49 protein-coding genes (1 of these 49 cut by a window edge) are annotated in these 56,992 nt (G+C 66.8%); 23 read left to right on the top strand and 26 right to left on the bottom strand.

The genetic code is table 11. The features are described from left to right. The 4 genes from ASD94_RS04975 to ASD94_RS04960 all read left to right on the top strand — a co-directional run. Positions 1–726: the 3' portion of a MoxR family ATPase gene (locus ASD94_RS04975; protein WP_056639429.1), read on the top strand. Its footprint begins 201 nt before the window's first position; only the last 726 of its 927 coding nucleotides appear in the window; its start codon lies beyond the left edge, outside the window; the stop codon is at positions 724–726. 25 nt (positions 727–751) lie between these two features. Beyond that, on the top strand, positions 752–1,951 hold the full coding sequence (locus ASD94_RS04970) for a VWA domain-containing protein (protein WP_156391353.1): 1,200 nt from the start codon (positions 752–754) through the stop codon (positions 1,949–1,951). Positions 1,952–2,047: 96 nt separating this feature from the next. Then, entirely contained in the window at positions 2,048–2,680 is a 633-nt protein-coding gene (locus tag ASD94_RS04965; protein WP_056639425.1) for a CoxG family protein, read from the top strand. Between the two features lie 29 nt (positions 2,681–2,709). Continuing rightward, on the top strand, positions 2,710–3,783 hold the full coding sequence (locus ASD94_RS04960) for an XdhC family protein (RefSeq protein ID WP_056639423.1): 1,074 nt from the start codon (positions 2,710–2,712) through the stop codon (positions 3,781–3,783). Positions 3,784–3,801: 18 nt separating this feature from the next. Here the strand turns inward: ASD94_RS04960 and ASD94_RS04955 are convergent, their stop codons facing one another. The 4 genes from ASD94_RS04955 to ASD94_RS04940 all read right to left on the bottom strand — a co-directional run bounded on the left by ASD94_RS04955 (position 3,802) and on the right by ASD94_RS04940 (position 6,528). Further along, positions 3,802–4,305, bottom strand: a complete 504-nt coding sequence (locus ASD94_RS04955) for a low molecular weight protein-tyrosine-phosphatase (protein WP_056639421.1) — start codon at positions 4,303–4,305, stop codon at positions 3,802–3,804. A gap of 15 nt (positions 4,306–4,320) precedes the next feature. Beyond that, positions 4,321–5,010, bottom strand: coding sequence for a glutathione S-transferase family protein (locus tag ASD94_RS04950; RefSeq protein ID WP_200954192.1), 690 nt, complete (start codon positions 5,008–5,010; stop codon positions 4,321–4,323). Positions 5,011–5,158: 148 nt separating this feature from the next. Further along, positions 5,159–5,893, bottom strand: a complete 735-nt coding sequence (locus ASD94_RS04945; RefSeq protein ID WP_056639417.1) for a response regulator — start codon at positions 5,891–5,893, stop codon at positions 5,159–5,161. After that, complete coding sequence (locus ASD94_RS04940) at positions 5,890–6,528, bottom strand: response regulator (protein ID WP_056639705.1); 639 nt, start codon at positions 6,526–6,528, stop codon at positions 5,890–5,892. The genes ASD94_RS04945 and ASD94_RS04940 overlap by 4 nt, the downstream gene beginning before the upstream one ends. Positions 6,529–6,708: 180 nt before the next feature. On the opposite strand from ASD94_RS04940, the gene ASD94_RS04935 reads away from it, so the two are divergent. The 4 genes from ASD94_RS04935 to ASD94_RS04920 all read left to right on the top strand — a co-directional run bounded on the left by ASD94_RS04935 (position 6,709) and on the right by ASD94_RS04920 (position 11,271). After that, a complete protein-coding gene (locus tag ASD94_RS04935; protein WP_056639415.1) occupies positions 6,709–7,080 on the top strand; it encodes a response regulator transcription factor in 372 nt (123 codons plus the stop codon). 77 nt (positions 7,081–7,157) lie between these two features. Next, complete coding sequence (locus ASD94_RS04930; RefSeq protein ID WP_233247298.1) at positions 7,158–7,853, top strand: HD-GYP domain-containing protein; 696 nt, start codon at positions 7,158–7,160, stop codon at positions 7,851–7,853. A gap of 81 nt (positions 7,854–7,934) precedes the next feature. Then, the gene (locus ASD94_RS04925; RefSeq protein ID WP_056639699.1) at positions 7,935–8,732 is read left to right on the top strand and encodes an ABC transporter substrate-binding protein; all 798 of its coding nucleotides are present in this window, start codon (positions 7,935–7,937) and stop codon (positions 8,730–8,732) included. Position 8,733: 1 nt separating this feature from the next. Beyond that, the gene (locus ASD94_RS04920) at positions 8,734–11,271 is read left to right on the top strand and encodes a PAS domain S-box protein (RefSeq protein ID WP_056639413.1); all 2,538 of its coding nucleotides are present in this window, start codon (positions 8,734–8,736) and stop codon (positions 11,269–11,271) included. Positions 11,272–11,356: 85 nt separating this feature from the next. Here ASD94_RS04920 and ASD94_RS23835 read toward each other — a convergent pair whose 3' ends face one another. The 5 genes from ASD94_RS23835 to ASD94_RS04900 form a co-directional block, all read right to left on the bottom strand. Then, positions 11,357–11,527, bottom strand: a complete 171-nt coding sequence (locus ASD94_RS23835) for a hypothetical protein (RefSeq protein WP_015015224.1) — start codon at positions 11,525–11,527, stop codon at positions 11,357–11,359. A 105-nt stretch (positions 11,528–11,632) separates the two neighbouring features. Continuing rightward, a complete protein-coding gene (locus ASD94_RS04915; protein ID WP_082576763.1) occupies positions 11,633–12,295 on the bottom strand; it encodes a histidine phosphatase family protein in 663 nt (220 codons plus the stop codon). Next, complete coding sequence (locus tag ASD94_RS04910; protein ID WP_056639411.1) at positions 12,273–13,241, bottom strand: MBL fold metallo-hydrolase; 969 nt, start codon at positions 13,239–13,241, stop codon at positions 12,273–12,275. Before ASD94_RS04910 ends, ASD94_RS04915 begins: the two co-directional genes overlap by 23 nt. Positions 13,242–13,571: 330 nt before the next feature. Then, the gene (locus ASD94_RS04905) at positions 13,572–13,940 is read right to left on the bottom strand and encodes a hypothetical protein (protein WP_056639409.1); all 369 of its coding nucleotides are present in this window, start codon (positions 13,938–13,940) and stop codon (positions 13,572–13,574) included. Positions 13,941–13,985: 45 nt separating this feature from the next. Then, positions 13,986–14,738: an IclR family transcriptional regulator gene (locus ASD94_RS04900; RefSeq protein WP_056639408.1), complete on the bottom strand. Its 753-nt coding sequence runs from the start codon at positions 14,736–14,738 to the stop codon at positions 13,986–13,988. A gap of 89 nt (positions 14,739–14,827) precedes the next feature. Between ASD94_RS04900 and ASD94_RS04895 the strand changes: the two genes are divergently transcribed. From ASD94_RS04895 to ASD94_RS04845, 11 genes are all read left to right on the top strand, one after another. Beyond that, positions 14,828–15,658 (top strand): SDR family oxidoreductase, encoded by an 831-nt coding sequence (locus tag ASD94_RS04895; protein ID WP_056639406.1) that lies wholly within the window; start codon positions 14,828–14,830, stop codon positions 15,656–15,658. Positions 15,659–15,671: 13 nt separating this feature from the next. Continuing rightward, complete coding sequence (locus ASD94_RS04890) at positions 15,672–17,039, top strand: NAD(P)/FAD-dependent oxidoreductase (RefSeq protein ID WP_235510573.1); 1,368 nt, start codon at positions 15,672–15,674, stop codon at positions 17,037–17,039. Between the two features lie 4 nt (positions 17,040–17,043). Next, entirely contained in the window at positions 17,044–17,979 is a 936-nt protein-coding gene (locus tag ASD94_RS04885; RefSeq protein WP_082576762.1) for a bile acid:sodium symporter family protein, read from the top strand. Beyond that, entirely contained in the window at positions 17,976–18,986 is a 1,011-nt protein-coding gene (locus ASD94_RS04880) for an SDR family oxidoreductase (RefSeq protein ID WP_056639403.1), read from the top strand. Before ASD94_RS04885 ends, ASD94_RS04880 begins: the two co-directional genes overlap by 4 nt. Further along, positions 18,983–19,900 (top strand): EamA family transporter, encoded by a 918-nt coding sequence (locus tag ASD94_RS04875; protein WP_056639401.1) that lies wholly within the window; start codon positions 18,983–18,985, stop codon positions 19,898–19,900. The genes ASD94_RS04880 and ASD94_RS04875 overlap by 4 nt, the downstream gene beginning before the upstream one ends. A gap of 30 nt (positions 19,901–19,930) precedes the next feature. After that, on the top strand, positions 19,931–20,551 hold the full coding sequence (locus tag ASD94_RS04870) for an ATP-binding cassette domain-containing protein (protein ID WP_056639399.1): 621 nt from the start codon (positions 19,931–19,933) through the stop codon (positions 20,549–20,551). A 129-nt stretch (positions 20,552–20,680) separates the two neighbouring features. After that, the gene (locus ASD94_RS04865) at positions 20,681–21,322 is read left to right on the top strand and encodes a LysE family translocator (protein WP_056639397.1); all 642 of its coding nucleotides are present in this window, start codon (positions 20,681–20,683) and stop codon (positions 21,320–21,322) included. Positions 21,323–21,472: 150 nt separating this feature from the next. After that, positions 21,473–23,257, top strand: a complete 1,785-nt coding sequence (locus ASD94_RS04860; protein WP_056639396.1) for an MdtA/MuxA family multidrug efflux RND transporter periplasmic adaptor subunit — start codon at positions 21,473–21,475, stop codon at positions 23,255–23,257. Positions 23,258–23,311: 54 nt separating this feature from the next. Then, on the top strand, positions 23,312–26,422 hold the full coding sequence (locus ASD94_RS04855) for an MdtB/MuxB family multidrug efflux RND transporter permease subunit (RefSeq protein ID WP_056639394.1): 3,111 nt from the start codon (positions 23,312–23,314) through the stop codon (positions 26,420–26,422). Between the two features lie 928 nt (positions 26,423–27,350). Continuing rightward, positions 27,351–30,524 (top strand): efflux RND transporter permease subunit, encoded by a 3,174-nt coding sequence (locus tag ASD94_RS04850; RefSeq protein ID WP_056639392.1) that lies wholly within the window; start codon positions 27,351–27,353, stop codon positions 30,522–30,524. Beyond that, entirely contained in the window at positions 30,521–31,990 is a 1,470-nt protein-coding gene (locus ASD94_RS04845; RefSeq protein ID WP_056639391.1) for an efflux transporter outer membrane subunit, read from the top strand. Before ASD94_RS04850 ends, ASD94_RS04845 begins: the two co-directional genes overlap by 4 nt. A gap of 344 nt (positions 31,991–32,334) precedes the next feature. Here the strand turns inward: ASD94_RS04845 and ASD94_RS04840 are convergent, their stop codons facing one another. The 8 genes from ASD94_RS04840 to ASD94_RS04805 all read right to left on the bottom strand — a co-directional run bounded on the left by ASD94_RS04840 (position 32,335) and on the right by ASD94_RS04805 (position 37,770). Then, on the bottom strand, positions 32,335–32,664 hold the full coding sequence (locus tag ASD94_RS04840; RefSeq protein ID WP_056639389.1) for a c-type cytochrome: 330 nt from the start codon (positions 32,662–32,664) through the stop codon (positions 32,335–32,337). Positions 32,665–32,995: 331 nt separating this feature from the next. Further along, positions 32,996–33,871, bottom strand: a complete 876-nt coding sequence (locus ASD94_RS04835) for a LytTR family DNA-binding domain-containing protein (RefSeq protein WP_056639387.1) — start codon at positions 33,869–33,871, stop codon at positions 32,996–32,998. Further along, positions 33,868–34,956, bottom strand: a complete 1,089-nt coding sequence (locus tag ASD94_RS04830) for a sensor histidine kinase (protein ID WP_056639386.1) — start codon at positions 34,954–34,956, stop codon at positions 33,868–33,870. The genes ASD94_RS04835 and ASD94_RS04830 overlap by 4 nt, the downstream gene beginning before the upstream one ends. Then, positions 34,953–35,243 (bottom strand): 2TM domain-containing protein, encoded by a 291-nt coding sequence (locus tag ASD94_RS04825; protein WP_056639690.1) that lies wholly within the window; start codon positions 35,241–35,243, stop codon positions 34,953–34,955. The genes ASD94_RS04830 and ASD94_RS04825 overlap by 4 nt, the downstream gene beginning before the upstream one ends. A 57-nt stretch (positions 35,244–35,300) precedes the next feature. Continuing rightward, a complete protein-coding gene (locus ASD94_RS04820) occupies positions 35,301–36,377 on the bottom strand; it encodes an alpha/beta hydrolase family protein (RefSeq protein WP_369818027.1) in 1,077 nt (358 codons plus the stop codon). 37 nt (positions 36,378–36,414) lie between these two features. Further along, positions 36,415–36,708, bottom strand: a complete 294-nt coding sequence (locus ASD94_RS04815) for a 2TM domain-containing protein (RefSeq protein ID WP_056639381.1) — start codon at positions 36,706–36,708, stop codon at positions 36,415–36,417. Positions 36,709–36,743: 35 nt separating this feature from the next. Next, the gene (locus ASD94_RS04810) at positions 36,744–37,313 is read right to left on the bottom strand and encodes a DUF6622 family protein (RefSeq protein ID WP_056639379.1); all 570 of its coding nucleotides are present in this window, start codon (positions 37,311–37,313) and stop codon (positions 36,744–36,746) included. Positions 37,314–37,359: 46 nt separating this feature from the next. Continuing rightward, positions 37,360–37,770, bottom strand: a complete 411-nt coding sequence (locus tag ASD94_RS04805) for a DUF2306 domain-containing protein (protein WP_056639377.1) — start codon at positions 37,768–37,770, stop codon at positions 37,360–37,362. Positions 37,771–37,987: 217 nt separating this feature from the next. Here ASD94_RS04805 and ASD94_RS04800 point away from each other — a divergent pair, with 217 nt between their 5' ends. The 3 genes from ASD94_RS04800 to ASD94_RS04790 all read left to right on the top strand — a co-directional run bounded on the left by ASD94_RS04800 (position 37,988) and on the right by ASD94_RS04790 (position 41,211). Then, complete coding sequence (locus ASD94_RS04800) at positions 37,988–38,812, top strand: undecaprenyl-diphosphate phosphatase (RefSeq protein WP_056639687.1); 825 nt, start codon at positions 37,988–37,990, stop codon at positions 38,810–38,812. A 10-nt stretch (positions 38,813–38,822) separates the two neighbouring features. Next, on the top strand, positions 38,823–39,716 hold the full coding sequence (locus ASD94_RS04795; protein WP_056639374.1) for a MipA/OmpV family protein: 894 nt from the start codon (positions 38,823–38,825) through the stop codon (positions 39,714–39,716). A 169-nt stretch (positions 39,717–39,885) separates the two neighbouring features. Beyond that, complete coding sequence (locus ASD94_RS04790; protein WP_056639372.1) at positions 39,886–41,211, top strand: diguanylate cyclase domain-containing protein; 1,326 nt, start codon at positions 39,886–39,888, stop codon at positions 41,209–41,211. A 52-nt stretch (positions 41,212–41,263) separates the two neighbouring features. Here ASD94_RS04790 and ASD94_RS04785 read toward each other — a convergent pair whose 3' ends face one another. The 9 genes from ASD94_RS04785 to mutS form a co-directional block, all read right to left on the bottom strand. Continuing rightward, positions 41,264–42,751 (bottom strand): FAD-binding oxidoreductase, encoded by a 1,488-nt coding sequence (locus ASD94_RS04785; RefSeq protein WP_056639370.1) that lies wholly within the window; start codon positions 42,749–42,751, stop codon positions 41,264–41,266. Positions 42,752–42,881: 130 nt separating this feature from the next. Next, positions 42,882–44,681 carry a diguanylate cyclase gene (locus ASD94_RS04780; RefSeq protein ID WP_056639367.1) on the bottom strand — a complete coding sequence of 600 codons (1,800 nt, stop codon included), beginning with the start codon at positions 44,679–44,681 and terminating at the stop codon, positions 42,882–42,884. After that, on the bottom strand, positions 44,678–46,495 hold the full coding sequence (locus ASD94_RS04775; protein ID WP_082576761.1) for a diguanylate cyclase: 1,818 nt from the start codon (positions 46,493–46,495) through the stop codon (positions 44,678–44,680). Before ASD94_RS04775 ends, ASD94_RS04780 begins: the two co-directional genes overlap by 4 nt. 98 nt (positions 46,496–46,593) lie before the next feature. Beyond that, the gene (locus ASD94_RS23955; protein WP_056639365.1) at positions 46,594–48,348 is read right to left on the bottom strand and encodes a diguanylate cyclase; all 1,755 of its coding nucleotides are present in this window, start codon (positions 48,346–48,348) and stop codon (positions 46,594–46,596) included. Between the two features lie 44 nt (positions 48,349–48,392). Beyond that, entirely contained in the window at positions 48,393–49,919 is a 1,527-nt protein-coding gene (locus ASD94_RS04765) for an oxygenase MpaB family protein (RefSeq protein WP_056639363.1), read from the bottom strand. Beyond that, positions 49,916–50,737, bottom strand: coding sequence for a carotenoid biosynthesis protein (locus ASD94_RS04760; RefSeq protein WP_056639361.1), 822 nt, complete (start codon positions 50,735–50,737; stop codon positions 49,916–49,918). Before ASD94_RS04760 ends, ASD94_RS04765 begins: the two co-directional genes overlap by 4 nt. Before the next feature lie 173 nt (positions 50,738–50,910). Next, complete coding sequence (locus ASD94_RS04755) at positions 50,911–51,732, bottom strand: alpha/beta fold hydrolase (RefSeq protein ID WP_056639681.1); 822 nt, start codon at positions 51,730–51,732, stop codon at positions 50,911–50,913. 80 nt (positions 51,733–51,812) lie between these two features. Next, a complete protein-coding gene (locus ASD94_RS04750) occupies positions 51,813–52,640 on the bottom strand; it encodes a proteasome-type protease (protein WP_056639359.1) in 828 nt (275 codons plus the stop codon). Between the two features lie 232 nt (positions 52,641–52,872). Further along, the gene (mutS, locus tag ASD94_RS04745; RefSeq protein WP_056639358.1) at positions 52,873–55,491 is read right to left on the bottom strand and encodes a DNA mismatch repair protein MutS; all 2,619 of its coding nucleotides are present in this window, start codon (positions 55,489–55,491) and stop codon (positions 52,873–52,875) included. Between the two features lie 199 nt (positions 55,492–55,690). Here mutS and ASD94_RS04740 point away from each other — a divergent pair. Further along, positions 55,691–56,992: PAS domain-containing protein (locus ASD94_RS04740; protein WP_235510571.1), on the top strand; the 1,302-nt coding region annotated here is incomplete at its 3' end.

The raw sequence follows: 56,992 nt of genomic DNA, 5'->3' as shown, positions 1-56,992 counted from the left end.
CGCAGCCTGATCCGCCTGCAGTGCTACGACGGCCTGGAGCAGCGCGAGGCGTTGTACGAGTGGAACTACGCCGCCCAGCTGCTGCACATGCGGGCTGCGGAAGGGCAGGGCGGCGCCGACATGGCGCAGGTGGAACGCGAGGTGTACCAGGACCGCTACCTCATCCGCCGCCCCTTGCTGCAGGCACTGCAGGCACCAGCGCCGGGCGCCGTGCTGCTGATCGACGAGGTGGACCGCGCCGACGAACCGTTCGAGGCCTTTTTGCTGGAGTACCTGGGCGAGTACCAGGTGAGCATTCCCGAGATCGGCACCGTGCGCGCCACGGCCACGCCCGTCACCATCCTCACCAGCAACCGCACGCGCGATCTGCACGACGCCGTCAAGCGCCGCTGCCTGTACCACTGGCTGGACTACCCCGAGCGCGAGCGCGAGCTGGCCATCGTGCGCGCGCAGGTGCCCGGGGCTAGCGAGGCGCTGGCAGTGCAGGTCGCAGAATTTGTGGGCCGGCTGCGCAGCCAGCCGTTTGCCAACGCCTTTCAGCGTGCACCGGGCATTGCCGAGAGCGTGGAATGGGCCAAGGCGCTGGTCGCGCTGGACACCCTCGTGGTGGACCCCGAGGTGGTGTCCGATACCGCAGGCATCCTGTTCAAGCAGCGTGAGGATGTCGCGGCGCTCACCCGCGACATGGCGGTGCAGCTGCTGCAACCCGCCGATGCCGATGCATGAGAGCCGCCCGATAGCCGAGGGCGCGATGTTCTCTCAACTCGGCGATGCCCGCACTGGCAAGCTGGCCGACAACCTGAGCGGCTTTGGCCGCACGCTGCGCCGCGCTGGTGTGCGGGTGGACGCTGCCCGCATGGCGCTGGCCCAGCAGGCGGTGATGCTGGTGGGCCTGCAGCGCGAGGACTTCAGCGCCGCACTGGAGGCCGTGCTGGTCAGCCGCGAGCAAGACCGGATGGTGTTCTGCGAGCTGTTTGACGCCTACTTTCGCAACCCCAACGTCGCACAGAAGCTGCTGGCACAGATGCTGCCCAGCGCCGAGTCCAAGGCCGAACCCGTCAAGCGCCGCCCGCGTGTGAGCGAGGCACTGGCGCCCGTGCGTGCCGCGCGCAACGCACCGCCCGCGCGCGAAGAAGACAAGATCGAATTCGATGCCGCCATGACGGCCAGCGGCCTGCAGCGCCTGCGGCAGGCTGACTTCAACCAGCTATCAGCCAGCGAATACATCTTGGTAGAGCGCCTGGCGCGCGACGTGCCCTTGCCCTTGCCGCACTACGCCGCCCGCCGCACCAGGCCGGGCGCCCGCGGCAGCCGCCCGCACTGGCCCGGCGCCATGCACCATGCGGCGCGCAGTGGGGGTGAGGTGCTGCACATCCCGTTGCTGCAGCGACGCCAGCAACCGCTGCCGCTGCTGGTGCTGGTGGATGTGTCTGGATCTATGGAGCGCTACGCCCGCTTGCTGCTGGCCTTTTTGCACGCGGCCACCGCACCGCGCCACACCGGCGCCGCCGTACGCCGTGACGTGTTTGCGTTTGGCACCGGCCTGACCGACCTCACGCCCGCCTTCCGCCTGGCCGATACGGATGCGATGCTGGAGACGGCCAGCCATGCCATCACCGACTTTGCGGGCGGTACCCGCATGGGCGACAGCCTGGGCCAGCTGCGCCTGCAGCACGCGCGGCGCTTGGTGGGGCGGCGCACGCTGGTGCTGTTGATCAGCGACGGGCTGGACACGGGCACACCCGAGGTGCTGGAGCGCGAGCTGGCCTGGCTGCGGCGCCACTGCGGTCGCCTGCTGTGGCTCAACCCCCTGCTGCGCTACGAGGGGTATGCCCCCACGGCGCGCGGTGCGTCAGCTCTGCACCGCCAGGCCCACGGCATGGTGGCCGTGCACAACCTGAGCCACCTGAAGGACCTAGCTGCCAGCCTGGCGAGCGTGCTGCGGCAATGACGGCGCCGTGCCCCACGCCGCACTGAGTCCAGCCATGCAGCGGACCGATTGAATTCCCACAACATCCACACACATTAAAGACCGAGAGGACCCACCATGGAAATGCAAGCCAGCCGAACCCTTGCCGTCAGCCAACAACAGGCCTGGGAGGCGCTCAACGACCCTGAGGTGCTCAAGCTGTGCATTCCCGGCTGCGACAAGGTTGAGCCCACGGGCGCGAACCAGTATTCGGTGGCCATGGCGCTCAAGATCGGGCCCGTGTCAGCCAAGTTCGCGGGCAAGATCACTCTGTCCGACATCGTGCCGCCCGAGAGCTACAACATCGCCTTTGACGGCTCCGGCGGCGTGGCAGGCTTTGGCAAGGGCAATGCACGGGTTTTGCTGGTGCCCCTGCCCGCCGATGCGGCCGGGCAGGCCAGCTGCGAGCTGCACTACACCGTGCACGCCTCGGTGGGCGGCAAGATTGCGCAGCTGGGCCAGCGCCTCATCGACGGCGCCGCCAAAAGCATGGCCGAAGACTTCTTCAAGCGGTTTGACGACGAGATGCAGCGCCGCTTTCCGCGCGCTGAAGCCCCTCCAGCAGACGCATCGGCCAGCGCCGATGCCGTCACCCAGCCTGGCACCGTGGAAGAGGGCAGCGCCACCCAGGGTGGCGGTATCCCTGCGTGGGTGTGGGGTGTTGGCGTGGCGGCCCTCGTATTGCTGGCCTGGTGGTTCAATCGGGGCTGATTGCTCGGGGCAGCGGAAGGAAGTCAGTCATGGAAAATTTGGACGTCGTCGTCTTGCGCACACTGCAGGGCTGGCGCGCCGCAGGGCGCCGCGCGCTGCTGGCCACGGTGGTGCGCACGTGGGGCTCGTCGCCCCGGCCGGTGGGTTCGATCATGGCGCTGTGCGAAGACGGCGCGGTGGTGGGGTCGGTGTCGGGCGGGTGCATTGAAGACGATTTGATCGACCGCCACACCCGCGCCTATGCACAGGCGGGCGCGGCGGCAGACGGTTCAGACCACCGCATCCCCAGCGGCCCGCCATCGTTCGTCAAATACGGCGTCAGCGCCGACGAGGCCCACCGCTTTGGCCTGCCCTGCGGGGGCACGCTGGAGCTGCTGCTGGAGTACGACCCCGATCCCGCACTGCTGGCGGACCTCATTGCCCAGCTGGCCGCCGGGCGCCTGGTGCAGCGCACCGTGCGCTTGTCTGACGGGGCCGTGACCCTGGCGCCCACTCAGGCGCCCGAGGATCTCAAGGTGGATGCACAGCAGCTCACCAACACCTTCGGCCCTGAGTACCGCATGCTGCTCATCGGCGCAGGGCAGCTCACCGAGTACCTGGCCACCATGGCCTTGTTCAACGGCTTTGCCGTGACTGTGTGCGACCCGCGCGAGGAGTACCGGGGCAGCTGGAGCGTGCCCGGCGCTACGGTGGTGAGCGACATGCCCGACGATGTGGTGCTGGCCTTCAAGCCCGACCGCCGCACCTGCGTGGTGGCCCTCACGCACGACCCCAAGCTGGACGACCTGGCGCTGCTGGAGGCGCTGAACACCGAGGCGTTCTACGTGGGCGGCATCGGCTCGCGCCGCAACAACGAGGCGCGGCGGGACCGCATGATCGAGCACTTTGACCAGACCGAAGCCAGCCTGCAGCGCCTGCGCGGGCCCATTGGCATCTACATCGGCAGCAAGACACCACCCGAAATTGCGGTGAGTGTGATGGCCGAGATTTTGGCCGTGAAGAACGGCGTAACCTTGCCGCGCGACATGGAAGTGGCCCAGGCCAAGAACGACCGGGAGCTGGCCCACAACGACCCCAGCGCCCTGGTGTGCGGCGTGCGGTAGCTCGGTTCGTCCCGGAGGTCAGTGCTGCACCGGCGGCACCTGCGCCTGCAGCTGCCGCCGTACATGCCTGAGCAGCCCTTCGCAGGCGTCTTCCACCAGGTCCAGCACCTCTTCAAAACCCTGGCTGCCGCCGTAGTAAGGGTCGGGCACCACCGGGCTGTCGAACTGCAGGCAGAACTCCGTCATGCGCCGCAGCTTGTGCGCGTGTGCGGGGGGGCACAGGTCCTGCGCCAGGGCCAGGTTGTCCCAGTCCATGGCCAGGATCAGGTCGTAACGCGCAAAGTCCGCGTCCGCGATCTGTCGGGCCCGCAAGTCCGACAGGTCATAGCCGCGCTGCGCCGCGTGGCGCTGGGTGCGGGTGTCGGGCGGCTCGCCGGGGTGGTAGTTGTGTGTGCCGGCCGAGTCCACCACCACGCTGTGGGCCAGGCCGCTGTGGGTGATCTTGTGGCGAAACACGCCGTGGGCTGTGGGGCTTCGGCAGATGTTGCCCATGCACACGAAAAGAATCGCGTAACGAGACATGGTGGTCGCCTGCGTTCAGGCACCGATCACCACCGGGCCGCCCTTGGCAATGCCGCGCTGGTAGGCCGGGCGGGCATGCATTCGCTCCAGGTAGGCCTGCAGGTGCGGGCAGCGGCTTGCGTCGTTGGCGCGGGACATCAGTGCCTCCACCGCAAAGCTCATCTGAAAGTCCGCCATGGTCAGGTGCTCTCCTGCAAACCAGCGGTGGGTGCCCAGGTGCTCTTCAATGAACGCCAGCGCCGTGTCCACGTTGGGATCGATGAGCTTTTGCTGCACCGTGCCGCACAGGGCACGCGCAATGGGCTTCACGAAGAACGGCATGGGCTGAGTGGGGATGGTCTTGAACACCAGCTTCATCACCAGCCAGTTCATCAGCGAGCCCTCGGCATAGTGCATCCAGAATCGGCACTGGCGGTATTCGGCAGTGCGTGGCTGTGGCTGCAGGTGGGCCAGGTCGCCCCGGGCCTGCTCGCCATAGGTCTCCACCAGGTATTCAATGATGGCGCCCGACTCGGCAATCACCTCATCGCCATCCGTGATGACCGGCGACTTGCCCAGGGGGTGAATGGCCTTGAGCGCAGGCGGGGCCAGCTTGGTGGCCTTGTCGCGCGCGTAGACCTTGAGCTCGTAGGGCACGCCCAGCTCTTCCAGCAGCCAGAGGATGCGCTGTGAGCGCGAGGTTTCGAGGTGGTGCAGGGTGATCATGGGCGCCATCTTATGCCGGCCTCAGGGACCCTGTCCTTCATGGTAGGTGCAGGGGCAGGGCGCCCGTCCGCAGGCAGACTTCGCTCAGGCCTTGGGCCGGTATACCAACTGGGGCTATACCCTGTGCGCCTTCACTCAGTGCTGGGGCTCAGAGCTGCAGCAGGAACGTCCGCAGCAGGCGCCAGTGCTCAAGGGACGGTTCGGCGGCCGACTGGGCCGCCGTGTTTTCCAGCTGGCGTGCGCGCACGCTCTGGGCCGGATGGCCCAAGGTGAGCAGCACCGTGGCCAGGCTGTGTGCCAGGCGCCGCAGCGCGGGCCAGTCTTGTGCGGTACAGGCGGCGTCGCCTTGGCGCACGTCGGTCGCAAACTGCTGCAGGCAACTGGCACGGTAGGCCTTGAACAGAAATTCGTCGCCGGCAAAGTGTGTGGCAATGGCCTGCGCCTCGTCGTCAGACGCCGTATCGGGGGCCGCGGCTGCCGCAGCCGGTACGCAGGCTGGGGTCGCTGATGTCAGAGCCAGCGCATCGGTCACGCAGGCCTCCAGCGCTGCCACCGATGCGGGCTTGGACACCATGCGCCACACCTTCATGGCTTGCAGTTGCTCGCGCACGGGCGGCGTCAGGCCCGCGCTGAACACCGCCACCGGGATGCTGCGTCCCTGCACAGGCTCCTGCAGCAGTCGTTGAACCAGGTCAATGCCTGACTCGCCCGGCAGCATGAGGTCCGTGATGATGAGTTCCACGCGCCCGGCATGCAGCGCACGCATGGCGTCAGGCACGTTGGTGCAGGTCACCAGCTCGATGGGCAGCTCTTCCAGCGCCATCTGCACAAAGCGTGCGATGGAGCTGTCGTCTTCTACCAGCAGGACTTTGGGCGCGCTCATGCAGGCACCTGGGCCCGTGGAATGCACGCAGCCAGTGCGCTCGGCAGCTCGGCCACCAGCCGGGGTTTGTGAATGACCTTCACGCCCTGCAAGGCAAAGGCGTAAGGCTCGCGCTGCTGCTCGTCGAGCGACGTGACCACGATGAGGTGGCTGCGCGCAAATTGGGGGTGCGAGCGCAGCGTGGTGATCAGGGTGGCGCCATCGATGCCTGGCAGCAGGATGTCAACGATCAACACTTCGGGCTGCGTCTGCCCGTACAGCGCCAGGCCGGTAATGCCATCGTTGGCCACATGCAGCTGCGCCCCTGGAAAGTGCTGCTGCACGATGAGACCAACCAGGTTCTGGAAATGGACCGAGTCTTCGATCAGCAGGATTTGCGGCGCACGCCCTTTGGCGGGACCGGCCGGCGCCTTGGGAGGGCGGTTGGCCCCCGGCGAGCCAGCCGTTGGCAGCTGCGTGGCGCCGCCAGCGCCATGGGCGGCCATCCAGTGCTCTACCGACGCGCGCGAGATGCGGCGGTGTCCCCCCGGGGTCTTCCAGGCCTCCAGCTCGTTGCGGTCCACCATCAGCTGCACAGACCGCACGGCCATGCCGAGCATCTTGGCGACTTCGAGCGTGGTGTAGTGGTCTGCCATGGTGCGTTCCCCGAGAGGGTTGTCAGATTGCATAGATCCCGCATTTTCCTCTAATTTTCATTTGGCGATAACTTGCATTTGATAAAAATGATTGATATGATTTGCTCAATCGCAAAAAATCGCCCCTCTGTGGTTTTTGTACTCCCCTGCTGTTTCTCATGCCCCACAAGGGCCACCGCCATGAAAAAAATCCTCATCGTCGAAGACCATATCGATATTCGAAAACTGCTCAAGATGACGCTGGAATTTGATGATTTTGAGATCCACGAAGCGGCAACGGGCGATGCGGGTTGGGTGCTGGCCAGCGAGCTCCACCCTGATATCGTGCTGCTCGACGTCATGATGCCGGGCACTCTGACCGGCCTGGACGTGTGCCGACGCATCAAGTCCGATCCCGGTATGCGTCACACCAAGGTGATCATGTTGACGGCCCGGGTCCAGTCTGGCGACAAGGAGGCGGGCCTCGCAGCGGGCGCTGACGACTACCTGATGAAGCCTTTCAGCACGCTGCAGGTGCTGGAGACCATCTACCGCATGGAGGCGGCGCAGTGACCTCCGTGTTGTCATCGGAGCCGGCGCTCCTGTCGCCCGTCGACGCGCGCTGCTTTGACGAGGCTGCCGCGGCGCAGATGGAGCGGTTTGTGCGCGACTTCGGACGCATGTACCGCGAGCGCAACGAAGCCCTGCGCGAGGTCACCCGCGCGCACCATGCGGCACTGCTGCACCTGTCGGCGGCGGCCGACCTCAAGGACGACGACACTGGCGTGCACATCGTGCGCATTGGCTACCTGGCCGAAGCGCTGGCCCTTGCCCTGGGGCAGACCGCAGGCTATGCGCGAATGCTGCGAAAGGCCGCGCCCATGCACGACATCGGCAAGATCGGTACCCCGGACAGCGTGCTCAAGAAGCCCGGCAAGCTCACACCCGAAGAACGCCAGACCATGAACTGCCACGCAGCCATGGGTGCAGAGATTCTGGGGCGCTCGCACATTCCCGTGTTTCGCATGGCGGCCGACGTGGCGCTCACGCACCACGAGCGCTATGACGGCCAGGGCTACCCTGCCGGCCTGTCGGGAGAGGCGATTCCGCTGTCGGGCCGCATCACCGCCGTGGTGGATTTTTTTGACGCACTGACCATGGACCGGGTGTACCGCCCCGCGTTTTCGGTGCATGTGGCGCTGGAGATGCTGGCAGCCGAGCGCGGCCGTGCTTTTGATCCGGTGATCGTGGACACGTTTTTGGCGCATGCCGAGACCATCGATGCGCTGCGGTGCAAGATCACGCAGGAATGCCCGTCGTTCGATGCATTGATCGACGCCCCCTGACCCCTTTTGCTGCCCCTGACCGGGAGGCTGACGCAGAAGCCCCAGCCTTTGTTGACCCTAGGATTCTCAATGATGATGACCATGAAGTGGCTGAAACAGTGGGCGCTGACCGCAACGGGCCTGACCCTGGCCGCGAGTGCCGCCACTGCCCTCGGAGGGCCGGTGGCCGACCGTGTGCAGAGCCAGTCGGTGCTGCGTGTGTGCGTCTGGCCGGACTACTATGGTGTGACCTACCGCCACCCGCGCACGCAGCAGCTCGGGGGCATCGATATTGATCTGTCCGTCGAGCTGGCGCGCGATCTCAAGGCCAGGGTGGAGTACGTGGACTCATCCTTTCCCACCCTCATTGACGACCTGAACCAGGACCGGTGCGATGTGGCCATGTTCGCCATTGGCATGTTGCCCCAGCGCATGGACAAACTCGCCTTCAGCCAGCCCTACATGCGCAGCGACATTTACGGCATCACGACCAAAACCAATACGGTGATCAGGCAGTGGGCCGACATCGACAAGCCGGGGGTACTGGTGGGCGTGCAGGCCGGCACGTTCATGGAGCCCATCATGGCCCAGCGGCTCAAGCAGGCCACGTTGGTGCGCATCCAGCTGCCCGCCACGCGTGAGCGCGAACTGACGGCAGGGCGCATCGATGTGTTCATGACCGACTACCCCTACAGTCGGCGCCTGATGGACAACGCCGACTGGGCCCGGCTCATCGAGTCGCCCGAGAAATTTTCAGAGCTGCCGTATGGCTATGCGGTCAAGCGCGGGGATGTTGCCTGGCTGGCCGCGGTGGATGCCTTTGTGACGCGGATCAAAGCCGACGGCCGCCTGCAGCGCGCCGCCGCCCAGAATGGCCTGAGTGCCATCGTGGTGCGCTGATATGGCGGGTGCACCGGCGCTTCCACCGGTCTGGACCCGGCTGCGCGCGTGGGTGTTGCAGACCAGCCACCTGGTCCTGATTGCCGGAGGGCTGTCGGCGTTGGCGGCGCTGGTGGCGGTCAGTGCGTTGGCCGTGAACGACTTTCGTACGGTGCGCATCAGCCACCAGAACCATGCCGCCATGCTGGCCCGGGTGCTGGAAGACCAAGCCACGCGCACCATGCAGACGGCCGAGCTGGCGCTGGAGTCGTTGGCCACGTCGCCAGCCCTCACGGCAGTGGTCTCAGAACCCCGGCGCATGCAGGATGCCCTGGGCCAGGCGTTGGCAGCGCTGCCATTTCTGCGCGGCCTGGCGGTGGTGGATACCGGTGGTCGGGTGGTCGCCAGTACCCTGCCCGGCGACGTAGAGAGTTTTGTGGACCTGGCAAGGCTTGGCCCTCCGGTGGCGGTGGGGCGGGCGGTGCTGGGTGGCCTTACGCCGGGTCGCAGCCTGCAAAGTGTGCGCCTTGGAGGGGCAACGATGGCGGCCCCTGCGGGCGTGGCTTTCATTCCGGTGATGCATGGCTATAAGAATGAAGCCGGGCAGGTGATAGTGCTGGTGGCGCTGGTCAACCCCGATTCGCTGTCCAATTTTCAGCACCTGACGCTGGAGTCAGACATATTCGATTCGGTGGTCACTTCCTATGACGGGCAGGTGCTCGCCACTTCGGGTGCGGCCGCTTCGCTGGCGGGTAAGCAGGTGACCGGCATCCCAGTGTTCAGCAAGTTCCTGCCCCGGCAGGAGCACGCGACTTATCTGGGCGTGGGTCTGCTGGGCGAGCGGCAGATTGTCAGCTTTCGCGCCTCTGCGGCCACGCCGCTGGTGGTGGTGGTCGAGAGCTCGTACCAGGCGGCCGTGCAGCGCTGGCTGGCGGATGCCCGTGCGCTGATTGGCATCGGGTTGGCAATGGTGTCCTTGGTGCTGGGCCTGACCTTTGCGGTATGGCGGGGCATGCGCACCCGCGAGCGGGCGCGACGGGCCATTGATGCAGCGCAGGCTCGTATTGCCCGCAATGAGCGGGATCTGTCGGTGCTGATGCGCAGCGTGCAGGAGCTGATTTTTCGCACGGATGTCCAGGGCGTGATCACCTATGTGAACGCCCATTGGACCGTCATGACCGGCACCTCTCCCGACCGTGCCATTGGCAAACGCCTGTATGACCTGGTGGAGCCACAAAGCCGCAGTGACGTGGCCCGGGCCATCGATTCCCGATCTCCCGATGGGGTGCGGGTGTGCCAGGTACTGTCCCGCTCGGCAGAGGGTAAGGAGATGATGTTCAAGGTGGCGGTGGTGCCCCTGGTGGCTGCCGGGCGTGTGATCGGTTTTGCAGGCAGTGCGGTGGATGAAACCGAGCGCTGGATGGCCCAGCAGCAACTGCAGGCGCAGATTGCGTTTCAGGACCTGCTGCTGGAGACCAACCCGCTGCCCATCTCGGTCACCGACGCGCAGGACCGCTTTGTTCGCGTGAACAAGGCTTGGGAGGAATACAAAGGCCGTACCCGTTCCGCCGTGCTGGGCAAGACCGTGGGTGAGTGTCTGCCGCCCGATGAAGTCAAGGTGCATGAGTCGGCCAACAAGCAGTTGTTGCGCTGGGGTGGGCGTGCCCTGGTTGAAACACCGGTACGCCATGGCGATGGGTCGCGCCGCGACACGCGCCTGGCCAAGGCCGCCATTGCCGATGAGCATGGCCAGGTCACCGGCGTGCTCACCATCCTGATGGATGTGAGCGAGTTCCGCGAGGCCGAGCGTGCCACCCAGGAGGCCCGCGACGCGGCCGAAGAGGCATCCCGCGCCAAGTCGGAGTTTGTGGCCAACATGAGCCATGAGCTGCGCACGCCGCTGCAGTCCATTCTGGGTTTTGCCGAACTCGGCATGCTGCGTGGTCGCTCGCAGCCCAAGCTGGCGGGCATGTTTGAAGATGTCCATTCCGCAGGCCAGCGCATGCTCACGTTGGTGAACGACCTGCTGGAAGTCTCCAAGCTGGAGAGCACGGTGGGCACGTTCCATATGGAGCGCATTGACCTGCGTGGCGTGGTGCGCCCTGTGATCCGCGAGCTGGAACCTTTGCTGGAGCGCAGCCACCTGATGATGGATTTGCGCATGCCCGATGCGCCGTTGGTGGCCAGGGCAGACCCGCTGCGCTTTCAGCAGGTGATCCGTAACGTGGTGGCCAACGCCATCAAGTTTTCGCCCCCCGGCAGCACCATCACGCTGGAGGGCTACGCGGATCCTCAGGGCCAGACCCACCTGGTGGTGCGCGATGAAGGCCCCGGCATTCCGCCGACAGAGCTGCACAGCATTTTTGAGGCCTTTGTGCAGTCGAGCAAGACCAAGGATGGCTCGGGCGGCACGGGCCTGGGCCTGGCCATTTGCCGCAAGATCGTCGAGGCCATGGGCGGGCGGATCTTCGCTGAGAACATTCCTGCCAGCGGCGCCGCGTTTCACATCATCCTGCCCGCCAGAGGGCAGGTCGAAACCATGCCCGCCCCGCTGCAATGAATCGGCACATCACCCACAAAAAAGCCCTCGGATGAGGGCTTTTTTGTAGATGCTGGCGGGACGCCGCAGCGCCCCGGGGGGCCGATCAGCCGCCCTTGCGCGAACGCTTGCCAGGGTTCTTCTTGCTGCGCGTGGCGACACCACGCTCCAGGCTCACGCGCTGGCCGCGGCCGGGGGTGTTCAGCGTCACGCCGGGCAGTGGCTTGGGTTGGGGGGTACGCTTGCGGTCTGCTTCGGTGACGATCTTGTTGCCCATGATTGGTCTCTGAGAAAGTGGAGAAAAGGGCCATATTAGGCCACAGGTGCATTGCGGGCCCCAAAACGGGTGGCACCACGCCCTGCAAGGAAAGGGGCTGAAGGTTCAGCCGGGCAGTGCCCATCGCGCCAGAACCTGCGGGGCAGCGCTGCCCTGTCGGCGCAGGATGAGTGCCTCGCCCGAACTCGTACTGTCTCGCGCCAGACCGGCCTGCACAAACATGTGGCTCACCCACACTTCAAACCGGCCGCTGCGTGCGGAGGCTGCGGCCAGCGCGTCGCGCAGAGCGCGCAGATGGGCCGCTCCAGTGGTCTCCGGATAGCCCCGGGGCGAGCCCAGCGGCGCCCAGACCTGGGGTGCGCCAAAGGCCAGCGTGGCCGTGTCGATGCACCGGCACCATGGGCTGGATAACACCTTGGTTGGCTGCAACTGCCGCGCCTGAAACCATTCGCCGATGCGCCGTGCCTGGGCGCGGCCTTCGTCGTTCAGGTTGCGCTGGGTGCCGCAGTCGCCCAGACGGAACCCTGGCGGATCGAACGTGCCAGGGGCCAGCGCGTGGCGGAACAGCGCTACCACGCCACCTTGGCGCAGCAAGGCTTCTGCTCCCGCCTCCTGGGCGGCCCAGCTCTGCAAGGCCGCGACACCCAGGACGCCACCCACGGCGCCCGCCGCGCCCTTGCCCAGCAGGGTGCGCCGCGTGAGGCGTGCGCCGTCCGTGCTCGCAGGACCCCCGGCAACATCGGTATCAGGCAGCAGGCTGGAACGCATAGCCATTGCCCGATGCCGCTACGCGGCCAAAGGCAGGAAACGGGAAGTGGAAGCCACCCAGCATGGCGTTGCTGGCGGTGATGCGGGCAAACACCTCGCGCCGTACCTTGCGGGCCGCCTCGGCATCCATGTCAAAGGTCACGGCCCAGTCGGGGTTGCGTGCGAACAGCGCGGGCACATTGGTCAGGTCTGCCACATAGAAGAAGTTCTGGCCTGCCGACTTCAGCTCAAACAGCGTGTGGCCTGGCGTATGGCCATAGGCGGCCACCGACTGGATGCCCGGGGCAACCTCGTTGCCTGCTTCAAACCGCACCAGCGTGTCGGCCGGCATGGTCGCAAAGGTGCGGCGCGCGTTCTCGAACGCGCCCTTCATGCCGGCGGGAGCTGCCGCCATGCGCGCATCGTCCATCCAGAAAGCGTGTTCAGCCGCCGGCACCATCACCTTGGCCTTGGGGAAGGTCCATTCGCCAGCCTTGTTGCGCAGCCCGTTGATGTGGTCGCCGTGGAAGTGGCTGATGAGCACGGTGTCGATGTCCGAGGCCTGCATGCCAGCGGCACGCAGGCTTTCGAGTAGCTTGCCGGTGGTGGGGCCGCCAAACTCGCCCAGCCCGGTGTCGATAAGGATCTTGCGCGCCCCTGCCACCACCAGGAACGGGGTGTAGGGCACGTCGATGTAGTCGGTGGGCAGGTTCTGCGATGCGAGCAGCGCACGCACTTCGGCCAGCGGCGCGTTCTTCACAAACTCTTCGCCCAATGGGCGGCGTGTGATGCCGTCGTTCAGTGCAATCACTTCCACATCGCCCACCTTCATCCGCCTAAAGCCCGGGCTGGGCAGGGTGGGCGTACCAAAGTTGGGCGCGTTCTGAGCCCAGACGGGCACGAATGAGCCCGCAGCGTAAACAGTGCTGGCCAGGCTTGCGCCCAGGAAGTGACGGCGTGACAGCATGAAACTATCCAGTCTTGGGTTGAACTAATGAGTCGCAACTGTAGCGTCAAGCCTCAGGAAAGCGTGTGTCGGCGCACTAACCTGTTTGCAACGTGGGGCTTTTTGTCGTTAATTGGGGATAAGGATGTCCTGCATCACTCCCTGCGGTCTGTGATAGCGCGGCCTCGGGCCATCCGCTGCGTTGCTTTTTTTGCCAATAGCTCGGCTATTGGCTGCAAAAAGACGCCTTGCGGCCTGTCCCGATCCGCACTATCACCGACTCGCGAGGGTGATGCAGGACATCCTTAACCCTTTGGTCTGGCTTGGGGAGACGGGTCGTGAAGAGGAAGCTCATTCCATCTCAAAGGCTTCGCGCAACGCGGTGCAGAAGTCGCTGCTGCCGCTGAGGGTCAGGGTCAGCGTGGTGCGTGGTGGCGCGGCACTGCCTGTGGTCGTGTGCAGGTGCCCGGTCGCTTCGTCAAAGGAGAAAGTCAGCGGGCTCTGTACTTCTTGCACGCCATGCAGGTCGTAGTGCCAGGCGCCGCCGTCTTCCAGCGGTGCGCAGGCACCAGGCCAATGTGCATGCGCCCAGGCCAGCACGGCGGCGATCTCACTCTGCAAAGCAGGCAGTTGTGCGGGCAGGACGCTGGCCATGGCATCCAGGGTGCCGTTGCCATCAGCGTCTTCGCTGTAGTCAAAGTCGAGGTAGTTCAGTTGCATGGTGAGAGCAGGTGGTGAATGCGTGGGGGGTTGCTGCGTGATGGCTCAAGCCCAGGTCCGGCCCAGCGCCTGTGCGGCTTCTCCCAGCCGGGGCACCAGTTGCAGCGCCCGCGTCAGTGGCATGCGGGCCGCAGGTGCCTGCAGTGCCACGGCGCTGCGCACCTGCCGCCGTCCGCCCGCCATCACGGGCACGGCCACACAGACGAGGCCGTCCACAAACTCCTCGGCATCGGTGGCATAGCCTTGCCGCAGGATCTGCTCCAGCTCGGCTTCCAGTGCGGCGCGGTCGGTCAGGGTGGTGGCGGTGTGGCGGGTGAGGGGCAGACCGTCGAGGATGGCGGCCCGGCGTGCGGGCGACAGGTGCGCCAGAAACAGCTTGCCGCTGGCCGAGCAGTGGATGGGCACGCGGGTGCCGGGCCGCAATTCCATGCGCAGCGGAAAGGCTGACTCCACCCGGTCTAGGTAGATCACTTCAGCGCCACTCAACGCCGTGAGGTTGCAGCTTTCGCCAATGTCGGCCACCAGTTGCCGCAGCACGGCGTGGCGCACCCCATGCTGGGTGCCCGCACTCAGCGTGCTTTCGGCCAGGCGCAGCAGGCGTGGCGCGGGGGTGTAGCGCCGCCCGTCGGGCTCGCGTGCCAGCAGGCCGCCTCCTTCCAACTGGCCCAGCATGCGATGCACGCTGGGCTTGGGCCAGCCGGTGGCCTCGATGGCATCGCCCAGGCTGAAGGGCTGGCCGTGCGCGCACATCGTTTCCAGCAGTTCAAACAGGCGCAGACTGGGCGGCGTGTTGGTCATAAATCTCGGAATTCGAGACGAATTCATAAAACATTTCGGGATTATTCAGCATTGTGGCTAAGCTGCAAACCCAATTCACCGGGAGCTTCATGACCGCCTCTTTCCAGAACGTAGTGCTCACTGGCGCCTGTGGCGGGCTGGGCCAGGCGCTGGCGCGCGAGCTGATCGGCCAGGGCGCTGCCCTGGCGCTGGTGGGCCTGAACCGGCCCGTGCTGGAGACCCTGGCCGCGCTGGCGCCAGAGCGCTGCACCGTCTATACGCCCGATGTGGCCGACACCACCGCGATGCAGGCCATGGCCGCCGACTGGATGGGCCGCCAGGGGACGCCGGACCTCGTCATCGCCAATGCCGGGGTGGCCGGTGGCTTTGACACCGCCCAGGCCGACGACCTGGCCGTGATGCGGCGCATGCTGGAGATCAACCTGCTGGGCGCTGCCACCACTTTCCAGCCGTTTGTGGCAGCGATGCGGGCGCAGCGGCGCGGCGCGCTGGTGGGTGTGGCCAGCATTGCGGGCTGGCGGGGCATGCCGGGCAACGGTGCGTACTGCGCCAGCAAGGGTGGGCTGATCCGTTACCTGGAGAGTCTGCGTGCCGAGCTGCGCAGCGATTCCATCGTGGTGAGCACGGTCAGCCCCGGCTATCTGCGCACCGCGCTCACCGCAGGCAACCGTTTTGCCATGCCCGGCCTGATGGAGCCCGAGGACGCGGCGCGTGCCCTGCTGGCAGCTGTAGCCCAGGGGCGCACCCACATCGTGTTGCCCGCGCGCATCGGCTGGCTGGCGCGCCTGTTGAACCTGTTGCCCGACGCCCTGCACGACCGGCTGCTGCTGGGCCAGCCACGCAAGCCGCGCGTGGGCGAGGCGGGGGCCACCGCCATTCCGGGGCTGCCAGTCCGCGCCGACAAGAACATCGACACCTGAGAGAGAAAAGCGAATGACGACAACAACAACGATGCCGGAGACAAGCCCTGCAACGCCCGCCGCACAGGACCTGCGCGGCCACATCGCCCTCATCGGCGCCGGCCCCAGCGGGCTGGCCGCGGCGCGCAACCTGCAGAAGCTGGGTGTGCCTTTTCAGGGCTTTGAAGCGCACACCGATGTGGGAGGGCTGTGGAACATCGACAACCCGCGCAGCACCGTCTATGAATCGGCGCACCTGATCTCCAGCAAGCACACCACGGAGTTCACCGAGTTCCCCATGCGCCCCGAGGTGGCCGACTACCCAAGCCACCGGGACATGCGCCAGTATTTCTTCGACTTTGCAGAGCACTTTGGCCTGCGCCAGCACTACTGGTTTGGCACGCGCGTGCTCCGGGTCGAGCCGGTGGGCGAGGGCGCTGCACCGCTGTGGCGCGTGACGTGGACGCAGCACGGTGGCCCCGCGCAAACCGCAGAGTTCAAGGGCGTGGTCATTGCCAACGGCACGCTGGCCGAACCCAGCATGCCGCGCTTTGACGGGCACTTTGACGGGGAGCTGCTGCACACCAGCGCCTACAAGAGTGCCGAGCTGTTCAAGGGCAAGCGCGTGCTGGTGGTGGGCGCGGGCAACTCGGGCTGCGACATTGCGGTGGACGCGGTGCACTACGCGCGCAGCGTGGACATCTCGGTGCGGCGCGGCTACTACTTCGTGCCCAAGTATGTGTTCGGCAAGCCCGCCGATACGCTGGGCGGCAAGTTCAAGATGCCGCCCTGGCTCAAGCAGAAAGTGGACAGCGTGGTGCTGCAATGGTTCACCGGCGACCCTGCGCGCTTTGGCCTGCCCAAGCCCGACTACAAGATGTACGAGTCGCACCCGGTGGTCAACTCGCTGGTGCTGCACCACCTGGGCCACGGCGACATCCACGTCAAACCCGACATCGCGCGTTTTGAAGGCCACACGGTGCACTTCAAGGACGGCAGTGCGCAGGACTACGACCTGGTGCTCTGCGCCACCGGGTACAAGCTGCATTACCCCTTCATTGACCACAGCCTGCTCAACTGGCAGGGCATGGCGCCGCAGCTGTACCTCAACATCCTTTCGCCCCGGTTCGACAACCTGGCCGTGATGGGCATGATCGAGGCCAGCGGCATCGGCTGGCAGGGCCGTTATGAACAGGCCGAGCTGATGGCGCGCTTCTTCAAGGCACAGGCCGAGGGCTCGCCGCGCGCCGAGGCCCTGCGACAGGCCAAGGCCGGGCCGCCGCCCGATCTGTCGGGTGGCTTCAAGTACCTCCAGCTCGAACGCATGGCGTACTACGTGCACAAGGACACCTACCGCAACGCGGTGCGCGCTGCTGCTGCAGCCCTCGCCGCAAAGGACTGACGCCATGCTGCCTGTGGACGAAATACGCCTCAACTTCAACCCCGCGTCGCTGGTGGTGCTTAATGGGGTGCTGGGTTTTCTCATGTTCGGCATTGCGCTGGATACGCGCGTGGCCGACTTCAAGCGCGTGCTGCGCATGGCGGGTGCCATGGCGGTGGGCATTGCCGCGCAGTTCATCGTGCTGCCTGCGGTGACCTTTGCGCTCACGCTGCTGCTCAAGCCCGGGCCCAGCATTGCGCTGGGCATGATCCTGGTGGCTTGCTGCCCTCCCGGCAATGTGAGCAACATCCTCACGCACCGGGCGGGAGGCAATGTGGCGCTATCGGTGTCGATGACGGCCATCTCCAATGCGCTGGCCATCGTGCTCATGCCGCTCAACTTTGCCTTCTGGGGCGGCATGCACCCCACGGCGGCGCCGCTGCTGCGCAGCATTGCGCTCGACCCGCTGGAGATGGCGGGGCACATCGTGGTGATCATCGGGCTGCCGTTTGTGCTGGGCATCCTGTGTGCCGAAAAGCTGCCGCGCTTCACGCAGCGCGTGAACAAGCCCGTGCGCATCCTCAGTTTTTTGTGCCTCATCGGCTTCATCGTGGGTGCGGTGGCGGGCAACTGGCGCTACTTCCTCGACTACGTGGGTCTGGTGCTGCTGGCTGTGGCACTGCACGATGCGCTGGCCTTCGGCACCGGCTACGCTTGCGCACGGCTCAGCGGCTTGCCCGACTACGACCGGCGCGCCGTGAGCATTGAGGTCGGCATCCGCAATGCAGGCCTGGGCCTGGTGCTGATCTTCAGCTTCTTTGGCGGGCTGGGCGGTATGGCCGTGGTGGCGGGCGTGTGGGGTTTCTGGGACATCATCGCAGGGCTGACTCTGGCGGGCTGGTGGGGGCGCAGGCCTGCGCAGCTACCGCCGGTCGACGCGCTTGGGGAGCAGCGCACATGACCGGCCTGGGGTGGGAAAGCCGCCGCATTCTGGTCACCGGCGCAGACGGCTTTCTGGGCCGCAGCGTGGTGGCTGCACTGGCGCGTGAAGGGGTAGGGACCATCGTGGCGGCTGATGTGCGTGAGGTGCCCGCCGAGCGCCGCCTGCCCGGTGTGACCTACCGGATGCAGGACGTGCGCGACCCTGCATTGGCGCAGACGCTGGCGGACCACGCCATCGACAGCGTGGTGCACCTGGCGTCCATCGTCACGCCCGGCAAGGGCTCCAGCCGCGAGTTTGAATATTCGGTGGACGTGCTGGGCAGCCAGAACGTGCTGGATGCCTGTGTAACCACCGGCGTGAAGCAGCTGGTCGTCAGCTCCAGCGGCGCGGCGTACGGCTACCACGCCGACAACCCCGCATGGTTGCGCGAGACAGACGCGCTGCGGGGCAACGAGGTGTTTGCCTATTCACACCATAAGCGGCTGGTGGAGGAAATGCTGGCGCAATACCGCACGCAGCACCCGGCGCTGGCGCAGACAGTGCTGCGTATCGGCACCATCCTGGGCGAGCGGGTGGACAACCAGATCACGGCCTTGTTTGAAAAGCCGCGCCTGCTGGCCATCAGGGGCAGCGAGAGCCCGTTTGTCTTCATCTGGGACGAAGACGTGACCGGTGCCATCCTGCATGCGCTGCGCACGCAGCGGTCGGGCTGCTTCAACCTGGCGGGCGACGGTGCCTTGCCATTGCGCGAGATCGCCCGGCGCCTGGGCAAGCCCGTGCTGGAACTGCCCGCCGGGCTGCTGCGCACCGCGCTGGCCGTGGGCTCTGCGCTCGGCGTGAGCCGCTACGGCCCCGAGCAGCTCGACTTTCTGCGCTACCGGCCGGTGCTGCTGAACACTGCACTCAAGGAGGTGCTGGGCTATGTGCCGGGCAAGACCAGTGCCCAGGCGTTCGAGGCCTTTGTCGCTGCCCGGGCGCGGCAGGGCCGTCCGGTGGCAGCGGGCGCTGCGGTGGCGGCCGCATGAATGCGCCAGCGGCCTTGAGCCGTGGCGACCTGTTGCGCGCCCTGGCGGTGGTGGTCATCTGGGGGCTGAACTTTGTGGTGATGAAGCTCGGCCTGCAGGGCCTGAGCCCCATGCTGCTGGGCGCGCTGCGCTTTACAGCGGCATCGCTGCCCTTTTTGCTCGTCGTGCCGCGCCCGGCTTTGCCTTGGCGCTTTGTGGTGGGCTATGGGCTGGCGCAGGGGCTGGGGCAGTTCGGCTTTCTGTTTCTGGGGCTGCAGCTGGGCATGACGGCGGGCATGGCGTCGGTGGTGATGCAGACCCAGGCGTTCTTCACCTTGTTGCTGGCCGCGCCGTTGCTGGGGGAGCGCGCCAAGCCCTGGCAGTGGGGGGGCTTGTTGCTGGCGTTCGGCGGCTTGATGACCATCGGTCTCGCGCATGGCGAGGGGCCGGGCCAGATGACGCTGGCGGGGTTTGTGCTCACCCTGGGGGCGGCGTTCATGTGGGCGGTGTCCAACCTGGTGGCACGCCGCGCGGCGCAGGCCGGGGCGTATGCGCCGTTTCCGTTCATCGTGTGGAGCAGCGTGGTGCCCATCGGGCCGTTTTTTGCGCTGGCGTTGTGGAGCGATGGCTCCGCCGCCGTCTGGGGACAGCTGCAGTCTTTGAATGGCACGGGGTTGCTGGCCGTGGCCTACCTGGCCTTTCTGGCCACTTTGCTGGCCTACACGTTGTGGACGCAGCTGCTGCAGCGCCATGCGGCGGGACGGGTCACGCCGTTTTCGTTGCTGGTGCCGGTGGTGGGGCTGTGGGCGGCCTACGCCTTCCTGGGTGAAACGCCTGCACCTGTGCAGTGGGCGGGTGCGGCTGCGGTGCTCTGTGGGCTGGTGGTGAACCAGGTGGGAGGCTTGTGGTGGGCCCGGCGTGCGGCAGCTTCCTAGAATGGCCGCTTTCCGCATCGAGGAGGCAGGGTGGCTGAGAGCGCGTTTTTGTGGGTCAAAGGGTTGCGGTTTGCGTATCCGGAGTGTGCGGTGCTGGACAACCTGTCGCTGGCCTGGCCCCCGGGTCTGGCTTTGGTGCGAGGTGATGAAAGCACCGGCAAAACCACGCTGCTGCGTGTGCTGGCTGGCGAGCTGACAGCGCAGGCTGGCAGCATCACGCTGCAGGGGGTGGAACTGAAAGAAGCCGCCAAGATCTCGGCATCACTGGTCTTCTGGGCGGACCCGCGATCCAGCGAGTGGGACCCGCTCACGGCCCGGGGTTGGCTCGACAGCCTGCCCGCGCGCTACCCCCTGTGGGATGCGGCAGCCCTGGTTGAGCACATCGACGGGTTCAGCCTGCACGAGCATCTGGACAAGCCTTTTTATGCCCTGTCTACCGGCAGCAAGCGCAAGGTGCTCATGGCCGGGGCCTTGGCATCGAATGCACCGCTGACCTTGATCGACGAGCCGGTGGGCGGGCTGGATAAACCTTCCATCCGCTACCTCGCGCAGGCCCTGGCGTCCCGGGCGGCCCGACCAGATCGCCTGACCGTGGTGGCGCACTACGAAGCCCTGCCCGATGTGCCCTGGGGTTCTGTGCTGGATCTGTAGCGGTTGTGAGGTGGTAGACGGCGCCTTGGGGGCATGTGTCCTAGGGGCGGTTGTGTCGGCAAGGTCTGCCTTAGACTGCAGAGCTGACCGTTTCCTCTCACTCACGCCCCACCCTGCAAGGACCGCCCCATGGATGCGCTGCTATTTGTTCCGGTTGCCATCGCCATCTCGCTCACCCCCGGGCCCAACAACTTTTGTGGCCTCAACAACGGCATCCGTGCAGGTGTGGGCCCCGCGCTGATCGCTACGGTGGGCCGTGCAGCGGCGTTTGCCATTTTTCTGACCGTGTCTGCGGTGGGGCTGGGCGCGATGCTGCTGGCGTCCGAGGCAGCATTCACGGCGGTGAAGTGGGTGGGCGCCGCCTACCTGTTCTGGCTGGGCTGGAAGGCTTGGCACAGCCGCGAGTTCAGAGGCCTGGCACTGGATGATGCGCCCGGCGGTACCCCGGCATCGGGCCAACCGGCGCAGTTCTCTCTGCGTGCGCTCATCACCCAGGAGTTTCTGCTGGGCATCACCAACCCCAAGGCGATCATCCTGTTCGCGGCGATCTTTCCGCAGTTCATCGACCCCGCGCAGCCTGCGGCGCGCCAGTTTCTGGTGCTCGGGTCCATCTATCTGGGCAGTGAATTCGTATCGACCGCCGTGTACGCCAGCTTCGGGCGCCAGATTCGCCGCTTCATCCGCACCTCGCGCGGCGTGGCCCGACTGAACAAGGCCACGGGCGGCTTTTTCATGGGCGCTGGTGGCCTTCTGCTGGCCACCAACCGCTGATTTCGACCCCCGGGCGGGGCTGAGCCGATACATCGGTAAACCCCGCCCAAAGCGCGCGTAAATCCCCGGTAAAGGGGGCCTGCCGGACGGCGGCCCCGGGGGATGCGCTGGCTACCATACCCCTTCGCTCATTCCTGGTTGCGCCCCACCATGCCCCTGAACCGTTCGTTTGCCCGTCCACAGAGGCCCGCACAATTGCAGTCCGGCAAGCTGCGTTGGACCTCCGCGTTGTTGCTGGCCGCCATTGCTTTGGCGGCGGTGGGCGGTGGTGCCTGGTGGTGGAAGCAGCGCCAGGATGCAGCGGCTGCGGCCACCGCTGGCGGTTCCGCCACGGGCCCGAACGCGGCGCGCAGGCCGGGCGGCGGCCCCGGGCGCTTTGGCGGCGGCAACATGCAGCCCGTGTCGGTGGGCACCGTGCAGCGGGGCGATGTGCGGGTAGTGGTGAGCGCCATCGGCACCATGAGCGCCCGCGCCACGGCCGTGGTGCGCGCCAAGGTCAGCGGCGAGCTGACGTCCGTGCGCTTCAAGGAAGGCGACGAGGTGCGTGCTGGCCAGTTGCTGGCCGAGATCGATGCACGCAGCTACCAGGCTGCGCTGTCGCAGGCCCAGGGCACGCTGCAGCGCGACCAGGCTCTGCTCAAGAATGCGCAGCTCGACCTCAAGCGTTATCAGGACCTGCTGGCGCGCGACTCCATCGCCAGCCAGCAGGTGGACACCCAGGCTGCGCTGGTGCGGCAGCTGGAAGGCACCGTGGCATCCGACCAGGCGCAGGTCGATGCCGCGCGCCTGCAACTGAGCTACACCCAGGTCACCGCACCTTTTGCCGGCCGGCTGGGCCTGCGCCAGGCAGACAAGGGCAATGTGGTGGGGCCGAGCGACGCGAACGGCATCGTCACCATCAACCAGGTGCGGCCCATCGATGCAGCGTTCTCCGTGCCCGAGGCGCACCTGCCCCAGATGCGCCGCCGCATGGCCGCTGGCGAGGAGCTGCCCGTGGAGCTGTGGGACCGCGACAGCCGCCGCCAGCTGGCCAAGGGCCGTGTGGTGGCGCTGGACAACGCCATCGACAGCACCACCGGCACCATCAAGGTCAAGGCCGCTTTTGCCAATGAAGACGGCGCCCTGTACCCCAACCAGTTCGTCAACGTGCGCCTGCAGGTCAACCTGCTCCAGGGCGCGCTGACCGTGCCGGCCACGGCCGTGCAGAACAACTATGTCTACCTGGTGCAGGAAGACAGCACCGTGACCCAGCGTCGCATCCGAGTGGGCGTGACCGACGGCGACCGGGTGAGCGTCGAAGGCGAGCTGCGCGAGGGCGAGCAGGTGGTCACAGACGGCATCGACCGCCTGCGCGAAGGCGCCAAGGTCGCCGTCATCGATGCCGGTGCTGTCACCCGTGCTGACCAGGCGGCCCAGGACCAGGCCGCACAGCGCCGTGCCTTCATCGCATCGCTGCCGCCCGATGTGCGCGAAAAGCTGCAGAAGATGAGCCCCGAAGAGCGCCGCACTTTCCTGCGCGAGCGGCGGGCGCAGATGGGTGCGGGCGGCGCAGCCGCTCCAGCGTCGGCGGCGTCATCTGCTTCATCTTCCGCGTCGGGTGTGGGTGCTCCCGCCGCTGCCCCGGCGTCTGCTCCGCAGGCCTCTGCGGCGCCACAACAGCAGCGCAGTGAAGCACCAGCCCGTGCCGCTGCACCGCAAGCCTCCCCAGGCGCGGCGCCGCCTGCACCGTCTGCAGCCCCCGCAGCGCCTGCAGAGCGTGCCGCGGAACCCCCAAGGGGCATCCCTCCGCAGGTGAAGGCACTGCTGGACCAGATGCCCGCCGACGAGCGCGCCCGCGTGATGGCAATGCCGCAGGAGGAGCGCCGTGCCTACATCCGCGAGCGGCTGCAACAGCAGCCGCCGTCCCCCGGTGGCGCGGCCAGCCCGGCGCGCTGAGCGCAGCAGCACCCCGGTTTCTCCCCTGCCTGTTTTGCCAGCGCACCCGTCGCCATGAACCTGTCGCGCCTTTTCATCCTGCGTCCCATCGCTACTGCGCTGCTGATGGTGGCGATCCTGATCGCGGGGCTGATGGCCTACCGGCTGCTGCCCACCTCGGCCCTGCCCGAGGTGGACTACCCCACCATCCAGGTCACCACGCTATACCCCGGCGCGAGCCCGGACGTGATGACCTCCAACGTCACCGCACCGCTGGAGCGGCAGTTCGGCCAGATGCCGGGGCTGTCGCAAATGTCGTCCACCAGCTCGGGCGGGGCTTCGGTGATCACGCTGCGTTTTGCGCTCGACATGGCGCTGGACGTAGCCGAGCAGCAGGTGCAGGCGGCCATCAACGCAGGCAGCAACCTGCTGCCCAGCGACCTGCCCATGCCGCCGCTGTACAGCAAGGTCAACCCGGCCGATGCGCCCATCCTCACGTTGGCTATCACCTCGCCTTCGTTGCCCGTGATCCGCGTGAACGATCTGGTGGAAAACCGCCTGGCACCCAAGCTCTCGCAGGTGCAGGGCGTGGGTCTGGTGGCGATTGCGGGCGGGCGCCGCCCGGCCGTGCGCATCCAGGCCAACCCCACGGCACTGGCGCAGCTGGGCCTCACGCTGGAGGACGTGCGCACCTCCATCGCAGCAGCCAACGTCAAGCAGGCCAAGGGCGGCTTTGACGGCCCGGCCCGTGCATCCACCATTGATGCCAACGACCAGTTGCAGTCGGCGGCCGAATACCGCGACCTCATCATTGCCTTCAAGAATGGCGCCCCGGTGCGCTTGAAGGACGTGGCCGAAACGGTGGACGATGCCGAGAACACGCGCCTCGCCGCCTGGGCGGGCACGGCAGACACGGGCGCCAAGCCCGGCGTGATCCTCAACATCCGCCGCCAGCCCGGTGCCAACGTGATCGACACGGTGGACCGCATCAAGGCTCTGCTGCCGCAGCTGCAAAGCACCTTGCCCGCGTCGCTGGATGTGCAGGTGTTGACCGACCGCACGGTCACAGTGCGCGCCTCGGTGCGCGACATGCAGGTGGAGCTGGGCCTGGCCGTGCTGCTGGTGGTGGCGGTGATCTTTGTCTTTTTGCGCAGCCCATCGGCCACGCTGATCCCGAGCGTGGCCGTGCCGCTGTCGCTCATCGGCACCTGCGGGGTGATGTACCTCGCGGGCTTTTCCATCAACAACCTCACGCTGATGGCGCTGACCATCTCCACCGGCTTTGTGGTGGACGATGCCATCGTGATGATTGAGAACATTGCCCGCTATGTGGAAGAGGGCGAGGCACCGCTCGCGGCCGCGCTCAAGGGCTCGCAGCAGATCGGCTTCACCATCATCTCGCTCACTATCTCGCTGATCGCGGTGCTGATCCCGCTGCTGTTCATGGGCGATGTGGTGGGGCGGTTGTTCCACGAGTTCGCTATCACGCTGGCCGTGTCCATCCTGATCTCGGCCGTGGTGTCGCTCACGCTCACACCCATGCTGTGCGCGCGCCTGCTGCGCCACACGCCCGAGGAGAGCCATGGCCGCCTGTACCGCGCCACGGGCCATTTCTTTGACCGCACCATCGCGGGCTATGGCCGCATGCTGGGCTGGGTGCTGAACCACCGGGGCACCACCTGGCTGGTGTTTGCGGCTACGCTGGCGCTCACCGTGGTGCTGTACCTGTTCATCCCCAAAGGGTTCTTTCCGGTGCAGGACACCGGCACGCTGCAGGCCACCACTGAGGCCGACCAGTCGATCTCGTTTGCCGGCATGGCCGAGCGCCAGCAGGCCGTGGCTGAGCGCCTGCTGCAAGACCCGGCCGTGCGCAGCGTCTCGTCGTTCATTGGCGTCGATGGCGCCAACACCACGCTCAACACCGGCCGCCTGTTGATCGACCTGCAACCCCATGCAGACCGCGACAAGGCCGATGTGGTGCAGCAGCGCCTGGCCGAGCGTGTGCACAACCTGCCGGGCATTCGCCTGTTCATCCAGCCCGTGCAGGACCTGACCATTGAAGACCGGGTGGCACGCACGCAATACCAGTGGCTGCTGTCGTCGCCCGACATGCAGCAGCTGACCACCAGCACCACCGAGCTGCTGCGCCGCCTGCGCGCCTTGCCCGAGCTGACCGATGTAGCCAGCGACCTGCAGGACCAGGGCCGCCAGGCCTATGTGCAGATCGACCGCGCCCAGGCCAGCCGGCTGGGTGTGACGGTGGCGGGCATCGACGCGGCGCTGTACAACGCCTTCGGCCAGCGGCTGATCTCGACCATCTTCACCCAGTCCAACCAGTACCGCGTGGTGCTGGAGGTGGCGCCGCAGTTCAAGGTCGGGCCCGAGGCGCTGCAGAGCATCTATGTGCCCTCCAGCGTGGGGGCGCCGGTGCCGCTGTCGTCGGTGGCGCGCATCGAGGAGCGCAACATGCCGCTGGTGGTCAACCACGTGGGCCAGTTGCCCGCCGCCACCATTTCGTTCAACACCGCGCCGGGCGTGTCGCTGGGCAATGCGGTAGCGGCCATCGAGCGCGAGAAGGCGGCCGTGCAGGCTGAGGGGCAGTTGCCGCTGTCGGTGGAGACGAGCTTTCAAGGCGCGGCGCTGGCGTTCCAGGCGTCGTTGTCGAACACGCTGCTGCTGATCCTGGCGGCGGTGGTCACCATGTACATCGTGCTGGGCGTGCTGTATGAGAGCACGGTGCACCCGGTCACGATTTTGTCCACGCTGCCCTCGGCCGGGGTGGGTGCGTTGCTGGCGTTGATGGCCGCGCGGCTGGACCTGGACATCATTGCCATCATCGGCATCGTGCTGCTGATCGGCATTGTGAAGAAGAACGCAATCATGATGATCGACTTTGCGCTGGAGGCGCAGCGGGACGAGGGCTTGAGTGCGCGCGATGCGATTTATCAGGCGTGTCTGTTGCGGTTCCGGCCCATCCTGATGACGACGTTGGCGGCTTTGCTGGGGGCGTTGCCGATGATGCTTGGGACAGGGGTGGGCAGTGAGCTGCGGCATCCGCTGGGGGTGACGATGGTGGGGGGGTTGATCCTGAGTCAGTTGCTCACGCTGTTCACGACGCCGGTGATTTACCTCACGTTTGAGGGGTGGGCGCAGCGGTGGCGTGGGCGGCGGGGTGAGGTGGCGTGATGGCGTCTTCGGGTTGCGCTTTTTCGTTTGCCGTTCGGGCTGGCCGTGTTGAAGCTTTGGCGTGCTGGTTTGACACGCATGCTTGGGGTGAGGGCGGAGGCCGGGAGTCGCCCGGCATGCGAGTAACTTTCTTTTGCTTCGCCAAAAGAAAGTCACCAAAGAAAAGGCGACCCCCAGTCTGCGACCCCTTCNGGTGCGAAGGGGCAAACCTGCGGCGGTGCGGTTGCGGGGTGCGCCGTGGAACTCGCTTTGCGCTGGCGCGCGCCGCTCGGACAGCCACGGCGAGTCAGCTCACGAAGCATGGGCGCTCCGACGCCCATGCTCACCCCGCAACCGCCCCGCCGCAGGCGCAGCCAGCAGGGGTGGGACATCCGAACATCCGAACAGCCAACATCCATTCGGGCCATTGCTTCGCTCGGCCTCGTCTCGCGGGCGCAAGAGCCACGCGCTGCGCAAGCTGGGCCGAGCGAAGCAAAGGCCCGAGTGGATGTTCTGTTCCCCTTGCCCCTCTGGATGCGCCGAGGAGCGCAGGGTTTGGCGGATCAGGGCTCGCGATTGTCTGAGCGAAGTGAAACGGAGCGAGTTCGAGCGAGACCCCGCCAAACCCGGGCACCGCAGGTTGCCCCGTAGCGAAGCGCAGGGGACGCAGACAGTGGGGTCGCCCTTTCTTTGGTTCCTTTCTTTCGGCGACGCGAAAGAAAGGGACTCGCACGCAGACAGTGGGGTCGCCCTTTCTTTGGTTCCTTTCTTTCGGCGACGCGAAAGAAAGGGACTCGCATGCCGGGCGACTCCCGGCCTCCGCCCTCAACAAAGGCATGCGGCCATACCAGCGCACGCAACCAAACACTACAAAATCAATAGCTGCGAGCGCATATCCCACTAGCGCACCCAGCCAAAAACACCAAAAAACTACCCGGAGAGCCCCCCCATGAGCCTCTCCACCCCCTTCATCCACCGCCCCATCGGCACCATGCTCCTCACCCTGGGCCTGGCACTGGCGGGTGCGGTGTCGTTCTTCCTGCTGCCCGTGGCCCCGCTGCCGCAGGTGGACTACCCCACCATCTCGATCAGCGCCAGCCTGCCCGGTGCCAGCCCCGACACCATGGCCGCCACCGTCGCCACGCCGCTGGAGCGGTCGCTGGGCGCGATTGCGGGCGTCACCGAGATCACCTCGCGCTCCATCTTGGGCAGCACCTCCATCACGCTGCAGTTCGACCTGGACCGCAACGTAGACAGCGCCGCGCGCGATGTGCAGGCTGCCATCAACGCCGCACGCACGCTGCTGCCCACGGGCATGCCCAGCAACCCGACCTACCGCAAGGTCAACCCGGCCGACTCGCCCATCATGATCCTGGCACTCACGTCGGACCTGCTCACCCGCGGACAGATGTACGACGCGGCCTCCACCGTGCTCGCGCAAAAGCTCTCGCAGGTCGAGGGCGTCGGCCAGGCCACGGTGAGCGGCGGCGCGCTGCCCGCCGTGCGGGTGGAGCTGGACCCGGTGCGGCTCGCGTCCAACGGCATCTCGCTGGAACAGGTGCGCAGCGCCATCGTCAGCACCAACGCCAACCGGCCCCTGGGTGCGGTGGAGCGGGAGGACCACTACTGGCAGGTGGCCACCAACGACCAGGCCCGTGTGGCGGCCGACTATGCCCCGCTGGTGCTGCGCTGGAAGAACGGGCAGGCCGTGCGCCTGCAGGACGTGGCCGACGTGGTGGACTCGGTGCAGGACGTGCGCAACTTCGGCGTGGCCAACGGCAAGCCGGCCGTGCTGCTGCAGGTGTACAAGCAGCCCGGCGCCAACATTCTGGAGGCCGTGGAGCGCGTGCGCTCGCTGCTGCCCGCGCTGCAGGCGTCCATCCCGGCGGCCATCGACATCGAGGTGGTGTCCGACCGCACGCCCACGCTGCGCGCGTCGGTCAAGGAGGTGGAGCGTGCGCTGCTGATTGCGGTGGCGCTGGTGGTGCTGGTGGTGTTTCTCTTCTTGCGCAACGGGCGCGCCACGCTCATCCCCAGCGTGGCGGTGCCGGTGTCGCTGGCCGGCACGTTTGGCGTGATGTACCTGGCGGGCTACACGCTCGACAACCTCTCGCTGATGGCGCTCACCGTGGCCACGGGTTTTGTGGTGGACGACGCCATCGTGGTGCTGGAGAACATCATGCGCCACATGGAACGGGGCAAGACCGCGCTGAGGGCGTCTCTCGACGGAGCGCGCGAGATCGGCTTCACCGTGGTGTCGATGAGCATCTCGCTGATTGCGGTGTTCGTGCCCATCTTGTTCATGGGCGGCATCGTGGGGCGGTTTTTCCGCGAGTTCGCCATCGTCATGTCCTCGGCCATCCTGGTGTCGATGGTGGTGTCGCTCACCACCACGCCCATGATGTGCGCGGCACTGCTCAAGCCCCACAGCCCGGCACCGGCGCAGCGCCGGGGCTGGGTGGGGGCCTTCAGCCATCGGCTTGGTCGCTGGGTGGAGCGTATCCAGGTGCGAGGCATGCGCCTGTACCGCCGCAGCCTGGCCTGGTGCCTGCGCCACCAGCCCGTGGCCTTGCTGGCGCTGGCGTGTGTGGTGGGGCTCAACGTGTACCTCTACACCGCCATCGACAAGGGATTCATGCCCGAGCAGGACACCGGGCGCATCTCGGGCTTCATCCGAGCCGACCAGGCCACGTCCTACCAGGCCATGGAGCAGCGGCTGCAGCGTTTCCTGTCCATCGTGCAGGCCGATCCGGCCGTGGAACACGTAACCGGCTTCACAGGGGGCTGGCAGCGCAATGCGGCGCAGATGTTCATGACCCTCAAGCGCGGGCCGGGGCAGGAGAGTTCCGAGGCCGTGATAACGCGGCTGCGCGAGCAACTCAAGAACGAGCCGGGCGCGCGCCTGTTCCTGGTGCCGCAGCGCGACATCCGCATTGGTGGGCGGCAGAGCGGTGCATCCTTCGACTACACCCTGCAGGCCGACGACATTGGCGACCTGCGCACCTGGGAGCCGCGCATCCGCCAGGTGCTGAGCCAGCTGCCCGAGCTGGAGGACGTGAACAGCGACGTGCAGGACTTTGGACTGCAGACCTCGCTGGTCATCGACCGCGATGCCGTCACGCGCCTGGGCTTGACCATGGCGCAGATCGACGCCACGCTCAACAACGCCTTTGGCCAGCGCCAGGTGGGCGTGATCTACAACCCGCTCAACCAGTACCGCGTGGTGATGGAGGCTGCGCCGCGCTACCTGCAGAACCCCGAGACGCTGCGCGGCTTCTTCTTCGTCAACAGCCAGGGGCAGCAGATTCCGCTCACGGCGTTTGCGCGCATCACCACCACCAACACGCCGCTGTCGGTCAACCACGACCGGGGCACGCCCGCCAGCAGCATCAGCTTCAGCCTGGCGCCGGGGGTGTCGCTGTCGCAGGCCACCGAGGCGGTGAACAACGCGGTGGCTGAGTTGGGCGTGCCGGTGTCGGTGCGCGGCTCGTTCAGCGGCACGGCGGGGGCGTTTCAGGACGCACTGGCGGGCCAGCCGCTGCTGATCCTGGCAGCCATCATCACCATCTACCTGGTGCTGGGCATGTTGTACGAGAGCCTGGTGCACCCCATCACCATCCTGTCCACGCTGCCGTCTGCGGGCGTGGGCGCTTTGCTGGCGCTCATGCTGTTCAAGACCGAGTTCTCGCTCATCGCACTCATTGGCGTGATTCTGCTGATCGGCATCGTGAAGAAGAACGCGATCATGATGATCGACTTTGCCCTCACGCGGCAACGACAGCAGGGCGAGCCGGGCAGGGCGCCCGTCACCGCAGCGCAGGCCATCTACCGCGCATGCAACCTGCGGCTGCGCCCCATTCTGATGACCACCGTGGCCGCTATCTTTGGGGCCTTGCCACTGGCCCTCGGGCGGGGCGATGGGGCCGAGCTGCGGCAGCCGCTGGGTATTGCGATTGTGGGTGGCCTGCTGGTGAGCCAGTGGCTCACGCTCTACACCACGCCGGTGGTCTATGTGGCGCTCGACCGGCTGCGTGCGCGCGTGCTGCGTGCCGTGCAGCGGCGCCGCAAGCCAGCGGGCGCCATGCCCGCGGCCCCGGTGGTATTGCAAGGAAACGACGGATGACCTCTTTCACTTTTTCTCGCCTGGCTAGCCGGACGGCCGGGCCTGCGTTGCTGGCCAGCGGCCTGTGGCTGGCGGGCTGCGCGCAGACGCCGCCGTATGAGCGGCCCACCATGGACATTCCGGCCGCCTACAAAGAGCAGGCTGCCGCCCAGGCCCAGGGCATCTGGAAGCCCGCGCAGCCGCAGGCCTCCACCGCTTTGCCCGAGACCTGGTGGACCGTGTACGGCGACGCTGTGCTGGACCGCCTGCAGCAACAGGCCGAGGCCAACAGCCCCACCCTGGCGCAAAGCGCCGCCCGCCTGCGCGCGGCCCAGGCGGCCGTGACCAGCAGTAGCGCGGCCGCCTTGCCCACCGTGGGGGCCAATGCCAGCAGCAGCCGTGCGCGCAGCGGCACGCAGCTGAGTAATCAGGGCGATGGCAGCAGCACCGCGCGCATCAGTACCAGCCATTCGCTGGGCCTCACCGCCAGCTGGGAGCTGGACCTGTGGGGGCGCATCTCCGCCGGGGTGAGTGCCGCGCAGGCCAGTGCTCAGGCCAGTGCCGACGACCTGGCCGCTGCGCGGCTGTCGCTGCAGGCGGCCGTGGCGCAGACGTATTTTTCACTGCGCGCGGCCGAGGCCCAGGCGGCGCTGCTGGGCGAGACGCTCAAGGCCTACGACCGCAGCTGGGAGCTGACGCGCAACCGCCAGGCGGCCGGTGTGGCCTCCAGCGCCGATGTGGCGCAGGCCGAGGCGCAGTACAAGTCCACCCAGGTGCAGCTGCTGGAGGCCCAAACCACGCGCAGCCAGCTGGAGCACGCGCTGGCAGCGTTGCTGGGGCAGGCGCCTGCTGCCTTTGCGCTGGAGCCCACCGCCGCGCTGCCCGCACCGGCCGATGTGCCCCAGGCCCTGCCGTCCGACCTGCTGCAGCGCCGCCCCGATATCGCCGCTGCCGAACGCCGCGTGGCGGCGGCCAACGCGCAGATCGGCGTGGCGCGCGCGGCGTATTTCCCCACGCTCACGCTGTCGGCAGCGGGCGGATACCGGGGGGCGCCGCTGGCGGAGCTGTTCAGCGCGCCCAACCTGTTCTGGTCGCTGGGGCCGGCGCTCGCGGCGTCGATTTTTGACGGCGGTGCGCGCAGTGCTGCGGTAGAGACCGCCCGTGCCAACCACGCGCAGGTCACGGCCGCCTACCGCCAGACGGTGCTGACCGCGCTGCAGGAGGTGGAGGACAACCTCACGGCCGCCGCCGCGCTGGCGCAGGAGGAACAACTGCAGCGCGAGGCCACCGCCGCCGCCCAGCGTGCGCTGGACGTGGTGGAGAACCAGTACCGTGCGGGCACCGTGGGCTACCTGAATGTGCTGGCCGCCCAGACCACCGTGCTGTCATCGCAGCGCAGCCTGATCGACGTGAAGAGCCGCCGCCTGACGGCGGTGAACGCGCTGCTGAAGAACGTGGCGGGCCGCTGGGAGGTGGAGGAAGGGTAGGCCACAGCCGTCGCAAATCGACCCAAGGGCGATGGTGCACGTTGAACCCCAACAAGCAGCGGTCGCGAAATGGGCCCCAGCGCTCTGCGGATCGCGTCGTGGCGCCTGCAAACCAAAGGCGCTGCCACCGTCCACTTTGATCGGCGTGGTCAGCTCACTGTGCATGCCTGGCCCATGCATCCAGCGCCATCACAAGGAGTCGTGGCATCTGGGCCAAGCCGGCGCAGCCCATCCACTGGCTGGCGAACCTATTCCCGGGCGCCCACGGGGCAGCGGGCAAGTGCCCCCGATCTACGAGGCCCGGGGGCGTGGTGGCGACTGTCTCCTGGTGCTCGCAGAGCTAGTCACTGGCGCATGATCCACTTGTAGATCTGCTTGGCTTCGGCATCGCTGATCGGGGGGCGTTCCGAGCCATCGGGCATCTTGGCCTTCATTTCCCAGTGCTGCCCGCCGCCGTCTGTCGTGCCTTTCTGAATGGTCGCGGTCAGCGATTTTTCAGCGTCGTGGTTGCCCTTCCAGAGTTTGGCGATGTGCTTGAAAGATGGGCCTATCGTGTCTTTGCTGACCGCGTGGCACTGCAGACACTGCTTTTCCTTGACGAGCTTGGAGTTGGCGAAGGCCGGCGCACTCACCATGAGCACGCCAATCAGAATGGAACCAGATAACTTGTTCATCTTTATCCCCTCGATGGCGAAATGCCGTTCAGAACCTGTTCACGATCTCGCAGGGGTTGCGCTCCAACCCTTCGGGGAGTGGCTTTGGCAGGCGGCCTGCGCCGCGCATTCCATCCCCGCAGAGACTGCTGCGCGAATTCTGGGAGATCGTTAACAGGTACTTGCACGCTAACATGCAAGTGGCGGGCAGGTTTGATTTCGATCAATGGACCCGGATTTGTGAGTGCCAAATGGTGGGTGACAGCCGTCAGTTCCGCCGCGCCGAAGATCAGCGGGCTCCGGCGGCGCCCCCACCCAGGGCCAATCCACACTCCGGTCGATCGCGGTATCCCTACATGGCCCTGAACAGGTGTGCGTACATGCGGCTCACCGGCAGCCGCTCGGGCCGCCCGCGCAGGCTCAGGTGCTGCTTGCCCGCCTCGTCGCGCGTGACGGTGGCAATGGCCGTGGCGCGCACCAGGGTGCTGCGGTGCACCTGCCAGAACTCCTGGGGGTCGAGCTGTTCGATCAGCTCCTTGAGCGCGGTGCGGATCAGGTATTCACGCTCGGCGGTGAGCACGCGCACGTACTTGTCGGCCGCCTCGAAATACACCACTTCACCCACCGGCACCATGTGGATCTGCGTGCCGTGGCTGGCCTGGATCACGCTCAGCCGCGTGGCGGCAGCAGCAGGCGCGGCGGCGGGCGCAGTGCCCACGCCGGGCGCGCCCAGCAGCGCGCGCAACTGGGCCATGGTGGCTTCGAGTTCGGGCGAGGGCAACGCCCCCGACGGTGCAGCGGGCGGTACGCCAGTAGCTGCGACGGCCGAAGCACGCTGCGCCAGCAGGCCCTGCACCTTGGCCACGGTGCGGGCCAGCCGGTCGGCCTGGATGGGCTTGAGCAGGTAGTCCACCGCCTGGGCTTCAAACGCCTGCACGGCGTACTGGTCGTAGGCCGTGGCAAACACCAGTGCCGGAAAGGGCAGGTCATCCGGCCATGCGTCGGCCAGCTCGGCGGCCGCCTCGATGCCGCTCTGGCCGGGCATGCGGATGTCGAAGAACAGCACGTCCGGCCGCAAGGCCAGCGCCTGCCGCACCGCCGAGCGGCCGTCGCCCACCACGGCCACCACCTGCAGCTCTGGCCACGCGCGGGTCAGGTCCTGCTGCAGGGCGGCGGCCAGCAATGGTTCGTCTTCGGCAATCAGGGCGCGTGGGGCGGGCTCTGTCATGGTGTGTCGGCAGATTTCAAGGGAAAAGTGACTGTGGCGCTAGTACCGCTTGGCTTAAAAGCTATCAATTCAAGAGCGCCTGCGGCGCCGTGCAGCGTGGCCAGGCGTTCGCGCACCTGGGCCAGGCCAAAGCTCTGGCCGGGGCCTGGGGTGGGTAGGGTGGCTGGCAGGCCCGCCCCGGTGTCTTGCACTTCGATGACCAGCAGTGGGCCGTGGGGGCTCTCCTGGGTGGTGGCACGCACGGTGATGTGGCCACCTTCCACCTGGGGCTCCAGCCCGTGGCGGATGGCGTTCTCCACCAGCGGCTGCAGCAGCAGGGGCGGTACCGGCACATCGCGCAGAGCCTCGGGCAGGTCCAGTGTGTAGGCCATGCGTGGGCCCATGCGCACGGCCATCAGCTCCAGGTAGTCGCGCAGGCGCTCAAACTCCAGCGCCAGCGGGTGCTGGGTGCTGCGCGATGCGCTGAGCGTGGCGCGCAGGTAGGCAATCATGCGGTCCAGCATGTGCTGCGCCCGGGCCGGGTCGGTGCCGATGAGCACGCGCAGGTTGGCCAGGGTGTTGAACAGCATGTGGGGTTCCAGCTGTGTCTCCAGCAGCTTCAGGCGCGATTCGCTGGCGTGCATGCGCGCCTCGGCCATCTTGCCTTCCAGGTACGCCGACTTGTTGACCGCGTAGAAGTAGAACGTGCCCACCAGCCCCGCAATGGCCGTGATCAGGATGGACGTGCGCTGGTCAGCGCCAGAGATCAAGGAGCCCGCCGGGTAGAAGTGAAAGTAGTGCACGCACAGCGTGTCGGCCAGCAAGGTGCCGGCCAGGTAGCCCACGACGATGCCTACCAGAACCAGCGCAATGCCCTGCCAGCCGTGCGGCCAGCCGGTTTCGGCGGCGGACGGTATCAACTCCCGCCCCAGGTCGATGATGGCCCAGGTGAATGTGCCGATCAGCACCGAATACACCACCGGCGGCCCGTAGGGCTTGTCGGGCATGAAGGTGCACTGGATGGTGGCCACCACCAGGGTGAAGGCCACCACCTGCAGGTAGTGCCGCAGCTTGCTGACCCCGTTGAACTCGCGGTGCAGCTTCATGGCCGGTCTTGGCGGCGCTGCAGGGCCTCGCGCTCGCGCTGCACCATGCGCTCGCGCAGACCGCTGCCAGTGCCCAGCAAAAACACCGACACCCCATGCAGCACCAGCCCCAGCCCCCAGCCCAGCAGGGGGTACACCGACCACGGGCGGGTGCCAAACGCATAGCGCGACATGGCAAAGATGAGGGCGTTGACCAGCACGAAGGCCAGTGCATGCACGTACCAGCCCAGCTTGGCGTTGGCGCGGCGGCGGGCGAGTCGGTCGAGGTCTTCGGGGGGCATGGGCATGGCGCTTTGCATTCTAGGCGGCTCAATGGGCACGAAAGCGCGCCCGCTGGGGCACTGTCAGGGGCGGGGCGAAGGGGACAGCGGCTGCAGTGGCTGCAGGTGCTTGGCAAAGAACGCCACAGTGCTCGCGTCCACCTGCGGCAGCACGCTGCGGTCAAAGCCGGGCGGGTCGCCCAGCAGCTCACGGGTCAGGTCGTTCATGCGGTCCAGCGGCGGCATGGGCGACAGCATGATGCCGTGGCTGCCGTCGGACAGGTCGGCAATGTGCGTGCAGCGGTCCTGGCACGCGGCCAGCACGGCACTGCTGTGAAAGCGTGGAATCTGGTTCACGTCCTTGCCCGCAGTGATGAGCCCCAGCGCGATGCGCGGGGTGGCCAGACTGCCCATGTCGAAGTCGGCCGCAAACGGCACCACGGCCACCGTGGCCGCCACGCGCGGGTCGGTGTGTGCATACAGCGTCTCGTCGCCAAAGCGGTGGCGGATGACGGTGATGGCCACGGCCTTCTTGATGCCGTCCAGCCAGTTGCCGTGCAGGCGGGTGGTGAAGCCGACGCAGGACGAGAAATCCTCCGCCAGATGGGCCTCGCAGTGCTGCTTGAAGCGGGCGGGCGACCATTGCCCCCCGGCAAATACCAGGGCGGTATGGCCCCCGGCCGAGCCGCCGAGTACGCCCACTTTGTCCAGCGCCAGCAGGGGCGCCAGGCGCGCATCGTGCGCCACGGCGTCCACTGCCCTGGAGACTTCGGCGGGGCGGCGCTTCCAGCTCTCCGGGCCTGGGGTGGACGGGTCTTTGTAGTTGTCGCCGGCATGCTCGGGCAGGGCCACCACGAACCCGGCCTGCACCATCGCCCGGGCCAGGTCGGTGTGCACCCAAGGGCTCCCGCCCGAGCCGTGCGACACCACCACCAGCCGGCCGTTGCCCGGCACGGGTGTGCCCTGCCAGGCCAGCTGCAGCGCAAAGGGGCCGCGCTGCACGGGCTGGTCGGCCTCCTGCGCCGGGTAGAAAACGGTGACGGGGCCATCGCCCTGCTGCCCAGGCAGTTCAGCGAGGCCTACGCCCGCATGGGCAGGGCTCGCCGTGATGACTGCTGCGGCCAGCAAGGCAAGGCACCAGGCCATCCAGGTTTTTGTCATGGCCGTATTTTTGTAGTTAGGAGTCATCGTCAGCCGATCAGCGGGGGTTTTGCGCAGCCGCCAGGCGATCACGCTCTGCCTGCACCATGCGCTCGTGCAGGTTGCTGCCGCCCGCAAGAAAGAACACCACCACGCCATGGATGGCCAGGCCAATGCCCCAGCCCATGGCGGGGAATACCGCCCAGTGCAGCCCGCTGCCCACCGACAGGGCAACCAGCAGCAGGTTGACGAGGAGGTACACGCTGGCATGGATGTACCAGCCCATTTTGGCCCCGGCACGGCGGCGGGCTAGGCGTTCGATGGGGTCGGTCGTGAGTGTGTGGTTGCGCATGGGATGCTCCTGTGCAGAGGGATGGTTATGGGGGCTCAGGCGGTGGCGGGCGTTGTGGCCAGGGGGGCGCTGCGTTGCACCAGCTTCCACAGCCGCAGCGAGCGCGCTGCAAACAGACCGTTGAACACGCCATACAGCGCTGCGATCTGCAATGCAAAGCCGCTGTCGCGGGCCAGGGTGGGTTGCAGGGCCAGCTCCACGCCCACAAGGTATTTGGTGAGGAAGATGCCCAGGATCAGTGCCAGGGGCATGGCGCTGCCGGGAATGTAGAAGCAGCGCGACGTGCCCTCGTACAGCGTGCCCTGGGGCGCGGCGGGTTGCAGCCACAGCGCCACGCTGGCGATGAGCACGGCGGCCACCAGCCAGGCAGCCACCGGCAGCAGGGCCTGCCCCGTGCTTCCAAAGGCCGAGGCAATGCCATACACCGACAGACCGATCATCGCCACCGGCATGACCATGGCCCGCACGAGGCCCACGTTGCGTGCCACCAGCTGGCTGCCGCCCAGCCAGAGGAGCCCGGCCAGCAGGGCCCAGACCCAGTAGGGCGTGTTTTCGATGATGCGACCCAGCATCTGGGGTTGTTGGACAAGGAGGTTGAGCAGCATGGTGATTCGTCCTGTGAACAATGGGTGAGAACGGGTGGTGAAGGGGTCAGATCAGTCCCAGTGCGGACCAGACCGTATGGCCCAGGAAGCGTTCGGGCAGCAGCGTGAAGCCCCCGGCGACCACGCAGGCGCCGAGGTAAGTCCGTTGCATCAACTTGCGGTGGCCTACGACATTGCGGCGGGCCAGGTAGACGAAGGCCATCACCAACATGCCCAGCGTGACCGGGATCAGCAAGTGGATGAGCCCAAAGGTGCCCCAGCGCGGGCCGCCGCCGCCCGTGATGAAGAGGGCCGACACGGCGGTGGCCACCATCAGCGTGACCCAGGCGTACCCGGCGGCGCGGTGCAGGCGGGGGCGCTGCGTGGCGCCCTGGCGGGCCCACAGGGCGATGGGGCCGATGGCGACGGCAGCCAGAGCGGCGGCAAGGTGGATGGCGATGACGGGGGTGATCTGCATGGCGGGGCTCCTGGCGGGTTCGATGGAACGAACTGTGCCGATGCCCTTCCGAGGGCGCCACCGCCCTGCGACGAAATGCAGCCAACCGGGCGTGAGATGCAGCCACGCGGAGTGAGTGGTGGGCGAATTTGGCCGCCGAACGCAGCTTGGGGGGCCGTTTTGCGAGGGGCCTGGAGCCCTCGGCGGATAATCCCGCACCTATTTGCAAGGAGTGCACGTGGACGTTGTATTGCTGGTCAAGGCCGCCATCATGGGGGTGGTCGAGGGGTTGACAGAGTTTTTGCCCATCTCTTCCACCGGGCACCTGATCCTGGCAGGGTCGCTGCTGGGGTTTGACGATGCCAAGGCCAAGGTGTTCGACATTGCCATCCAGACGGGCGCGATCTTTGCGGTGATTCTGGTGTACTGGGCCAAGATCCGGTCCACCCTGGTGGCCTTGCCCACCGAGCGCCAGGCGCAGCGTTTTGCGCTCAACGTGTTCATTGCCTTCGTACCGGCCGTGGTGCTGGGCCTGCTGTTTGGCAAGGCCATCAAGGCGCACCTGTTCACGCCCGTGGTGGTGGCCAGCACTTTCATCATTGGCGGCTTCATCATCCTGTGGGCCGAGCGGCGTCCGCCGTCGGCCACCCGCATCCACAGCGTGGACGCGATGACACCGCTCGATGCCCTCAAGGTCGGCCTGGTGCAGTGCCTGGCCATGATTCCGGGCACCAGTCGCAGCGGTGCGACCATCATCGGCGGCATGCTGCTGGGCCTGTCGCGCCAGGCGGCCACTGATTTTTCGTTCTTCCTGGCCATCCCCACGCTGATCGGCGCCGGGGTGTACAGCCTGTACAAGGAGCGCGCGCTGCTGTCGGCTGCCGATATTCCACTGTTCGCCACCGGGCTGGTGTTCTCCTTTCTCAGCGCCTGGCTGTGCGTGCGCTGGTTGTTGCGCTACATCAGTACCCACAGCTTTGTGCCGTTTGCCTACTACCGCATCGTGTTCGGCATCATCGTTCTGGCCACGGCATGGACTGGCTGGGTGCAGTGGGCCGACTGATAATCAGGCCATGCGCTGCACTACCGCCTGGATCTCATCTCCCTTGTTCCCCTTGCGGGCCCTGGTGATCGCCTGCGGGTGCGTCAGCCCCTGGGCAGGCGCCCAGGTATTGCCGGAGACCGCCGGCACGGAAACCGCTGTGTCCGACAAGGCAGAGGCCCAGCAGGCAGCAGCACCCAAGTTCAACTACGCAATCGGCGCCATCGTGGGAAGCAGTCCCGACTATGCGGGGGGCGATGGCCGCAAGAACAGCCTGCGTCCCGCCTGGGCCATCGAGTACGGTCGGTTTCGCCTGAGCACCTCGCGCGGCAGCGCCTTCATGGGCCATGGCCTGGGGCCCCGCGAGTCCGGCGCCAGCGCCACGCTGGCGCAGAGCGACCGCTTCAGCCTGAGCGCGGCCTTGCGCATTGACAAGGGGCGTGATGGGTCGGTCGCACCCATTCTGGTGGGGCTGCCGTCGGTGCGCTCCACGCTGCGGGCGCGGCTCAGTGCAGGCTATGCCATCACCGACCGCTGGGCGGTAGGCGCCGGGGTCTCGCAAGACATCCTGGGCCGCGACGGCGGCGCGCAGTGGTCCACGAGCATTGGCTACACCTGGCCGGTGACGGAGCAGACCAAGGTCAGCTTCGGGGCGGGCGCCAGCTTTGGCGACCGCACCTACCTGCGCGGGCATTTTGGCGTGCCGGCCGGCGGCAGCAGCCCCTTGCCCGCGTTCGAGCCGCGTGGTGGCTTGTACAGCGTGGATGCCGGGGTGGAGGTGATGACGGCACTCAACCGGCACTGGGTGGTGCTGGGTGCGGCCCGGGTGTCCCAGTTGCAGGGCGACGCGCGCCGCAGCCCGCTGACCGTGCAGCCGGTGGGCTATTCGGTATCGGTGGGGCTGGCCTACCGCTGCTGCCGCTAGGCCCGTCCCCCGCGGCATCGGTGGACCGGTGGCGGGCAGGTCTGGCGAAAGTGCTAAGCTGCCGCTCACAGACAGTTACGCCCAGGCGGTCGCACCTTGTGCTGTCACCCTTTTTCGGTGCGTGACGCCGCCTTTCCGCTGATCCTCTCCCCCACTGGGGCATTGCCGCATGACGCCAGACGCGCCTGAGTTGTCCACGCACCCGGAGACCGCCCGCAAGGAGGTGTGGTCCAAGGCGGACCTGCTTGATGTGATCACGCGCAGCGCGGGCGCCACCATGGCCGTCATTGATCGCAGTCTGTCGATGATCTACGTGAACGACGAATACGCGCGCTGGTTTGACACCGTCCCCGAGGAACTGGTCGGAAAGACACTCGTGGAGGTTTATGGTGAGCAGGATTGCGCCCGCTTCATGCCGTTTGTGAACCGGGTGCTCAGTGGCGAGCGGGTGCAGTACCAGCGCATGCTGCGCACGCCCTACGGCTTTGATGAGTGGCGCACCATCTGCCTCACGCCCTGGCACAACCCGCAAGGCGCCATTGACGGCTTCATCACCACCGCGTTGGATGTGCATGAGCTGCAGGTCACGATGAATGCGCTGCGTGCCGCCAACCAGCGCCTGTCGTCCCACATGGAAAACAGCCCCCTGGCCGTGCTGGAGATGGACCACCAGCTGCAGCTGCTGCATTGCTCGCAGCGCGCGGTGCAGTTGCTGGGCTGGCTGCACGTGGCGGGGCTGGAGGGGCGGTTGCTGACCGAACTGTTGGCACCTGCCTCGATGGACGACAGCCTGCAGCAGGCGCTGCAGCGCCTGCAGGCGGGCCAGGAGTCCCAGAACCGTGCCGAGACCTGTTTTGTGCGCAGCGATGGCACGGAGGTGCACTGCGAGTGGTTCAACTCGGCGCTGACCGATGCGAACGGCCAGGTCACGTCCATCATGGCGCTGGTGCAGGACGTGTCGGCCAAGATCCAGATCGCGCGGCAGCAGCACTACCTGGCCAACCACGACTCGCTCACCGGGCTGCTCAACCGGGCCGCTTTCCAGGGGCGGCTGGAGCAGTCGCTGCTGCATGCACGGCACACCCAGGGGGCGGTGGCGCTGCTGTTCATTGACCTTGACGGGTTCAAGCACGTGAACGACGCCGAAGGCCACCGCGCGGGCGATGAGGTGCTGCGCATCGTGGCCCAGCGCATTGCCAGCACGGTACGTGCGGGCGACACCATGGCGCGGCTGGGGGGGGATGAGTTTCTGGTGATGCTGGACCGCGAGGTGACCCGCGAGGTGACGGACACCATCGGCCTGCGCATCATCGACGCCCTGCATCAGGGCATGACGGTGGGCGGGCGAGAGCTGCGCGTAGGCGCCAGCATCGGTGTGGCGGTGTACCCCCCACTGGAAGGAGACATCGACGCGCTGATGAACCGCGCCGACCAGGCCATGTACGCTGCCAAACGCGCGGGCAAGGGCCGCCTGCATTACGCACAGACGGTCTGACCCCCTGGCCCTTCCTCTGCGCCCCGCAGGGCAGGGACACAGCAACAAGGAATCACGGCAGCCGAATGCTCTGCTGGAAGTGGAAGAAGTTGCCAGGGTCGTAGGCCGCTTTGACCCGCTGCAGCTGCGGGTAGGCGGGGCCCCAGTAGGCCGAGGCAAAGTCCGCCAGCCGCGCATCCGGGTAGTTCTGGTACACATGGCCGTTCAGGAACGGGCGAACGAGCTGCATGAAGCCGTCGAGCCAGGCCTCCATCTGGGCGCGCTCCCCAGGGTTGCGCCAGAACACATCCACCACCAGGTCTGCGTCCACATTGCGATGGACGAAGGCACTGTCGTCCACCGGGTAGCGGTTGATGGCGCCGCCATAGGGCTCCAGATAGGCCAGCGACCAGGGGTTGGGCGAGGTCTTGAAGTAGTCGATGATGCGCTGCCAGTCGGCGGGCGACAGCCGGGTGTTGATGTAGCCGCTGGCCTTGGTTTCGGCGATGCCGTCCGGCAGGTTGTCGGGCAGGGTGTAGGGGTGGTCTTCCAGCCACACGTTCATGTCGGGGTAGGTGCCGGTCTTGTCCACCAGCAGTTGCGCGCTGGGGATGGCCATCAGCGGTTCAATGGCTGCCAGCCCGTCCTCGCGGCTGCCACAGAACATGCCCTGCACCATGTACACCGGCACACCGTTCTGGAAGCCCAGGTTCATCATGTAGCCCAAGGCGTCGGGCGCACCGGTCTTCATGTAGCCCGCCTGCATCAGCGTGAGCACCTGGGCTGCGTGGGTGGCATCCCAGCTGATGGCCCAGGCCCAGACCTGGTCCAGCCGCTGCATACGGTAGGTCACCTGCAGCACCACGCCAAAGTTACCGCCCGTGCCTCCGCGCAGGGCCCAGTAGAGGTCGGGATGCTCCTGCGCGCTTGCGGTGATGATGGTGCCGTTGGCCAGCGCCACACGGAAGGAATCGACCAGGTCGCTCTGGATGCCGAAAGCGCGCGAGGTGTAGCCGTAACCACCGCCTTGTACAAAGCCCCCCACGCACACGCTGCCACAGGCGCCCGTGGGTACGTGCCAGCCTGTGTGGTTCATGGCGCCATTGAAGTGGTCGAAGTCGGTGCCAGGCAGCACATGCACGCGCTCTCGCGCAGGGTCCAGCACCACGCCTTGCAGGTCGCTCAGGTCCACCACCATGCCGCTGTTGACCGAGTAGCCGGCCGTGCTGTGGCCGCCGCAGCGCACGGCCACCCACACGCCGTAGGTGCGGGCCACGGCCAGGCACTCCAGGACATCGTTCTCGCAGGCGCAAAAGACGATGATCTCCGGATACGACTGGAACGCCGGGTTCGACTCCTGCCGCGCTGCGTTGTAGTCGGGGCTGGAGGGCAGCACGATGCGCCCTACGATCCGCGCCTCCAGCGCAGCCACCGCCTCCCACGTGAGCACCGGTGCACTGGCCTGCGCGGCGTTCAACGCCGGCTGTTTTGCTGCCAAAGATAAAAAGTGTGCGACGCGTGCGTCTTTGGCGAGGCGGGCCGAACTTTTGCGATGGGCCATGGCGAGCGATCCTTCAGGAAGTTGCGAAGCCCCGGGTGTACCGGAGCTGGATCGCTTTGACCAGAGGGAAATGGCAGGCGTGTCTTTCAGGCCGCCGCTGCGCCGCTACCTCAGGATCGTGGAAACGATCTCAGGACGAGGACAGCGCGAGGTCGCCGGTGTTGCGCCGCAAGCAGAACTTGCCGCCCTGCTTGCCGCTGTACATGGCGGCATCGGCCAGCTTGAGCAGGCCGATGGCGTCGGTGCTGTCGTGCGGGGCGATGGCATAGCCAATGGTCAGCCCGATCTCTACCTGCACGTTGTTCAGCGAAAACGGCGAGCGGAACGCATCCAGCAGCTTGTGCCCCAGCTCTTGCGCCTGTTGCATGCTCTGCAGCTGCCCGGCCATCACCACGAACTCGTCGCCGCCCAGGCGCGCCACCAGGTCGCTCTGGCGCACATGGCCTTGCAGGCGCCGGGTCACGGCCACCAGCAGCTCATCACCCACGTCGTGGCCGTGCCGGTCGTTGACGGGCTTGAACCCGTCCAGGTCCATCACATACACCGCCAGCATTTTTTCTGTGCTGCAGCGCGACAGCGCAGAAGCCAGCGAGATGTTGAGCCCACGCCGGTTGGGCAGGCCGGTGAGTGGATCGGTGTGGGCCAGCGAGCGCATCACGTCGCGCTCGCGGTTGGCGTCCAGCGCCTCCAGGCGCAGGGCCTTGGTGCGCAAGCCGAGCACGCGCATGAAGAGCAGCATGTCGAGCGTGGCGCCAAACTGGAAGGAGTGCAGGGTCCAGAAGTTCACCGGCACCCAGCCCCGGATCACACCGATGACCGTGGCAGTCGCCAGAAAGTACAGCAGCCAGGCGAGCAGCAAGGTGGAGCCGACCGGGTCCCCCAGCCTTGCGCGGCGTACTGCCCCCGGAATCCCCAAGAGCGCGGGCACCAGCCCCAGGATGCTGACGATGCCTGCCACTGCGCGGGTGCTGAGCAGGTCCAGTGCATACAGCGCGGCCAGCACCACGCACAGCACTGCGCCCCCACGCATGCTGCGCAGCAGCCAGTTGCGGGGGCGGTCTCCCGCCAGGGCCTGGCTGATGAAGAGAAAGGAGCCGCAGGTGGCCGTGAGCGCGGCCAGGCTGGCCGCATGCAGCTCCACCCAGGGCATGTCGCGCCACAGGTACTGCGTGCCCAGGCCAAACAGGTGCAGTGAAAACAGCAGGCTACCCGCAATGAGAAGTGCGTACTGGATGAACAGCACGTCGCGCAGGTTGATCCATTGCGCCAGGCTGTAGATCAGCAGGCACAACGCCAGCCCGGTGAGGATGCCTTGCAGCATCTGCTCGTTCAGTGACTTGCTGTGCCAGGCGGTGGGCTTGTTCAGGGTGATGGGCAGTACCATTGCGCCCCGGGTCTCCACACGCAGCAGCAGGTCGTAGGCGTGTCCGGGCAACATGGCCAGCGGCAGGGCGTGGGTGCGGCTGCGCAGCGGGCGCTGGGTGTAAGGCTGCAGGCTGCCCAGCGTGGTTTGCAAGGTCACATGACCGTCCGAGATGAGGTACACCTCGATGCGTTGCAGCACGGGGTAGTCGATGTCCAGCACCCAGAGACCGTTGGACGTGGCGTGCACCGCGAGCGGAATGCGCACCCAGACTGGCTCTGCCCGCACGCCCAGGGTGCCGCTGGTGCCGGGAGGCGCCTCAAAGCGTGCCGCCGCGGCCAGCGCGTCGTCCACCAGCAGGGTGCCTGATGGATCCGGCAGCACGGTGACTGCGGGCCAGGCCTCGATCGAGGGCCAGTCATCCCGCAGGTCCAGCGGCGCTGCGCTGGCAAGGGAGGCCAGGGCACTCACCAGCCAGAGCACCGCCAGCAGCAGGCCAGCGGTGTACCCCCGGCGGTTGGCAACGACCGGGGAGTGCATGGAGCCACGGGAGCGCGCGTGGATCATGATGTCAGCGCCAGTTCGCCTGGGTTGCGGCGGAGGCAGTGTTTGCCGCCTTCCTTGCCGGCGTACATGGCAGCGTCCGCGAGCCGGACCAGGTGCTGCGCGTCGCCACTGTCCAGCGGTGCCAGCGCGTAGCCAATGGTCAGCCCGACCTGGATCGACCGCTGGCTCAGCCGGAAAGGCTTTTCAAACGCGTGCAGCAGGGCCCGCCCCAGCTCCTGGGCTTGTTCGGGGGTGGCCAGATCACGCGCCATGACGATGAACTCATCCCCTCCCAGTCGTGCCGCCAGGTCGGTGTGCTGCCGCACATTGGCCTGCAGCCTTTGGCCCACGGCCACCAGCAGGTCGTCCCCTACATCGTGGCCATAGGTGTCGTTGACCGGCTTGAACCCGTCGAGGTCCATGAGGTAGAGGGCCACCAGGTGTTGGGGGTTGGCCTGCGCCAGCGCCGTCTGCAGGGCCATCTGCATGCCACGCCGGTTGCACAGTCCGGTGAGCGAGTCGGTGTAGGCCAGCGAGCGCATGGTGTCGCGCTCGCGCAGCGCTTCAGAGGCCGCATGGCGCAAGGCTGCGGAGCGTTGCCCGAGCACCCGCAGGAACAGCAGCATGTCTGCCGCAGCGCCGAGCTGGAAGGAGTGCAGCGTCCAGAAGTTGACCGGCAGCAGGCCTTGCACCAGGCACACCATGGCCACAGCCGCCGTGAAGTACGCCACCCAGGCCGCCAGCAGCGTGGTGCTGACCGAGTCCCCCTGGCGTGCCCGTGCCACGGCAATGGGCAGGCTGATGAGCGAGGGCAGGGGGCCCAGGATGCTGATGATGGCGGTGGTGGTCCGGGTGTTGATGAGGCCCAGCAGGAAGGCTGCCAGCAGTACCAGACTCAGTACTGCGCCCGCCTGCATCACTCGCTGGAAGCGGCTGTGCGGCAGGTGACCCATCAACGCGTGGCCCATGAAGAGGAACGAGCCTGCAATGGCCAGCAGCCCGGCCGCCCCCGCTGCGTGGACTTCGATCCAGAGTCGGTCGCTCCAGAGAAACTGGGTGCCGACGCCAAAGAACTGCAGAGAGAACCCCGCACTGCCCACCACCAGCATGCAGTAGTAGAGGAACAGCTTTTCGCGCTGGCTCACCCATTGGGTGAAGCTGTAGACCACCAGGCACAGGGCCAGCCCGGCCAGCACGCCCTGGAACATCTGCTCGCGCAGCGAGCGGTGCACCAAGTAGGGCGCCTTGCTCAGGGTGATGGGCAGGATCATCGCGCCCGAGGTCTGCACCCGGATCAGCAATTCATAGGGCGTATCCGCCGCCAGATCCAGTGTCATCGCCGGTGTGCGGCCCCGCAATGGGCGCTCGGAGTAGGGCCGCAGGTTGCCCAGTGCGGCGTGCTGCACCACCCGGCCGCCGGTGGCCAGGTAAACATCCACCTCGTTGAGCACCGCAAAGTCGATGTTGACGATCCACTCGTTGCCTGATGGCACCCGGGACATCAGGGGCAGGCGCAGCCAGACGGCCTCCTTGCGCACGCCCAGGCTCCCGCCGCGGCTGGGGGGCTCGGCAAAATCCTGCAAGTGCCCCAGTACGTCCTGCACGCCCCATTGCAAAGAGGAGTCGGTCAGCAGCGTGGCTGTCGACCAGACGTTCACCGGGCGGGCGTCGTCCGGCAGCATCAGGGGCTGCGGGGCAGTCGCCCGCGCCGCGGGCATGGCCAGCACCAGCATCAGCCCCAGGGCCAGTAACCAGAGCGCCCAGCGCCCCACCGTGCGCAGGGGGAAGGCCTGCACGCGTGGTGCAAACGCTTGCTGGGGAGGGCGATGGCGCATGGCGTGGACTGCCCGGACGACGCGGGCCCAGGGTAGTACGCACGCGGGGTGCACGCACACGGGGTGCAAGGGGCGCGGGGAGTGGCGGTGCATCGTTGTCACGCGAGCGCCGGCGTGGTGGTGATGCGACGCACCGAGTGCTTGCCGCCTTGTTTGCCCGCGTACATCGCGGCGTCTGCGTGCCGCAGCAGACCCTGCGGATCGTCACTGTCGATGGGGGCCAGTGCGTACCCGATGGTCAGGCCCACCTGGATGCGCAGATGGCTCAGTGTGAAGGGATGCTCGAACGCCCGAAGGAGCGAGCGGCCCAGGTCCTCGGCCTGCTCGGGCGTGGCCAGGTCGCGGGCCATGATGATGAATTCATCGCCGCCGAGCCGGGCGACCAGGTCGGTCTGGTGTCGCACATTGGCCTGCAGGCGGTGGCCCACCGCCACCAGCAGGTCATCGCCCACATCGTGGCCGTGCGCGTCATTGACAGGCTTGAATCCGTCCAGATCCATGAGGTACACGGCCACCAGCCGCTGCGGCGAACAGTGGGCCAGCGCCGCATGCAGCGCATGCTGCAGGCCACGCCGGTTGCTCAGGCCCGTGAGCGGATCGGTATGGGCCAGCGAGTGCATCAGGTCGCGCTCGCGCATGGCCTCCTGGGCTTGCGCCTTCACGGCCCGGGCGCGCAGGCCCATCACACGAAAGAACAGCAGCATGTCTGCCGTGGCGCCAAGCTGGAACGAGTGCAGCGTCCAGAAGTTGGCCGGCACCCAGCCCTGCACCAGGCACACCATCACGCCCGCGGCCACGCCGTAGGCAATCCAGGCCACCAGCAGGGTCGCGCCAATGGGGTCCTTTTGCCGCACCCGGGTGAGGGCCGCTGGCAGGCTGAAGAGGGATGGCAGCGGGGCCGCCAGGCTCAGGAAGGCAATGGCGATGGGTACGCTCAACCAGCCGATCACGACGGCGGCGCAGACCCCTGCCGTGATTGCGGCACCCACGCGCATGGTGCGTGCATACCGGCTGCCCGGCGCGTTGCCCGCCAGGGTGTTGCCTAGGAAGAGGAACGAGCCGGCGAGCGCTATCAACCCTGCCGCCGGGCCCGAATGCCGGTCCATCCACGGATTGCCTGGCCACAGGTACTGCGGGCCGATGCCGAAAAACTGCAGCGAGAAGCCTGCACTGCCGAGCACGACCAGCGCATAAAAGCCGAACATGGGGTCGCGCTGCGTCACCCACTGGATCAGGCTGTACGCCAGCAGGCAGAACGCCAGCCCGTTGAGCAAGCCCTGCAGCATCTGCTCGCCTAGGGCCTGGCGCATGTGATGCGGCATTTCGCTGACCGTGATGGGCAGGATCAGCGGCCCGGTGGCCTGCACCCGTATCAGCAGGTCGTAAGGCTGCCCGGCCCGCAGGTCGAACACCATCGCGGGCGTGCGGCTGGATTGCTGCGTCTGCTCGGACGGGCTGGTGCGGATTTGCTGCAGCACCTTGCCGCCGCTGGCCAGGTACATCTCGGCCCTCAGCGAGCTGTAGCCGATATTGACCACCCACGGAGTGCGCGGCGTCTCGGGCGCGATAAGGGGAATGTGCAGCCAGATCGCTGCCTTGTGCAGCCCCAGCGAATTGCCGCGCCGGGTGGGCGCCTCGAACTCGTCCAAGCGGCCCAGCATGTCCTGCACCGTGAGCTCGGCGGTGGGGTCCGCCTTGAGCGTGATGGTCCCCCAGGCGTCCACTTGCGGTGTGTCTTGCGTGAGCACCAGGGGCTCGGCCGCGTGTACACCCCAAGGCAGGGCCAGGAGCGCCAGAAGACACAGCACAAAGCCTGCCACGCCGCAACGCGCGCGCCTGAGACGGGCCAGCATCGGGAGGTTGCGCAGCGGTGGGTGCATCGGCGTGCGGGCAACGGCTAGGTGGCTTGCTGCGCTGTGCCCGACGGGGCAACCTGGCCAGGCTGTGTGGGCTGCGCCTTTGCGGCCAGGCCCAGGCTCCAGCTGCCAGAAGTGGTCAGCCGGTCCTCGATGCGGTTGAGCCAGCGGGGGGCATGGGGGTCGTCGCTCCAGCTGTGCACCACGGTGTCCACCTGGTTGAGCAGCTCGGTGGGCAGTTGCAGCGGGCGCGTCTGGCTCATCAGTACCCGACTCATGAAGTGGTAGCCCAGCGCCCGCGTGAGCATGCGCACGATCGAAAAACGCGGCAGCAGCAGCCCCACCACGGTGTCGATGGCACGCGCCAGCAGCAGCACGCCCCAGAACAGCAGGGCCGACAGCCAGGGCACTGGCTGGTTCAGCCCCAGGTCCTCCGCAGTCGCGCGGCCGCACAGGTAGCGGGTCATGAGCTGCGGGAAGGGCTTGACGATGCGCCACGGCAATGCCTTCGCCATGGTCTGCATCAGCGCCTGGCCCAGTGCAGGGCGCGGATCGGGTGTCACCGGCTCGGCGCGGCCGCGGGCCTGCATCAGCGCCATCAGTGCATCGCCCTGCGGCATGGTCTCCACCATCAGGGCGCGGTCAATGCCCAGGATGTGGCCCACCACGTTCCAGGCATGCAGGTAGGCCTCTTCGTCGCCGGGAGGCAGCCCGAGGCCCAGGCGGCGCAGGCTGCGCAGGAACACGTAGCCAAAGGTCAGCAGCGTGTAGGCCAGCTCCTCCTGGTTGCAAGGCAGGCCTTTGGCGGCGAGGTTCCAGCCGCGTGCGTACAGTGTCTGGTACATCACCGACCGGCCGCCGCCCATGGGGGCCGCGCGCGGTGCCACCAGGCCGTCTCCGCCCGCCTGCCATTGCGCCATGGCGTGTTCGGGGCTGCCATGCAGGATGAGGTTGCGCACGGTGGCGTGGATCAGCCGTACCTTGAGCACCTGCGCTACGCCCGCGCCCCGTGAACTGAGACCTCCGTGCAGCATCACCGGGAAGATCATGGCCGCCGTGGACCGGATGCGGTACTCGGTGTTCTGCTCCAGTTGGCCGGTGGTGTGCAGCACGCTCGACAGGTCCGGCACCACATAGCACTCGGGCAGGCTGGCACAGAACAGCAGAATGCACGACAGCGCTCCGTGGTCCATGAAGAGCTTTTCGGCACGCTCTATCTTGCGGGCATCGGCCCAAGCCGGCAGCACCTGGGCGGTTTGCACATAGTGGTTCAGTGCCTCGGCCATCTCAGCGGTGACATACCCCTTGGCGGCCTGGTCGCCTTCGCCCACTTGCACCGGGCCTTCGGTTGCCTGCCAGCTGGCCAGCGTGGCGTTGTCCGTCCACTGGCTGAACAGCAGGTTCACTGTGTTGATGTGCGCCCATTGCGGTGCGTCGGCGGCCACGTCGGTGGCGGGCCAGGGCCCGAGGATCTTGGCAATCGTCTCGTCCGCCAGGGGGTCGGCGTGGTGTTGCATGGGGGCGAGGTCGGCGGTGGGCATGCGGGTGCTGAGGGGTTTGCTGCTCATGCCGCGACCTTACCCGGTGCGCGCCAGCGTTGGAAGCCCGCCAGCGCGCAGAGCAGAGGGATTCCCATGGCGAAGGGTGCGATGGATCGGATTTCCACCGGGTTGCCCAGAATCATCTGGAACACCATGCCAGAGGCATAGATGGCCAGCGGCACCATCGCGTGCCGCCGCAGGAAGGGGCTGGCGGGTTGCGGTGCCAGCTGGCGGACTGACATGCGAAAGCTGAAGAGGATCACAAAGGCCACGAACACCCAGCCAAAAAAGCCCTGTACCGTTTCGCCGAACCAGGCGCCATCGGTCTTGGCCATGATCCAGGCCTTGAGGGTGTACACAAAGTAGGGGTCTGCGCCCAGATCGAACGCGGTCACGATCATGGCGGCCAGAAATGACAGCATGGCGGCATTGCCGAGGCCCGGCGCACCGTCCACCGCGGATTGCCAGACGATGAGGTTGCTGATCACGTAGCCCGCATAGGTCAGCGCAAACCACATCATGGGGATGACCAGTGGCACGTCCAGCAGGCGCGGGCCCAGCACGTCGGTGTAGGTGTAGTGCCCAAAGAACCAGCCCCGGCTGGAGCCCATCTGCTCGGCAAACCAGCCCATGCTGACCGCAATCGCCACAAACTGCAGCGCAGCGCGGGTGCCCAGCAAGTGCGCGGCACTGGCCCAGCAGCAGGCAAACATCAGCACCGAGGCGATGACGATGGCGATGGTCGTGTCGTTGTGGGTGCGTACCGCCGTTGCGATCACAAAGGCGGCCAGCAGGGCAAAGCTGAGCGCGGGTAGGCGCCCGGCCGTCGGGGGCGGTGCAGGCATGTCGGGTGTATCACGCTGTAACAATTTCGCGAGTGTAGGGGATTGGCGCGCGGTATGTGTCCCCTGTTTGCCCTGACACGGGGGCTCCGAACAGCGTTTTTTTGCGTGCTGCCGCCGGGTTTTGGTGGTAGGGCGGTGTGAGGCGAGCCTGCGCGGGGCTGCGCCGTACCCCCTCAGCGCCGGTCGGGTGTGAGCGTGGCCAGGTTGAGCAGCGCCGCCTCGATGGCGGCCGCAGTGGCCACCGGCTGCTCCATGGGAAACAGGTGGCTGCCGTCCAGCATCATGGTGCGGCCCTCGGTGATGCGCAGGGTCATGGCCATGCCGACCTGCTTCATCTCTTCGGAGTCGCGCCCGCCGATGAAGGCGGCGGGGCACTGCAGCGGGTGCTTGCTCAGCAGGCGGCCGAGGTTGTGGGGCAGGGTGTTGTAGATGGCGGTTTCCACCGCGCGGTCAAAGCCCAGCACCCGTTTGCCATCCTGATCCTGGAGCCCGTGGGTGATGTAATCCTGCAACACATCGGGGTGCCAGCGTGCAAAGGCTTTCTTCTTGCGAAAGTGCTCCAGCGCTTCTTCGCTGCTGGCCCAGCTGAAGCGGCGCTGGCGGCTGACGCGGCCCGGCGAGATTGAGCCCACCACCTGGGTGCGCTTGGCCACGCTGACCACGTTGGCCTTCCAGCCACCAATGAGCGGCGAGTCGATCAGCAGCACGCCGCGCACCAGTTCAGGGTGGCGGGCGGCGGCCATCACGCTCAAAAAACCGCCCAGCGAATGCCCCACCAGGAATACCGGTTGGCCCAGGCGCTGCACCTGTACCGTCGCAAAGTCGGCCAGGTGCTGCACCAGGTGCGGCCAGTTGTTGGTGACGGGGTATTGCGGATCGTGGCCATAGCGTTCGACCGCGCTGACTTCAAAACCCCGGCTCTTGAGGTGCTTGAACAGCACACGGTAGGTGCTGGCCGGAAAGCTGTTGGCGTGCGAGAAAACGATGGGGAGCATGGAGGGCATGGCGGAGCGGCGGGGCCGGGGTGCAGGCGCGCACGCGGCCGGGTGCCGTCCGGTGCGCTGACCGAGGGGCTTCAGATCAGCCGGTCGGTGTGGTTGGTGATCTTCTTGAGCGGCTTGCTGCGCGATGGGGTGACCATGATCGGCACCTCGGTGGCGCCGCCGCTCCAGGCGGGGTCTTCGATGCTGTCGAACACCTGGCGCAGCTTCTGGCCCCAGCTGTCGTGCAGCATGCGGAAATACGGGTTGTTCTCGTCGATGCAGATCACCTTGTCGGTGGCAAAGCGGTCTGCCTCGTACACCACCAGATCCAGCGGCAGGCCCACCGACAGGTTGGATTTGAGCGTGCTGTCCATCGACACCAGCGCGCACTTGGCGGCCTCGTCCAGCGGGGTTTCAGGCGTGAGCACGCGGTCGAGCACGGGCTTGCCGTATTTGGATTCGCCCACTTGGAAGTACGGCGTCTCGGACGTCGCTTCGATGAAATTGCCCGCTGAGTACACCTGGAACAGGCGCATGCCTTCGCCCTTGATCTGGCCGCCAAACACCATGGACACATTGAAGTCCACGCCCGAGCGCTTGAGGGCAGCGCCGTCGCGCTCGTGCACGTGGCGCACGGCAGCACCCAGCACGCGGGCGGCGTCAAACATGCTCTTGGCGTTCCAGATGGTGATGGCCTCGCCCGACTCTCCGTCCTTGATCTGCTCGGTCTGCAAGATCTCGCGCACTGACTGCGAGATGGACAGGTTGCCCGCCGACAGCAGCACCATGAAGCGGTCGCCCGCCTTCTCATAGACCATCATCTTGCGAAACGAGCTGATCTGGTCCAGGCCGGCGTTGGTGCGGGAATCGGACAGGAAGACGAGTCCGGCGTTGAGTTTGATGGCGACGCAGTACGTCATGGAGCAATGGGGTGTATTGGAGGGAGGAAAGCGGCGAGTTTAGTCGCCTGCAGCCCTGGCGGCCTGTGCCCCCATCTGGCAGCCAGGGGCAGCCGTGGGGCGTGGTGATGCAAAAATGATAGCAATGAGTGCATGTAGCACTAGCGCTTGCTGCCCCTGGGGCTCAAAAATGGCCCGGTGGTATGCCCAGAGCCTGTTCCGCGATCGCCCCGAGGCCCTGCGCCGCGTCGCTTCAGCCCACCATCTTCTTGAGCTGGTACAGCGCATCCAGCGCCTCGCGCGGGCTCAGGGCATCGGGGTTGATGCCGGCCAGGGCGGCTTCGACCGGGCTGGCGCCTGCGCTTTCGGGCACCTCGGGGGCGGCAAACAGGTCCACTTGCAATTCGTCCTCGCCCGCGCGCTCCTCCAGCGCTGCCAGCGCGTGCCGCGCGTGGTGCAGCACGGGCGAGGGCATGCCCGCCAGCTTGGCCACCTGGATGCCGTAGCTGCGGCTGGCCGGGCCGGGCTGGATCTCGTGCAAAAAGACGATGTCGGCGCCGCTCTCGGTGGCGCTCACATGCATGTTGATCGCGTGGCGCGCCTTGGCGGGCAGCTCGGTCAGCTCGAAGTAGTGCGTGGCAAACAGCGTGAAGGCGCGGGTCTTGTCGTGCAGATGCGTGGCAATGCCGCTGGCCAGTGCCAAGCCGTCGAACGTGCTGGTGCCTCGGCCGATCTCGTCCATCAGCACCAGGCTGTGGGGCGTGGCGGCGTGCAATATCTGCGCGGCCTCGGTCATCTCCAGCATGAAGGTGGACTGCGCGTTGGCCAGGTCGTCGGCCGCGCCGATGCGGGTGTGGATGGCGTCGATAGGCCCCAGGCGGCAGCTCGTGGCGGGCACATGGCTGCCCATGCTGGCCAGCAGCACGATCAGAGCCACCTGCCGCATGTAGGTCGATTTACCGCCCATGTTGGGGCCGGTGATGACCTGCATGCGCGTGTTGGCGTTCATTCGCGTGTGGTTGGCGATGAAGCTGCCGCTCGACGTTTCGGCCAAGCGCGCTTCCACCACCGGGTGGCGGCCGCCCTCGATCTCGATGCAGGGCTCGGGCACGAACTGGGGCGCACACCAGTTCAGGGTGAGCGAGCGCTCGGCCAGCGTGCACAGCACATCCAGTGTGGCCAGCGCCTGCGCCAGACGGGTCAGCTGCGGAATGTGGGGCTGCAGCTGGTCGAGGATCTGCTCGTACAGCCACTTCTCGCGCGCCAGCGCACGCTCGTTGGCCGACAGGGCCTTGTCCTCGAACGCCTTGAGTTCGGGCGTGATGAAGCGCTCGGCATTCTTGAGCGTCTGGCGGCGGCGGTAGTCGTCGGGCACCCGGTCCAGGTGGCTGCCGGTCACTTCAATATAGAAGCCGTGCACCTTGTTGAACTGCACACGCAGGTTGGGGATGCCGGTGCGCGCCTTTTCGCGCGTCTCCAGGTCGAGCAAAAAGGCGTCGCAGTTGGTCTGGATGGCACGCAGCTCGTCCAGCTCGGTGTCAAAGCCGTTGGCAATCACGCCGCCGTCGCGCACCAGGGCGGCAGGCTCTTCGGCAATCGCGGCCTGCAGCAGGGCCATGCAACCCTCGGGCGGCTGCAGGTGGCTGAAAATCTGAATCAAATAGGCTTCTGGTGCTTTTCCATTCAGCGCGAGCAGCTCTGATTTTTGTAGCGTCTTGCCCAGGGCAACCAGCTCGCGCGGGCGCACCTGTCGCAGCGCGATGCGCGCAGTGATGCGCTCCACGTCGCTCACGCCCTTGAGTTCACCCCTTAGCGTGGACCAGGGGCCCGCGCCGCCGCCAGCGCCCCCGGCACCTCTGAGGGCGGTAGTGGCCGAGAGGCGCTGGCGCGCCTCGGCGCGGTCGCGCTGGGGCTCCAGCAGCCAGGTCTTGAGCAGGCGGCTGCCCATGCCGGTCATGCAGGTGTCCAGCAGTGAGAACAGCGTGGGCGCATCGTCGCCGCGCAAGGTCTTCACCAGCTCCAGGTTGCGGCGCGTGGTGGCGGGCAGGTCGATGAGGTCGTCGCCCCGCTGCACCTGCACGCTGTGCACGTGCGTGAGCGTGCGGCCTTGTGTGTGCTCGGCGTACTGCAGCAGCCCGGCGGCGGCGGCATGGGCCTCGCCCAGGTCTTGCGCGCCCCAGGCCTGCAGGCTGGCAGCGCCCAGGTTTTCGAGCAGCTTGCGCTCGCCCAGGGCGCTGTCAAACTGCCAGTCGGGCCGCAGGCTCATGGGGCAGGTGAAGGCGCCGCCCTGGCGCAGCACCTGCAGTTGTTGCTCAAAGCGCTCGGTCACGCCCGCGCTGTAGATCAGCTCGCTGGGCGCCACGCGCGCCAGCCAGGCGCCCAGTTCGTCCAGAGCGCACTCGGCCAGGTACACGCGGCCCTGCGTCACGCTCAGCCAGGCCAGCCCGCAACGCGCGCGCGGCGCCTGGTGCACGGCCATCAGCAGCGATTCGGATTTTTCGGACAGCAGCTCGGTGTCGGTCAGCGTGCCGGGCGTGACCACGCGCACCACCTTGCGTTCCACCGGGCCTTTGCTGGCGCCCACCTCGCCCACCTGCTCGGCAATGGCCACCGACTCGCCCATCTTGATGAGGCGGGCCAGGTAGTTCTCCAGCGCGTGGAAGGGCACGCCCGCCATCATCACCGGCTGCCCACCCGACTGGCCGCGCTGCGTGAGCGTGATGTCCAGCAGGCGCGCCGCCTTCTCAGCGTCTTGCCAGAAGACCTCGTAGAAGTCGCCCATGCGGTAGAACAACAGCGTCTCTGGGTACCCGGCCTTGAGGGCCAGGTACTGCTGCATCATGGGGGTGTGGTGTTCGAGCGTGTCCGACATGCAGGGGGTGGCAGGAATGAGGCGTGGACTGTAGCAGTTCGATCATCGGGTTTCCCCCTGGGCAATTCCACTGCGTTCTGCCAAGATGTTACGTTTTGACATACTCTTGGCTGTATGCTGGCAGCTTGACCCGGAACGGAGTCTCCCTCCGTTGAGCGTTGGTGTTTCAACCCCAGGATTCAGAGGCTTCAGAGCGACCGTGATTTCGTCCGAACTGCTGACCGACCTCCTCGCCCCGTCCGGGGAAGGCCTCATCGAGCCCATGGCGCAGGCGCGCCTGCAGGCGCTGGTGGATGCGGTGCCAGTGGCGCTCATGGAGTTTCGCCTGCAGGACGGCCGCCTGCTGCTGCTGGCGGCCAACGCGGCGGCTCGGCGCATGCCCGGGCTGGGTGCGGTGCGGCACCCGGGCGTGGACGCCTGCGAGGTGTTTGACCTGCTGGCCGACACACCTTTGATGGACCAGTTGCACGGCGTGGTGCGCGTGGGTGCACCGCTGGAGTGCCGCCAGGTGGTGCGCGAGCCCGGCCGCCTGCTGCTGGCGTGGGACCTGTCGGCCCGCCGTGTGACCAACGACTGCATCGTGGTCACGGTGCGCGATGCCTCCGAGGCCGAGAACTTGCGTGCCGCACTGGCCGCGTCCGAGCGCGCGCTGGAAGACGTGCGGCGCGAGTTTCGCGAGCAGACCGACGTGTTCAACACCATGGAAAGCCTGGCGCGCACCGGCCACTGGCGCCGCATCGAAGACCCAGGTGAGACCGTGCTGCTGTGGTCGCCTGGTCTGTGCAACATCGCAGGCTTCGAGCAGCAGGAATGGGTGGACCCAGAGCGTGCAGTGAGCGGCATCCTGCCTGAGGACCGCCATGTGTTCGACAAAGTCCGCGAACAGGGCTCTGGGCTGGATGTGGAGTACCGGTGGCGCCGGCCCGACGGCGAAGTGCGCTGGATGCGCTCGCGTGTGCAGCGCACCTTGCCGCGCGATGGCGTGCAGGTGGTCATGGGCGTGGTGCAGGATGTGACCGACGAGCACCGCGCGGCCGAGCAGCTGCGGGAACAATTGCTGTTCATCCAGCGCATCGCCAGCCGCATTCCCGGCTTCATCTACGAATACCGACTGCACTCCGATGGCGTCACCAGCGTGCAGTACATCAGTGATGCCGTCCGTGAGTTCATGGGAGTGGAACCCCATGAGGTGACGGCCGACCATGGCGTGCTCTCGCTCCGCGTGATTGCCGAAGACCTGCCGCTGGTGCAGCGCTCGGCCATGATGTCGGTGCGTAAGCTGGTGCCATGGCAGTGCGAGTACCGCGTGCGGATGGACGACGGCAGCGTGCGCTGGCACATGACCAATGCCATTCCCCATCGCGAGGCCGATGGCTCGGTGGTCTCTCATGGTTTCACCATGGACATCACAGACCGCAAGCGAGCAGAACAAGAGATCGAACGCCTGGCCTTCTACGACGCCCTCACCGGCCTGCCCAACCGCCGCCTGCTGCTCGATCGC

This window comes from Acidovorax sp. Root70 (genome assembly GCF_001428225.1).
Lineage (GTDB): Bacteria > Pseudomonadota > Gammaproteobacteria > Burkholderiales > Burkholderiaceae_C > Acidovorax.
The sequence above is the reverse complement of the archived record's forward strand: the minus strand, read 5'-3'. Positions and strand labels throughout refer to the sequence as shown.

Bases quoted from the DNA above. Each gene is read 5' to 3' on its own strand.
- ASD94_RS04970 (WP_156391353.1), top strand. From the start codon at position 752: ATGTTCTCTCAACTCGGCGATGCCCGCACTGGCAAGCTGGCCGACAAC.
- ASD94_RS04965 (WP_056639425.1), top strand. From the start codon at position 2,048: ATGGAAATGCAAGCCAGCCGAACCCTTGCCGTCAGCCAACAACAGGCC.
- ASD94_RS04960 (WP_056639423.1), top strand. From the start codon at position 2,710: ATGGAAAATTTGGACGTCGTCGTCTTGCGCACACTGCAGGGCTGGCGC.
- ASD94_RS04955 (WP_056639421.1), bottom strand. From the start codon at position 4,305: ATGTCTCGTTACGCGATTCTTTTCGTGTGCATGGGCAACATCTGCCGA.
- ASD94_RS04950 (WP_200954192.1), bottom strand. From the start codon at position 5,010: ATGATCACCCTGCACCACCTCGAAACCTCGCGCTCACAGCGCATCCTC.
- ASD94_RS04945 (WP_056639417.1), bottom strand. From the start codon at position 5,893: ATGAGCGCGCCCAAAGTCCTGCTGGTAGAAGACGACAGCTCCATCGCA.
- ASD94_RS04940 (WP_056639705.1), bottom strand. From the start codon at position 6,528: ATGGCAGACCACTACACCACGCTCGAAGTCGCCAAGATGCTCGGCATG.
- ASD94_RS04935 (WP_056639415.1), top strand. From the start codon at position 6,709: ATGAAAAAAATCCTCATCGTCGAAGACCATATCGATATTCGAAAACTG.
- ASD94_RS04930 (WP_233247298.1), top strand. From the start codon at position 7,158: ATGGAGCGGTTTGTGCGCGACTTCGGACGCATGTACCGCGAGCGCAAC.
- ASD94_RS04925 (WP_056639699.1), top strand. From the start codon at position 7,935: ATGAAGTGGCTGAAACAGTGGGCGCTGACCGCAACGGGCCTGACCCTG.
- ASD94_RS04920 (WP_056639413.1), top strand. From the start codon at position 8,734: ATGGCGGGTGCACCGGCGCTTCCACCGGTCTGGACCCGGCTGCGCGCG.
- ASD94_RS23835 (WP_015015224.1), bottom strand. From the start codon at position 11,527: ATGGGCAACAAGATCGTCACCGAAGCAGACCGCAAGCGTACCCCCCAA.
- ASD94_RS04915 (WP_082576763.1), bottom strand. From the start codon at position 12,295: ATGCGTTCCAGCCTGCTGCCTGATACCGATGTTGCCGGGGGTCCTGCG.
- ASD94_RS04910 (WP_056639411.1), bottom strand. From the start codon at position 13,241: ATGCTGTCACGCCGTCACTTCCTGGGCGCAAGCCTGGCCAGCACTGTT.
- ASD94_RS04905 (WP_056639409.1), bottom strand. From the start codon at position 13,940: ATGCAACTGAACTACCTCGACTTTGACTACAGCGAAGACGCTGATGGC.
- ASD94_RS04900 (WP_056639408.1), bottom strand. From the start codon at position 14,738: ATGACCAACACGCCGCCCAGTCTGCGCCTGTTTGAACTGCTGGAAACG.
- ASD94_RS04895 (WP_056639406.1), top strand. From the start codon at position 14,828: ATGACCGCCTCTTTCCAGAACGTAGTGCTCACTGGCGCCTGTGGCGGG.
- ASD94_RS04890 (WP_235510573.1), top strand. From the start codon at position 15,672: ATGACGACAACAACAACGATGCCGGAGACAAGCCCTGCAACGCCCGCC.
- ASD94_RS04885 (WP_082576762.1), top strand. From the start codon at position 17,044: ATGCTGCCTGTGGACGAAATACGCCTCAACTTCAACCCCGCGTCGCTG.
- ASD94_RS04880 (WP_056639403.1), top strand. From the start codon at position 17,976: ATGACCGGCCTGGGGTGGGAAAGCCGCCGCATTCTGGTCACCGGCGCA.
- ASD94_RS04875 (WP_056639401.1), top strand. From the start codon at position 18,983: ATGAATGCGCCAGCGGCCTTGAGCCGTGGCGACCTGTTGCGCGCCCTG.
- ASD94_RS04865 (WP_056639397.1), top strand. From the start codon at position 20,681: ATGGATGCGCTGCTATTTGTTCCGGTTGCCATCGCCATCTCGCTCACC.
- ASD94_RS04860 (WP_056639396.1), top strand. From the start codon at position 21,473: ATGCCCCTGAACCGTTCGTTTGCCCGTCCACAGAGGCCCGCACAATTG.
- ASD94_RS04855 (WP_056639394.1), top strand. From the start codon at position 23,312: ATGAACCTGTCGCGCCTTTTCATCCTGCGTCCCATCGCTACTGCGCTG.
- ASD94_RS04850 (WP_056639392.1), top strand. From the start codon at position 27,351: ATGAGCCTCTCCACCCCCTTCATCCACCGCCCCATCGGCACCATGCTC.
- ASD94_RS04845 (WP_056639391.1), top strand. From the start codon at position 30,521: ATGACCTCTTTCACTTTTTCTCGCCTGGCTAGCCGGACGGCCGGGCCT.
- ASD94_RS04840 (WP_056639389.1), bottom strand. From the start codon at position 32,664: ATGAACAAGTTATCTGGTTCCATTCTGATTGGCGTGCTCATGGTGAGT.
- ASD94_RS04835 (WP_056639387.1), bottom strand. From the start codon at position 33,871: ATGACAGAGCCCGCCCCACGCGCCCTGATTGCCGAAGACGAACCATTG.
- ASD94_RS04830 (WP_056639386.1), bottom strand. From the start codon at position 34,956: ATGAAGCTGCACCGCGAGTTCAACGGGGTCAGCAAGCTGCGGCACTAC.
- ASD94_RS04825 (WP_056639690.1), bottom strand. From the start codon at position 35,243: ATGCCCATGCCCCCCGAAGACCTCGACCGACTCGCCCGCCGCCGCGCC.
- ASD94_RS04820 (WP_369818027.1), bottom strand. From the start codon at position 36,377: ATGACAAAAACCTGGATGGCCTGGTGCCTTGCCTTGCTGGCCGCAGCA.
- ASD94_RS04815 (WP_056639381.1), bottom strand. From the start codon at position 36,708: ATGCGCAACCACACACTCACGACCGACCCCATCGAACGCCTAGCCCGC.
- ASD94_RS04810 (WP_056639379.1), bottom strand. From the start codon at position 37,313: ATGCTGCTCAACCTCCTTGTCCAACAACCCCAGATGCTGGGTCGCATC.
- ASD94_RS04805 (WP_056639377.1), bottom strand. From the start codon at position 37,770: ATGCAGATCACCCCCGTCATCGCCATCCACCTTGCCGCCGCTCTGGCT.
- ASD94_RS04795 (WP_056639374.1), top strand. From the start codon at position 38,823: ATGCGCTGCACTACCGCCTGGATCTCATCTCCCTTGTTCCCCTTGCGG.
- ASD94_RS04790 (WP_056639372.1), top strand. From the start codon at position 39,886: ATGACGCCAGACGCGCCTGAGTTGTCCACGCACCCGGAGACCGCCCGC.
- ASD94_RS04785 (WP_056639370.1), bottom strand. From the start codon at position 42,751: ATGGCCCATCGCAAAAGTTCGGCCCGCCTCGCCAAAGACGCACGCGTC.
- ASD94_RS04780 (WP_056639367.1), bottom strand. From the start codon at position 44,681: ATGATCCACGCGCGCTCCCGTGGCTCCATGCACTCCCCGGTCGTTGCC.
- ASD94_RS04775 (WP_082576761.1), bottom strand. From the start codon at position 46,495: ATGCGCCATCGCCCTCCCCAGCAAGCGTTTGCACCACGCGTGCAGGCC.
- ASD94_RS23955 (WP_056639365.1), bottom strand. From the start codon at position 48,348: ATGCTGGCCCGTCTCAGGCGCGCGCGTTGCGGCGTGGCAGGCTTTGTG.
- ASD94_RS04765 (WP_056639363.1), bottom strand. From the start codon at position 49,919: ATGAGCAGCAAACCCCTCAGCACCCGCATGCCCACCGCCGACCTCGCC.
- ASD94_RS04760 (WP_056639361.1), bottom strand. From the start codon at position 50,737: ATGCCTGCACCGCCCCCGACGGCCGGGCGCCTACCCGCGCTCAGCTTT.
- ASD94_RS04755 (WP_056639681.1), bottom strand. From the start codon at position 51,732: ATGCTCCCCATCGTTTTCTCGCACGCCAACAGCTTTCCGGCCAGCACC.
- ASD94_RS04750 (WP_056639359.1), bottom strand. From the start codon at position 52,640: ATGACGTACTGCGTCGCCATCAAACTCAACGCCGGACTCGTCTTCCTG.
- mutS (WP_056639358.1), bottom strand. From the start codon at position 55,491: ATGTCGGACACGCTCGAACACCACACCCCCATGATGCAGCAGTACCTG.